The organism is Pseudooceanicola antarcticus, assembly GCF_900215355.1.
GTDB classification, from domain to species: domain Bacteria; phylum Pseudomonadota; class Alphaproteobacteria; order Rhodobacterales; family Rhodobacteraceae; genus Pseudooceanicola; species Pseudooceanicola antarcticus.
Window position 1 is genome coordinate 57,672 of the sequence record NZ_OBEA01000009.1, and the last position, 55,958, is coordinate 113,629.

Annotated in this window: 54 protein-coding genes, 2 tRNA genes and 1 pseudogene (2 of these 57 cut by a window edge); 23 read left to right on the forward strand and 34 right to left on the reverse strand. The window is 60.1% G+C overall.

Going from position 1 to position 55,958, the window contains the following annotated elements; translation table 11 throughout:
* The 4 genes from CRO50_RS18415 to CRO50_RS18430 form a co-directional block, all read left to right on the forward strand.
* On the forward strand, nt 1–492 hold the 3' portion of the coding sequence (locus CRO50_RS18415) for an MBL fold metallo-hydrolase (RefSeq protein ID WP_157791770.1). 468 nt of this gene lie to the left of the window's left edge; the window shows 492 of its 960 coding nt (coding positions 469–960); the start codon falls outside the window, past its left edge; it ends in the stop codon at nt 490–492.
* Nucleotides 493–627: 135 nt separating this feature from the next.
* The gene (locus CRO50_RS18420) at nt 628–1,797 is read left to right on the forward strand and encodes an alpha/beta hydrolase family protein (RefSeq protein ID WP_097147416.1); all 1,170 of its coding nucleotides are present in this window, start codon (nt 628–630) and stop codon (nt 1,795–1,797) included.
* A gap of 1 nt (nt 1,798) precedes the next feature.
* The gene (locus tag CRO50_RS18425; RefSeq protein ID WP_097147417.1) at nt 1,799–2,770 is read left to right on the forward strand and encodes a fumarylacetoacetate hydrolase family protein; all 972 of its coding nucleotides are present in this window, start codon (nt 1,799–1,801) and stop codon (nt 2,768–2,770) included.
* Nucleotides 2,767–3,540: a cyclase family protein gene (locus CRO50_RS18430; RefSeq protein ID WP_097147418.1), complete on the forward strand. Its 774-nt coding sequence runs from the start codon at nt 2,767–2,769 to the stop codon at nt 3,538–3,540. The genes CRO50_RS18425 and CRO50_RS18430 overlap by 4 nt, the downstream gene beginning before the upstream one ends.
* 243 nt (nt 3,541–3,783) lie before the next feature.
* On the opposite strand, the gene CRO50_RS18435 is transcribed toward CRO50_RS18430, so the two are convergent.
* On the reverse strand, nt 3,784–4,539 hold the full coding sequence (locus CRO50_RS18435) for a DeoR/GlpR family DNA-binding transcription regulator (RefSeq protein ID WP_179747325.1): 756 nt from the start codon (nt 4,537–4,539) through the stop codon (nt 3,784–3,786).
* A gap of 304 nt (nt 4,540–4,843) precedes the next feature.
* Here CRO50_RS18435 and CRO50_RS18440 point away from each other — a divergent pair, with 304 nt between their 5' ends.
* Nucleotides 4,844–5,272: a thioredoxin family protein gene (locus CRO50_RS18440; protein ID WP_097147420.1), complete on the forward strand. Its 429-nt coding sequence runs from the start codon at nt 4,844–4,846 to the stop codon at nt 5,270–5,272.
* Between the two features lie 179 nt (nt 5,273–5,451).
* Here CRO50_RS18440 and CRO50_RS18445 read toward each other — a convergent pair whose 3' ends face one another.
* Entirely contained in the window at nt 5,452–5,931 is a 480-nt protein-coding gene (locus CRO50_RS18445) for an Lrp/AsnC family transcriptional regulator (RefSeq protein ID WP_097147421.1), read from the reverse strand.
* A 143-nt stretch (nt 5,932–6,074) separates the two neighbouring features.
* On the opposite strand from CRO50_RS18445, the gene CRO50_RS18450 reads away from it, so the two are divergent.
* From CRO50_RS18450 to CRO50_RS18455, 3 genes are read left to right on the forward strand one after another with little or no spacing between them, the layout of a single operon-like run.
* Nucleotides 6,075–7,112 (forward strand): zinc-dependent alcohol dehydrogenase family protein, encoded by a 1,038-nt coding sequence (locus CRO50_RS18450; protein ID WP_097147422.1) that lies wholly within the window; start codon nt 6,075–6,077, stop codon nt 7,110–7,112.
* A 3-nt stretch (nt 7,113–7,115) separates the two neighbouring features.
* Nucleotides 7,116–7,256: a hypothetical protein gene (locus CRO50_RS20255; RefSeq protein WP_157791771.1), complete on the forward strand. Its 141-nt coding sequence runs from the start codon at nt 7,116–7,118 to the stop codon at nt 7,254–7,256.
* Complete coding sequence (locus CRO50_RS18455; RefSeq protein ID WP_097147423.1) at nt 7,249–8,439, forward strand: aromatic amino acid transaminase; 1,191 nt, start codon at nt 7,249–7,251, stop codon at nt 8,437–8,439. The genes CRO50_RS20255 and CRO50_RS18455 overlap by 8 nt, the downstream gene beginning before the upstream one ends.
* Nucleotides 8,440–8,563: 124 nt before the next feature.
* On the opposite strand, the gene CRO50_RS18460 is transcribed toward CRO50_RS18455, so the two are convergent.
* On the reverse strand, nt 8,564–10,918 hold the full coding sequence (locus CRO50_RS18460; protein WP_097147484.1) for an acetamidase/formamidase family protein: 2,355 nt from the start codon (nt 10,916–10,918) through the stop codon (nt 8,564–8,566).
* A 344-nt stretch (nt 10,919–11,262) separates the two neighbouring features.
* On the opposite strand from CRO50_RS18460, the gene CRO50_RS18465 reads away from it, so the two are divergent.
* Nucleotides 11,263–12,714, forward strand: coding sequence for an acetamidase/formamidase family protein (locus tag CRO50_RS18465; protein WP_097147424.1), 1,452 nt, complete (start codon nt 11,263–11,265; stop codon nt 12,712–12,714).
* 251 nt (nt 12,715–12,965) lie between these two features.
* On the opposite strand, the gene CRO50_RS18470 is transcribed toward CRO50_RS18465, so the two are convergent.
* The 13 genes from CRO50_RS18470 to murA all read right to left on the reverse strand — a co-directional run bounded on the left by CRO50_RS18470 (nt 12,966) and on the right by murA (nt 21,481).
* Nucleotides 12,966–13,040: transfer RNA gene (locus tag CRO50_RS18470), tRNA-Phe, on the reverse strand.
* Nucleotides 13,041–13,181: 141 nt separating this feature from the next.
* The gene (locus tag CRO50_RS18475) at nt 13,182–13,382 is read right to left on the reverse strand and encodes a DNA gyrase inhibitor YacG (RefSeq protein WP_097147425.1); all 201 of its coding nucleotides are present in this window, start codon (nt 13,380–13,382) and stop codon (nt 13,182–13,184) included.
* Nucleotides 13,379–14,452, reverse strand: a complete 1,074-nt coding sequence (locus tag CRO50_RS18480) for a ribonuclease E/G (protein WP_097147426.1) — start codon at nt 14,450–14,452, stop codon at nt 13,379–13,381. The genes CRO50_RS18475 and CRO50_RS18480 overlap by 4 nt, the downstream gene beginning before the upstream one ends.
* Entirely contained in the window at nt 14,449–15,024 is a 576-nt protein-coding gene (locus tag CRO50_RS18485) for a Maf family protein (protein WP_097147427.1), read from the reverse strand. Before CRO50_RS18485 ends, CRO50_RS18480 begins: the two co-directional genes overlap by 4 nt.
* Nucleotides 15,025–15,066: 42 nt before the next feature.
* A complete protein-coding gene (infA, locus tag CRO50_RS18490) occupies nt 15,067–15,285 on the reverse strand; it encodes a translation initiation factor IF-1 (RefSeq protein WP_010137880.1) in 219 nt (72 codons plus the stop codon).
* An 88-nt stretch (nt 15,286–15,373) separates the two neighbouring features.
* Nucleotides 15,374–16,246, reverse strand: coding sequence for a carbon-nitrogen hydrolase family protein (locus CRO50_RS18495; RefSeq protein ID WP_097147428.1), 873 nt, complete (start codon nt 16,244–16,246; stop codon nt 15,374–15,376).
* Nucleotides 16,243–16,821, reverse strand: a complete 579-nt coding sequence (locus CRO50_RS18500) for a GNAT family N-acetyltransferase (RefSeq protein WP_097147429.1) — start codon at nt 16,819–16,821, stop codon at nt 16,243–16,245. Before CRO50_RS18500 ends, CRO50_RS18495 begins: the two co-directional genes overlap by 4 nt.
* A complete protein-coding gene (locus tag CRO50_RS18505) occupies nt 16,818–17,216 on the reverse strand; it encodes a ketosteroid isomerase-related protein (protein WP_097147430.1) in 399 nt (132 codons plus the stop codon). The genes CRO50_RS18500 and CRO50_RS18505 overlap by 4 nt, the downstream gene beginning before the upstream one ends.
* Nucleotides 17,213–17,674: an arsenate-mycothiol transferase ArsC gene (locus CRO50_RS18510; RefSeq protein ID WP_269778119.1), complete on the reverse strand. Its 462-nt coding sequence runs from the start codon at nt 17,672–17,674 to the stop codon at nt 17,213–17,215. The genes CRO50_RS18505 and CRO50_RS18510 overlap by 4 nt, the downstream gene beginning before the upstream one ends.
* 7 nt (nt 17,675–17,681) lie before the next feature.
* Entirely contained in the window at nt 17,682–18,161 is a 480-nt protein-coding gene (locus CRO50_RS18515; RefSeq protein ID WP_097147485.1) for a UPF0262 family protein, read from the reverse strand.
* 135 nt (nt 18,162–18,296) lie between these two features.
* Complete coding sequence (gene hisD, locus CRO50_RS18520) at nt 18,297–19,601, reverse strand: histidinol dehydrogenase (protein ID WP_097147432.1); 1,305 nt, start codon at nt 19,599–19,601, stop codon at nt 18,297–18,299.
* 141 nt (nt 19,602–19,742) lie between these two features.
* A complete protein-coding gene (locus CRO50_RS18525; protein ID WP_097147433.1) occupies nt 19,743–20,216 on the reverse strand; it encodes a DUF2948 family protein in 474 nt (157 codons plus the stop codon).
* Nucleotides 20,213–21,481, reverse strand: coding sequence for a UDP-N-acetylglucosamine 1-carboxyvinyltransferase (gene murA / locus CRO50_RS18530; protein ID WP_097147434.1), 1,269 nt, complete (start codon nt 21,479–21,481; stop codon nt 20,213–20,215). Before murA ends, CRO50_RS18525 begins: the two co-directional genes overlap by 4 nt.
* Nucleotides 21,482–21,799: 318 nt before the next feature.
* Between murA and CRO50_RS18535 the strand changes: the two genes are divergently transcribed.
* Both CRO50_RS18535 and CRO50_RS20320 read left to right on the forward strand, forming a co-directional pair.
* Nucleotides 21,800–21,874: transfer RNA gene (locus CRO50_RS18535), tRNA-Thr, on the forward strand.
* A gap of 223 nt (nt 21,875–22,097) precedes the next feature.
* Entirely contained in the window at nt 22,098–22,367 is a 270-nt protein-coding gene (locus tag CRO50_RS20320) for a hypothetical protein (RefSeq protein WP_198431812.1), read from the forward strand.
* A gap of 57 nt (nt 22,368–22,424) precedes the next feature.
* On the opposite strand, the pseudogene CRO50_RS18540 reads toward CRO50_RS20320, so the two are convergent.
* Nucleotides 22,425–23,414, reverse strand: a pseudogene (locus tag CRO50_RS18540) (recombinase family protein); the annotation flags it as partial.
* A gap of 24 nt (nt 23,415–23,438) precedes the next feature.
* Nucleotides 23,439–23,750, reverse strand: a complete 312-nt coding sequence (locus CRO50_RS18545; protein ID WP_097147435.1) for a hypothetical protein — start codon at nt 23,748–23,750, stop codon at nt 23,439–23,441.
* Nucleotides 23,751–23,983: 233 nt separating this feature from the next.
* Here CRO50_RS18545 and CRO50_RS18550 point away from each other — a divergent pair, with 233 nt between their 5' ends.
* Nucleotides 23,984–24,883 (forward strand): hypothetical protein, encoded by a 900-nt coding sequence (locus CRO50_RS18550; protein ID WP_143516964.1) that lies wholly within the window; start codon nt 23,984–23,986, stop codon nt 24,881–24,883.
* A 145-nt stretch (nt 24,884–25,028) separates the two neighbouring features.
* On the forward strand, nt 25,029–26,144 hold the full coding sequence (locus CRO50_RS18555; RefSeq protein ID WP_143516965.1) for a hypothetical protein: 1,116 nt from the start codon (nt 25,029–25,031) through the stop codon (nt 26,142–26,144).
* A gap of 8 nt (nt 26,145–26,152) precedes the next feature.
* On the opposite strand, the gene CRO50_RS19995 is transcribed toward CRO50_RS18555, so the two are convergent.
* Entirely contained in the window at nt 26,153–26,908 is a 756-nt protein-coding gene (locus CRO50_RS19995) for a hypothetical protein (RefSeq protein WP_143516966.1), read from the reverse strand.
* A gap of 164 nt (nt 26,909–27,072) precedes the next feature.
* On the opposite strand from CRO50_RS19995, the gene CRO50_RS18560 reads away from it, so the two are divergent.
* Both CRO50_RS18560 and CRO50_RS18565 read left to right on the forward strand, forming a co-directional pair.
* A complete protein-coding gene (locus CRO50_RS18560; RefSeq protein ID WP_198431813.1) occupies nt 27,073–27,696 on the forward strand; it encodes a tyrosine-type recombinase/integrase in 624 nt (207 codons plus the stop codon).
* Nucleotides 27,697–27,728: 32 nt separating this feature from the next.
* Nucleotides 27,729–27,926 carry a helix-turn-helix domain-containing protein gene (locus CRO50_RS18565; RefSeq protein WP_269778120.1) on the forward strand — a complete coding sequence of 66 codons (198 nt, stop codon included), beginning with the start codon at nt 27,729–27,731 and terminating at the stop codon, nt 27,924–27,926.
* Between the two features lie 26 nt (nt 27,927–27,952).
* Here CRO50_RS18565 and CRO50_RS20000 read toward each other — a convergent pair whose 3' ends face one another.
* Nucleotides 27,953–28,417 carry a hypothetical protein gene (locus tag CRO50_RS20000; RefSeq protein WP_143516967.1) on the reverse strand — a complete coding sequence of 155 codons (465 nt, stop codon included), beginning with the start codon at nt 28,415–28,417 and terminating at the stop codon, nt 27,953–27,955.
* Between the two features lie 52 nt (nt 28,418–28,469).
* Between CRO50_RS20000 and CRO50_RS18575 the strand changes: the two genes are divergently transcribed.
* Nucleotides 28,470–28,739, forward strand: a complete 270-nt coding sequence (locus CRO50_RS18575) for a hypothetical protein (RefSeq protein WP_097147440.1) — start codon at nt 28,470–28,472, stop codon at nt 28,737–28,739.
* Here CRO50_RS18575 and CRO50_RS18580 read toward each other — a convergent pair.
* The 6 genes from CRO50_RS18580 to CRO50_RS18605 all read right to left on the reverse strand — a co-directional run bounded on the left by CRO50_RS18580 (nt 28,733) and on the right by CRO50_RS18605 (nt 33,593).
* Nucleotides 28,733–28,981 (reverse strand): hypothetical protein, encoded by a 249-nt coding sequence (locus tag CRO50_RS18580; protein ID WP_097147441.1) that lies wholly within the window; start codon nt 28,979–28,981, stop codon nt 28,733–28,735. The genes CRO50_RS18575 and CRO50_RS18580 overlap by 7 nt on opposite strands.
* The gene (locus tag CRO50_RS18585) at nt 28,978–30,387 is read right to left on the reverse strand and encodes a type IV secretory system conjugative DNA transfer family protein (RefSeq protein WP_097147442.1); all 1,410 of its coding nucleotides are present in this window, start codon (nt 30,385–30,387) and stop codon (nt 28,978–28,980) included. The genes CRO50_RS18580 and CRO50_RS18585 overlap by 4 nt, the downstream gene beginning before the upstream one ends.
* The gene (locus CRO50_RS18590) at nt 30,384–30,689 is read right to left on the reverse strand and encodes a hypothetical protein (protein ID WP_097147443.1); all 306 of its coding nucleotides are present in this window, start codon (nt 30,687–30,689) and stop codon (nt 30,384–30,386) included. Before CRO50_RS18590 ends, CRO50_RS18585 begins: the two co-directional genes overlap by 4 nt.
* Before the next feature lie 120 nt (nt 30,690–30,809).
* Entirely contained in the window at nt 30,810–31,730 is a 921-nt protein-coding gene (locus tag CRO50_RS20005; protein WP_143516968.1) for a hypothetical protein, read from the reverse strand.
* Between the two features lie 11 nt (nt 31,731–31,741).
* Entirely contained in the window at nt 31,742–33,022 is a 1,281-nt protein-coding gene (locus CRO50_RS18600; protein ID WP_097147445.1) for a hypothetical protein, read from the reverse strand.
* 169 nt (nt 33,023–33,191) lie between these two features.
* A complete protein-coding gene (locus CRO50_RS18605; RefSeq protein ID WP_143516969.1) occupies nt 33,192–33,593 on the reverse strand; it encodes a hypothetical protein in 402 nt (133 codons plus the stop codon).
* 190 nt (nt 33,594–33,783) lie between these two features.
* Here CRO50_RS18605 and CRO50_RS20010 point away from each other — a divergent pair, with 190 nt between their 5' ends.
* Both CRO50_RS20010 and CRO50_RS18610 read left to right on the forward strand, forming a co-directional pair.
* Complete coding sequence (locus CRO50_RS20010) at nt 33,784–34,533, forward strand: hypothetical protein (RefSeq protein WP_143516970.1); 750 nt, start codon at nt 33,784–33,786, stop codon at nt 34,531–34,533.
* Between the two features lie 50 nt (nt 34,534–34,583).
* The gene (locus CRO50_RS18610) at nt 34,584–37,844 is read left to right on the forward strand and encodes a tetratricopeptide repeat protein (RefSeq protein WP_143516971.1); all 3,261 of its coding nucleotides are present in this window, start codon (nt 34,584–34,586) and stop codon (nt 37,842–37,844) included.
* Nucleotides 37,845–38,362: 518 nt separating this feature from the next.
* Here CRO50_RS18610 and CRO50_RS18615 read toward each other — a convergent pair.
* The 5 genes from CRO50_RS18615 to CRO50_RS18635 are packed head-to-tail and all read right to left on the reverse strand — an operon-like array spanning nt 38,363 to nt 46,223.
* Nucleotides 38,363–40,066, reverse strand: coding sequence for an ATP-binding protein (locus CRO50_RS18615; RefSeq protein ID WP_097147448.1), 1,704 nt, complete (start codon nt 40,064–40,066; stop codon nt 38,363–38,365).
* Nucleotides 40,066–41,142: an SIR2 family protein gene (locus CRO50_RS18620; RefSeq protein WP_097147449.1), complete on the reverse strand. Its 1,077-nt coding sequence runs from the start codon at nt 41,140–41,142 to the stop codon at nt 40,066–40,068. Before CRO50_RS18620 ends, CRO50_RS18615 begins: the two co-directional genes overlap by 1 nt.
* A gap of 34 nt (nt 41,143–41,176) precedes the next feature.
* Nucleotides 41,177–44,281, reverse strand: a complete 3,105-nt coding sequence (locus CRO50_RS18625; protein WP_097147450.1) for an Eco57I restriction-modification methylase domain-containing protein — start codon at nt 44,279–44,281, stop codon at nt 41,177–41,179.
* Nucleotides 44,278–46,035, reverse strand: coding sequence for an Eco57I restriction-modification methylase domain-containing protein (locus CRO50_RS18630; protein WP_097147451.1), 1,758 nt, complete (start codon nt 46,033–46,035; stop codon nt 44,278–44,280). Before CRO50_RS18630 ends, CRO50_RS18625 begins: the two co-directional genes overlap by 4 nt.
* Nucleotides 46,032–46,223, reverse strand: a complete 192-nt coding sequence (locus tag CRO50_RS18635) for a ribbon-helix-helix protein, CopG family (RefSeq protein ID WP_097147452.1) — start codon at nt 46,221–46,223, stop codon at nt 46,032–46,034. The genes CRO50_RS18630 and CRO50_RS18635 overlap by 4 nt, the downstream gene beginning before the upstream one ends.
* Nucleotides 46,224–46,736: 513 nt before the next feature.
* On the opposite strand from CRO50_RS18635, the gene CRO50_RS18640 reads away from it, so the two are divergent.
* On the forward strand, nt 46,737–47,636 hold the full coding sequence (locus CRO50_RS18640) for an ArdC family protein (protein ID WP_097147453.1): 900 nt from the start codon (nt 46,737–46,739) through the stop codon (nt 47,634–47,636).
* 37 nt (nt 47,637–47,673) lie between these two features.
* On the opposite strand, the gene CRO50_RS18645 is transcribed toward CRO50_RS18640, so the two are convergent.
* Nucleotides 47,674–47,856 carry a hypothetical protein gene (locus tag CRO50_RS18645; RefSeq protein WP_097147454.1) on the reverse strand — a complete coding sequence of 61 codons (183 nt, stop codon included), beginning with the start codon at nt 47,854–47,856 and terminating at the stop codon, nt 47,674–47,676.
* A 243-nt stretch (nt 47,857–48,099) separates the two neighbouring features.
* Between CRO50_RS18645 and CRO50_RS20260 the strand changes: the two genes are divergently transcribed.
* Nucleotides 48,100–48,267 carry a hypothetical protein gene (locus CRO50_RS20260; RefSeq protein WP_157791775.1) on the forward strand — a complete coding sequence of 56 codons (168 nt, stop codon included), beginning with the start codon at nt 48,100–48,102 and terminating at the stop codon, nt 48,265–48,267.
* Nucleotides 48,268–48,537: 270 nt separating this feature from the next.
* Here the strand turns inward: CRO50_RS20260 and CRO50_RS18650 are convergent, their stop codons facing one another.
* On the reverse strand, nt 48,538–49,824 hold the full coding sequence (locus CRO50_RS18650) for a relaxase/mobilization nuclease domain-containing protein (protein ID WP_097147455.1): 1,287 nt from the start codon (nt 49,822–49,824) through the stop codon (nt 48,538–48,540).
* On the reverse strand, nt 49,821–50,243 hold the full coding sequence (locus tag CRO50_RS18655; protein WP_232617817.1) for a hypothetical protein: 423 nt from the start codon (nt 50,241–50,243) through the stop codon (nt 49,821–49,823). Before CRO50_RS18655 ends, CRO50_RS18650 begins: the two co-directional genes overlap by 4 nt.
* Nucleotides 50,244–50,797: 554 nt before the next feature.
* Here CRO50_RS18655 and katG point away from each other — a divergent pair.
* From katG to CRO50_RS18670, 3 genes are all read left to right on the forward strand, one after another.
* On the forward strand, nt 50,798–52,972 hold the full coding sequence (gene katG / locus CRO50_RS18660; protein ID WP_097147456.1) for a catalase/peroxidase HPI: 2,175 nt from the start codon (nt 50,798–50,800) through the stop codon (nt 52,970–52,972).
* 505 nt (nt 52,973–53,477) lie between these two features.
* A complete protein-coding gene (locus CRO50_RS18665; protein ID WP_097147457.1) occupies nt 53,478–55,700 on the forward strand; it encodes a sensor histidine kinase in 2,223 nt (740 codons plus the stop codon).
* An 11-nt stretch (nt 55,701–55,711) separates the two neighbouring features.
* Nucleotides 55,712–55,958, forward strand: partial view of a response regulator gene (locus CRO50_RS18670; protein WP_097147458.1) — the 5' portion only. Its footprint extends 395 nt past the window's final position; 247 of the gene's 642 nt are visible here — the first part of the coding sequence; the start codon lies at nt 55,712–55,714; its stop codon lies beyond the right edge, outside the window.

Consider the following 55,958-nt stretch of genomic DNA (forward strand, 5'->3'; position numbering starts at 1 on the left):
GAAATCCGTGGCGGAGAGAGCTTCTCGCTGGGGGATGTCACCGTCACCACGGCCAAGAACAGCCACTACAGCTTCGCCCATGGCAGCGAGATGGATCAGAAGTATGAATCCCTCTCCTTCCGCTTCGACACCCCCGATCGCAGCATCGTCTACACCGGCGATACCGGCTGGTCCGATGCGGTGATCGAACTGTCGCAGGGCGTCGACCTGCTGGTGGCCGAGCTGATCGACCTGCCCTCGACCATGGATGCCGTGCGCCGTACCGCGCCCGAGCACCTGATCGGCGAGATCGAGCAGCACCTGTCCAGCCACCACCTGTCCCCGGCAGAGGTCGGCCGCCTGGCCGCCGAAGCCAAGGCGGGCAAGATCGTCGCCACCCACCTTTCGGCCGGCGCGCGCATCACCCCCGAGATGACCGACGGCTGGGCGCAGGAGATCTCTGCCGCCTTCGATGGCGAGGTCGCCATCGCCCAGGACCTCCAGGACTACTGACACCGGCGCGGGGCATTCAGCGGATGAATGCCCCGCATCATGACTTTCCATTTTCCGAATGGATCCACGCCGAATAGCTCACCCTGATCCGAGGCCCCGGCCTCGGGACAACCCGCAGATCAAAGGACCCTTGCCATGGCGATGTTCAACTATTTCCCCAACTACGTCTGGAACCTGACGGTCTCCATTGCGCTCGGCTCCGGCGGCCAGATCGGCGAGATCATGGACATGTGCCAGCCGCTGCTCGAGAAGGCGAAGAATGGCGAAGATGCAGGCACCCGCGACTTCATGATCGCCTGGGTCGGCGTGGCCGACAAGCTGATCGGGCTGGCGGAAGAGGAAGAAGCCGAAAGCCGTTTCTTCTCGGCCGGCGAGATGCGCAAGCGCGCGGCGCTCTACTACATCGTCGCCGAGCGCATGCAGGGCCAGGGCGATCCCGAGCGCCTGGTGACCTACAAGAAGGGCCTGGCCAACTTCGAGCAGGGCACCCGGCAGGCCGGCGACAAGGTCCAGCGCTTCGAGGTCCCCTATGGCGACAAGGTCATCCCCGTGCTCTACACCCCTGCCGAGGGCGTCGAGGGTCCGGCACCCGCGGTCGTCTACCTGAACGGCCTGGATAGCTGCAAGGAGCTGCTCTACTGGTCCTGGCTGCCCCATGAGCTGGCCAAGCGCGGCATCGCCACGCTCTGCGTCGACCAGCCCGGTACCGGCGAAAGCCTGCGCCTGCTGGACCTGCCCGCGCATTACGACAGCGAGAAGTGGGGCACCCCGATCTACGAATGGCTGGCGGCCCGCGACGACGTGGACGCCGAGCGCATCGGCATCACCGGCATCTCGCTGGGTGGCTACTACGCGCCCCGCGTCTGCGCCAACGAGCCGCGCTTTGCCTCCGGTGCCGTCTGGGGCGCCAACCACAACTGGGCCGAAGTGCAGCAGAAGCGCCTGAAGCGCGAGGGCGAGAACCCGGTGCCGCACTACTGGGACCACGTGAAGTGGGTCTTCGGTGCCAAGGACATGGATACCTTCTTCGAGAAGGCGGCGGGCTTCTGCCTCGACGGCCAGATGGAGAAGATCAAGGTGCCCTTCCTGGTCACCCATGGCTCCAAGGACCGCCAGATCGCGCTCGACTACGCGCATCAGTCCTACGACCAACTGGTCAACTCGCCGAACCGCAAGCTGAAGATCTTCACCGAGCGGGAAGGCGGCGTGGAACACGTGGGCGCAGACAACATGAGCTTCGGCCGCAACTACATCGCCGACTGGTTTGCCGAGACCCTCGGCGGCCGCACCGGCGTGGAGGGCTGAGATGCGTTTCGCCACTCTTGCAGACGGCAGCCCCGACGGGCGGCTGCACCTGGTCAGCCGTGACAACAGCCGCTGCATTCCTGCAGCGGCGGTCTCCAGCCTGCGGCTGCTGATGGAGGATTGGGACAGCTTCGCCCCGGCGCTCGAGGCGGAATATGCCGCCCTGAACGCGGGCGGCGGTGCGCCCTTCCAAGCCGCCCAGGCGCTGGCCCCCCTGCCCCGCGCCTGGCAATGGCTGGACGGGTCGGCCTATGACAGCCACGGCGCGCTGATGCAGAAGGTCTTCGGCGCCGATCCGAACCCGGAAGGCCGCCCGCTGATGTACCAGGGCATGTCGCATTGCTTCCTTGGCGGAGCACAGGACGTGCCGCTGCCCTCGGAAGACGACGGCATCGACTTCGAGGGCGAATTCGGCGTGATCTGCGACAGCGTCCCGATGGGCAGCACACCTGCCGAGGCCGCCGCGCGCATCCGCCTGCTGGTGCAGATCAACGACTGGTCGCTGCGCGCCATTGCGCCCGTCGAGATGAAGACCGGCTTCGGCTGGGTGCAGGCCAAGCCCGCCTGTGCCGTGGCCCCCGTCGCGCTCACCCCCGACGAGCTGGGCGATGCCTGGCGCGACAGCCGCATCGACCTGCCGCTGCAGGTAGATCTGAACGGCAGCCGCTTCGGCCTCGCCGAGGGCTACCCGATGAGCTACGGCTTCGACCAGCTCCTCGCCCATGCCGCGCAGTCGCGTGACCTGGTGGCGGGTACGGTGCTGGGGTCCGGCACGGTCTCGAACGAGACCTACCGCGAGGTGGGCTCCACCTGCATTGCCGAGCGCCGGGCCATCGAGCTGCTGGACGAGGGCAAGCAGAGCACCCCCTACATGCACTTTGGCGACCGCGTCTTCATGGAGTGCCGCAGCCGCGACCAGGCGCCGCTCTTCGGGGCCATCGACCAGCAGGTCGTCAAGGGAGGTCGCGCATGAGCCGTCGCATCATCGACCTTTCGGTCACGCTAACCGACGATTTCCCCACCGATCCGCCCGGCATGGGCCCCTCGATCGAGTACAAGGCCCATGACAACGGCGCCGAGGACTATGCCCGCATGTTCGGCATCCCCGTCGAGCACCAGCTGGACGGGGCCGGCGCGGCGGCAGAGAAGCTCTCTCTGACCACCCATAACGGCACCCACCTGGATGCGCCCTGGCACTACCACCCGACGATGAACAAGGGCGAGCGCGCCATCACCATCGACGAGGTGCCGCTGGACTGGTGCATGGGGCCGGGCGTGAAGCTCGACTTCCGCGACATGCCTGACGGCCACGTGGTCACCGCCGAGGAGATGGCTGCGGAATTCGACCGCATCGGCCATGAGCTGAAGCCGGGCGACATAGTGCTGGTGAACACCCGCGCCGGAGCACTCTACGGAGAGCCGGGTTACCTGGCGGCGGGCTGCGGCATCGGGCGCGAGGCAACGCTCTGGCTGACCGAGCGCGGCATGAAGGTCTGCGGCACCGACGCCTGGAGCTGGGACGCGCCGCTGAAGGGCGTGGCCGACAAGGCCAAGGCCACCGGCCAGTGGGATCTCTTCTGGGAAGGCCACAAGGCCGGGGCCGAGACGGTCTATTGCCACATGGAGAAGATGGCCAATCTCGACCAGCTGCCCGACACCGGCTTCGAGGTCATCTGCTTCCCTGTCAAAGTGGCCCGTGGCTCTGCCGGCTGGTGCCGCCCGGTGGCAATCCTCGAGAGCTGAGTTCTTGGGGCATGCGCAAGCGCCCTCAGGGCGGCTGCGGGTGCCCCTGCCTTCCCGGACAGGACGTTCCCGCCGCGCGCCAAGGATCAGCCTGCCCCCCTCCCCTGACATCCTTTCCTGCCGCAGCCGCCCGCCGGTCTGACCGCCTTCGCGGGATGGCCTCGAAGACGGCGCGACTCCTCGCGCCGGGCGGCGGAGGCTGACTGCGACCGCGCCCTGGGTGGCACGGGAGATGGGGCGGGGTCAGACCCGCACCACCTCGATCCCGAGGGCGCGGTAGCGGGCCGCGACCTCTTCGGGCAGGCCGATATCGGTGAAGATCCGCGAGGCGCCGGTCAACGGCATGATCTTGGCCGGGCGCACCTCTCCGAACTTGGAATGGTCGGCCATGATCCAGACCTCGCGCGCCTGCTCGGCCATGACCCGGTTCACGTAGGCCTCGTTGCTGTCCTGGGTGGTGAGCCCCTTCTCGCGGTCGATCCCGTCCACGCCGATCACCGTCACATCCAGGTTGATGTCGCGCAGGGTGCGCTCGGCGATATGACCCACCGTCTCGGCGGTGCGGCGGCGCAGGGTGCCGCCGGTCAGGGTGACCTCGATGTCATCGGCGGTGCACAGGTCCAGCGCCACGTTGATCGCCGTGGTCACCACCGTCAGCGAGCGCCGCTGGATGGCCGGGATCATCTGCATCACCGTGGTGCCACCCCCGACGCCGACAGTCATGCCGTCCTGCAAGGCCGAAGCCACCGCTGCGCCGATACGGCGCTTCTCGGGCAGGTAGGACATCACCTTTGCGTCGAAAGGCAATTCCTCTCGCCCCTGAGGCAGCGAGGCGCCGCCATGGGTCCGGGTCACCGTCTTGCGGCTCTCCAGCTCCGCGATATCGCGCCGGATCGTCGCCAGCGAGGCATCCAGAAGCTTCGACAGCTCCTGCGCGCTGACGGTCCCACGCCGCGCGAGCTCTGCCAGAATCCTGTCGTGTCGCTCTGCACGGATCATACCGATATCCCTATGGAAACCCTGAAGAAGCCTAGATCCATATGCGCGCAGGCGGCAAGCACGCCGCGCAGGCAGAGCACAAAAAGGAAAAAGAGCACGCAGGGCCATAGATAGGTTCGATCGACCCCCGGTAGTCACCGGCACAATCCAGAAAACCCAAGACACCAGCCAAGGGCGCATGCCCCGCGCCAAGCTCCTTCTGATCGGCAGCGCCTGTGCCTCAAGGCCGGAAATTAGCGCCACCGGGGCCTTTGCGACCTCTGCTCGCATGAATATATCTAAGGGGAGATCAGGAGGGCTGACCATGGCCGGATTGAAATTGACATGCCTGGACTGCGGCCAGGTGAACCGCGTCCCGGCAGAGCGCCTGTCGGCAGATCCGAAATGCGGCACCTGCGGGGCCAGGCTGACCGGCACCAAGGTGTCCGAGGTGGACCCCGCGATCCTGCAGAAGGCCGCGCGCAACGATGACATTCCGCTGGTCGTGGACTTCTGGGCGCCCTGGTGCGGCCCCTGCAGGATGATGGCGCCCGAATTCGCCCGCGCCGCGACGCAGCTCAACGGCCAGGCGCGCCTGGTGAAGCTGAATACCCAGGACCATCAGGCCGCCGGGGCGAAATACGGCATCCGGGGCATCCCGACGATGGTCGCTTTCGCCGGGGGCAAGGAACGCCGCCGCCAGTCCGGTGCGCAACGCAGCACCGATATCGTGAACTGGGCAAAGGCCGTCTGAACGCTCGGGGCACAGGCCGCGGGCACCTTGTCATCGCGGAGGCCCACAGCTTTCCCGTTCCGGCAAGCAGAGACAGCTCCCAGCGGCCCTGCCCGCCAGCCTTGGCGAAAGCCTCTACGCGCTGAAAACACCTGGTTCGCCAAAGAGGCTCTCTGGTATCCAGCCAGGCAGCAGGCGGCTCAACTGCCGGAAACGGACGAGATCGGCAGCTTGCTCGACGCCTTCATCTCTTTCAGCGAGAGGTTGGAGCGGATGCTCGTCACGCCGGGCAGCCGCCTCAGCGTGCTGTCGACGAAGACACTGTAGTCGTCGAGATCCTTCGCCACCACGATCAGCAGGAAGTCGTCCGCCCCGGTCGTATTGTGGCAGGCAAGGATGTTCGGCGTGGTTTCCACGATGCGCTGGAACTCGGCGGTGGCCGCCTGGTCATGCTCGGAGCAGCGCAGCTGGACGAAGGCCATCACGCCCAGCCCCAGTTTCCGGCGGTTCAGATTGGCCTGGTAGCCTTCGATGATGCCGCTTTCCTCGAGCCGCTTCAGCCTCCGCCAGCAGGGCGTTTCGCTCATCCCGATGCGTTCGGCGAGCCTGGCATTGGTCATACGGCCGTCCTCCTGCAGCAGGGTCAGAAGTTGGGAGTTGATGCCGTCGATCTCGGGCATGGGGTAGATTCCTTCCGTAGACGTGGCAAGTATAGCAGATGCTGCCTCACAACCCCGCTCCGAAGAGGAAAAATGGCAATAGCATTTCACGTGCCGGGCGGTAATCTGCCCTTCCCAACCATCCCAGGCTGAAAGTCCCTGCCATGAAAGCCGTCCTTTTCGAGAAATTCCAGGAAGCCCCGAAGCTCACGACCGTGGCCGATCCGACGCCAGAGCCGCATGGCGTGGTGCTCAGGGTGGCCGCGACCGGTGTCTGCCGCAGCGACTGGCACGGCTGGATGGGGCATGACAGCGACGTCGAGCTGCCGCATGTGCCGGGGCATGAGCTGGCGGGCGTGGTCGAGGCCGTGGGCCGGGACGTGAGGCACTGGAAGCCCGGCGACAAGGTGACGGTGCCCTTCATCTGCGGCTGCGGCAGCTGCTCGGAGTGCCACTCCGGCAACCAGCAGGTCTGCCTGCACCAGGAACAACCGGGCTTTACCCACTGGGGCTCCTTTGCGGAATACGTGCCGATCCACCAGGCCGACCTCAATCTGGTGGCGCTGCCGGAAACGATGGACTTTGCCACGGCCGCCAGCCTCGGGTGCCGTTTCGCCACCTCGTTCCGGGCCGTCATCGACCAGGGCAAGGTCAGCGCCGGCCAATGGGTGGCGGTGCATGGCTGCGGCGGTGTCGGCCTCTCGGCGGTGATGATCGCGGCGGCGGCCGGGGCAAACGTGATCGGCGTGGACCTCGATCCGGCCAAGCTGGCCCTGGCAAAGGCGCTTGGCGCCGTGGCGGTCCTAGACGGAATGAATGCCGACGTGCCTGCCGCCATTCGGGAGATCACCAAGGGTGGCGCGCATGTCTCGCTGGACGCACTGGGGCATCCGGTCACCATGACGAATTCGATCCTCTGCCTGCGGCCGCGCGGCAAGCACGTGCAGGTGGGGTTGATGCTGGGAGAGCACGCGGCCCCCGCGATCCCCATGCCGAAGATCGTCGGACAGGAGATCGAGCTGCTCGGCTCGCACGGGATGCAGGCGCATCGCTACGGCGCGATGTTGGACATGGTTGCAAGCGGGCGGCTCGATCCGGCGCGCCTGGTGGGGCAGCAGATCAGCCTTGCCGAGGCCCCGCAGGCGCTGATGGAGATGGACAAGTTCCGATCCGTCGGCGCCACCGTCATCACCCGGTTCTGAGCCATGAAGACCATCGCACCGACCCGCGGCGGCACCGTGGCCTCCGCCCGCCTCGGCGGGCCGATTGGCCGGGGTTTTGCCCTGGCGCAGATGACCGCCTGCCAGAACCGGGCCGTCGAGCTTGAAAGGGTGACCGATGTTTGAGAAGGCCGACGATTATCCCGTCGATCCGATCATGATCGGCGCAGACCTCTTTGCGCAGGACCCCCGCCGGGACAAGCTGAACCTGACCGTCGGGATCTACCAGGATGAACACGGGCGCACGCCGGTGCTCGAGGCCGTGAAACTGGCCGAACAGCGACTGATCGAAACCCAGGCCAGCAAGTCCTACCTCGCCCTGACCGGAGATGCGGACTATTGCCGCCTGTTGGGCCATGAAATCCTTGGGGATGCCTACAATGCGGGCTGGGTGGCCGCGCAGACGTCGGGCGGCGCGGTCGCGCTGCGTGTCATGGCCGATCTTCTGGCGCAGCTGCCCGAGCCGCCGACGGTCTGGCTGCAAGCCCCGACCTACGGAAACTACGTTCCGATCCTGACGGCTGCCGGCGCGCGCCATAAAGCGCTGCCCTACTACGAAACGCTGCGCAGCGAACTCACCTTCGAGCAGATGATGGACGGCTTGCAGGCCGCCCGTCCCGGCGATGTCTTCCTGATGCAGGGCGTGTGCCACAACCCGACAGGCGCGGACATGAGCCAGGACCAGTTCGCGGCGCTTCTCGACAGGCTTGAAGCGCTTGGGGTCGTGCCCTGGATCGACCTCGCCTACCTCGGCTTCGCGCAGGACTTCGAGGCCGATTGCCTGATGGCCCGCCGCATCGCGGAGCGCTTTGACGAATGCATTGTCTGCATCACCCTGTCGAAGTCCTTCGGCATCTACCGCGACCGCGCCGGCGCGCTTTTCATCAAGACCCGCGCCAGCGACCAGGAGCGCATCACCCGCGCCGTCACGGCCATCGTCCGCTCGGGGGCATCGCATGCCCCGGACCATGGCCCGTCGGTGGTGCGGACAATCCTGCAGGATGCGGAGCTGAAGGCGCTCTGGCTGCGCGAACTCGAGCAGATGCGCCAGCGCGTCGCGCGCATGCGCGAGCGGATCGTGGTGACAGAGCAAGAGATGTTCGGCACCGACCGGCTTGCCTATCTTGGGCGGCAGGTGGGGATGTTCTCGCTTCTGCCGCTGAGTGTCGCGCAGGAAGCCGCGCTGACCAGGGATCATGGCATCCATGTCGTGCAGGGGGGCCGCATAAACGTCGCACGCCTCGGGGACGAAGATGTCCGGTGGCTGGTGGAGGCCGTCTGCCGGATCTTGTCAGACCCGTCCGGCTGACCCCCGCGACTGCCTGTCTGCAGCGCACCCCAGGTCGGCGATGGAAGGCTCTTGGCGAGGCCCGCCAAGGGCCGGGGCGCTGACGACAGGGGCCAGAGCAGGCAGACGCCTTGCCGCCCCGCGCCTAGCGCCTGCCCTGGGGCGCTGGCGCTGCCTTGTTGCCATCGAAAAGTGACCGCCTGATCGTGACGTGAACGCCAAAGTTGCCGTCTGCCACCTGCGTGACGCTGAAGTCCGCCGCGATGGACAGCAGGGCGTGGGCGTCGTCCTCGGTCAGGCCATAAACGTCCATCAGGAAGCGGCGCCCCTGCCGGAATGCGTTGCGCAATGCGTTGTCGACCGAAGAGCGCGTATAGACGTCGGTCTGCGCGCGGCGCCCGAGGTCACGCAGGTGGTTTTCAAAACTGAAGCTCTGGATCACCCATTCCTCGGGCGTCTCGATGATCGGCGCGGTGAGACCGCGTATCTGGGGCACCAGGTCTGTTCCCGCCTTGTGCAGCCTCAGGCGGACCGTTCCCGTCAGGGACATTTCCAGGCCGGTTCCGTTGATCTCGCCATCGCCCTGGCTGAAATGGCCATCCCCGATGGAGAGCAGGGCGCCCTCGACCGCCACGGGCAGGTAGATCCGGGCCCCCGGCCCGGCGCGCCAGTTGTCCACGTTGCCGCCGAAATACCCCGGCGGAATGGAATCCACGATATCGGCCTCGCGCGGCGCAACGCCGACGAAGCCGAAGTGGGGGCGGGCCGGCACCGTGATACCCTCGAGCGTCGCGCGGTGCTGCAACGAGCTCTGGTCGACGGGGATGCCGGGGTAGTCCATGATCGGGTGCTCGACGCCGAACGGGTCTGTCTGGGGCGTCCACTCGTATTGATAGAGCGCGCGGGCCTCGTCCGGGCGGGCCAGGTCGACCTCGAAGATCGTCACCGTTTCGTGCCGGGCCGTTCCCTGCAGGGGATCATTGTACTGATATCCCCACCAGGCCGAGGCATTGGAGCCGAAGGCCTTGCCCTTGTAGAGCGGGTTTGCCGAGGGACGCGGCGCGATCTCCAGTATCTCAACCTCCAGCACGTCGCCTGGCTGGGCACCTGTCACATGGATCGGCCCGGTGCAGATATGAACGCCGAAGCCCTCGCCCGCACCGCGCCCGAAGACCGAGGCGTCCATCGGCCCGGCCCCGCGCCGGTCCACCCCCTTGCCGTCACGCGTCCAGCGAAAGATGCTTTCCGCACCGGGGTCGCCTTCGATGAAACGGGCATAATCGTCGCCGCCATGCTGCGTCAGCGTCTCGACCCGGACGACCGAGCCGGAGGGAACGTAGAGAACCGGCAGTATGGAGCGGCTGATGTGCCCCCAATGCACCGTGTCGGCGCGGGCCGGCAGTATGAAATCAGCCGAGATGCCGTCGCCGGGTGTCGGTTCGGGAAGGCCCGCCGCGGGATCGGCAGGTTTCGGGCCCGGCGGTCGCGCCCGGACGCCCGCAGCCAGATCCGCCGCAACGCCCGGACTGCCTCGGAAGGCATAGGGCAGCGGCGCATGGCGGTTGTCCTCTCGCATTTCACTGGGCGAGATGCCGAAGGCCTCCCGGAACGAACGGCTGAAATGCGAGGCGCTGGCGAAGCCCCAACGATGCGCGATCTGGGAAATCCCCACGGAATCCTGGCTCATGTCGAGCAGATCGGCCCGGCTGCGCGCCAGGCGCTTCTGGCGCACGTAGCGCGAGAAACTGTCGCCGCGCAGCTCGAAAAGGCGCTGGACGTATCGCGGCGAAAGCCCTGCCAGCGCGGCAACATCGCTCAGGGACAGGTCCGGCATCATCAGTCGCGTGTCGATCGAGGCGGCGACGCGCTGGAAGTGCGCCACCTGGACCGAGGTCATCGCCGCATCGTCAAACTCCGCCTCGCGTGCGATGGCGCTGCAAACCACATCGAGCAGTGCGCCCTCTCCCGCGGCCAGGTCCTGCGGGGTCAGCGTGTCGAACTGCGCGCCGAGGACGGTCAGCATCGACCGCGCCATGTCGGAGGGGATCGAACTGCCAAGCACCAGCGGCCGGTTCGGCCTTTGTCGGCCCAGTCGGGCGGAGACGGCATCATGAGGGATTTCAAGCAGGATCGCCTTGGCGTCTCCTGACCATTGCAGACGCCAGTCGCTGCCCTGGTCGAGCACGGCAATGTCATTCTGGGCGAAATACTGCAGGTGGCCGTCCATCGACACCTCGCCCCGGCTGCGCAGCGTCAGCACCACCAGCAGCGGCGAGGGCCGTGCGCGGGACAGGGCAGGAGAGATCTCCTGCGGTGGCGCCACGAGGCGCCCCAGGCGCACTCCGCTGGCAAGCGGCAGCACGCTCAGCGTGCCGTTGAGCATTGTCTGTGCGTCGGACTGGCCGGTCAGCCCGAGGTCGGCAAGCGCCGCGCTCCAGCTGTCCGCGCGCGATGCCTCTGGCAACGTGGAAAGATTCAGATGAGCCGGTCCTTGCGTCATGTCCATCCCCAGACAAGCTTAGCCTGCGACGGGAGGCCTCCCGCCGCGAATTCGGGTCTTCGCCGTGACTTTCCGCCATTGTGCCGGATTCTTGTGCGCCTGTGTCGGCGAGCGCTTTGCAGCATGTGCACAAACTATTGCCCGCATGCGCAGTCGCCGGCGGAGCGGAGGGATCACCCGCCTCGACCCCATCCCTCAACCCTCTCATTCCAAAGGATTTCTCGTCCTTTGGAAAGCCGATCTGGGCGCAACGCCCTCCTGGCGCGGCAAAGCTTGCCCCAATGCAGCCGCTGAACCCAACTGGGTGCGCCGGCACCAGAAACAAATCAACAGGAGAGACGATCATGTGTCTTGGAGACGACGTGAATTGCCCCGATTTCGAGGCGCATTTCCAGAAGTTCAAGGAAGAGATCAATCCGGGTCGACGCGGTTTTCTTGGCGCCGGCCTGATGGGCGCAGGCGGGATCGCGGCCTTCGGTGCCACGGGCGGGCTGTCGCTGGTGACCCCGGCGCTGGCAGAGACAAGTGCCAGGAACGGCCCCTCCACGCCGTCCTATCACTACCTTCCCGCCAATTCGGAGACCGTCCATTGGGGCTATTTCAGCAAGACGCTGAAGCCGCAGGTTGAGGTCGACAGCGGTGACATCGTGACCATCGAGACGTTGACGCACCACGCGGGCGACGACATGGAGCGCATGGTTCAGGGCGACGAGGGCGCAGAGAGTGTCTATCTCTGGACCAAGGACAAGAAGGGCGTCGACCGCCGTGGCGCGGGGTCGACCGACCCTTCCGTCTACAAGATCGGTTCCGGCGACGGGAAGGGCGTGCATATCCTGACCGGCCCTGTCTATGTGCGCGGCGCCGAGCCCGGCGACGTTCTGGAGGTCCGCATCCTCGACTGTGCCCCGCGGCCCTGCGCCAACCCGGAATTCACCGGCCGGAGCTTCGGCTCCAACGCGGCGGCGGCCTGGGGCTACCACTACAATGACATGCTCAATAACGCGAAGCGCGAGGTCATCACGATCTACGAGGTCGATGCGACGGGCCACAAGAGCTGGGCAGAGGCTGTCTACAACTTCAAGTGGGTGCCGCAGACCGACCCGTTCGGCGTGACCCACAAGACCATCGACTATCCGGGTGTGCCGGTCGACCACTCCCTGACCTCCCGGAACTTCGACGTGCTGAAGGGGATCCGCATCCCGATCCGGCCCCACTTCGGCACGCTCGGCGTGGCGCCGGCCGAGGCCGATTTCGTCGACTCCGTCCCCCCAAGCTATACAGGCGGCAACGTGGACAACTGGCGGATCGGCAAGGGTGCGACCATGTACTACCCGGTGTCCGTGGACGGCGCGCTGCTCTCGGTCGGCGACCCCCATGCGTCGCAGGGCGACAGCGAACTTTGCGGCACGGCCATCGAATGTTCGCTCACCGGCACCTTCCAGCTGATCCTGCACAAGAAGGCAGACCTTGGCGGCACGCCGCTGGAGGAGATGGATCACCCGATGCTCGAGACCCAGACAGAATGGCTGGTGCACGGCTTCTCGGTGCCGAACTACCTGGACGACCTCGGCCCGACCGCCCAGTCGGACATCTACGGCAAATCCTCCATCGACGGCGCGATGCGGGACGCCTTCCGGAAGATGCGCAAGTTCCTGATGACCACCAAGGGCCTGACCGAGGACGAGGCGCATTCGCTGATGTCGGTTGGTGTCGACTTCGGGATCACCCAGGTCGTCGACGGGAACTGGGGCGTCCATGCGATCGTGAAGAAGGACCTCTTCTCCGGCCGCGCCTAGATCGGCATGGCGAGCCCCCCGCGCGGAGCATCCGTTCCGCGCGGGGACAGGCGCCCCTTCAGAGGGCGCCCGACATGGCCCAGGAAGCAGACATCACCGATGCAAGTCTGCCGCCAGTTTTCAGGACAAAGGCACGGCAACACCGGTGCCCCTGCCCTTGCAAATGCACTGAACGGCAAACAGGTTCATGCAAACCGGAAGCGGCCATCAGCTTTACACTGAAGCGAAACCATTGATCTATTGGAGAATAATGGTGCCCGGGGGCGGAATCGAACCACCGACACGAGGATTTTCAATCCACTGCTCTACCCCTGAGCTACCCGGGCACGGGAACGGCATCTGCCGTTGGGTGGAGGCGTTCTAGGCGACAGGCGCGGGAGTGTCCAGAGGGTTTTTCACAAAAAGATCGGCGTCGTGGCGGCAGCTTGGGACGGCCTGAAAATCTTCCCGCAAATGCCCGGAAAGGCTCAGGAAAGACGGTCCGGGCGGCCGGGGCGTTCCAGCGCCTCGGCGGCGGCATCCAGGGCGGTTTCGATGTCATCCGGATCGGTCGAGGGTACCGCGTAGGTGCCGCTCAGCCAGCGGGCCAGGTCAACGTCGGCGCAGCGGGCGGAACAGAAGGGACGGATCTCGGGATCGGACTTGCGGTTGCAGATCGGACAGCTCATCCAAGCAATTTGCCAAGAAGCGGGCCCAAAGGCAAACGGGCGCGTTTGCGTTGCAGCTCGTAGTTGCCGAGCGGTGTCCAGCCGGCCAGGACGGTCTCGGTGGAGTCGCTGCGGAAGCCGGCGCGCAGGGCGCTTTCAAACTGGCGGCGGTCCTTCTTGCCCATGGGCGCGAGGTCCAGGAAGATCTGGCCTCCGAGGCCGCGCAAGCGCAGCTGACGGGGCAGCTCCTTCGCCGTGGCGAGGTTGGCGCGCAGGCCCGCGGCGGGGCTGCCGTCGGCACCGGTATTCACGTCGACCGCGACACAGGCGCGGGTGGCCTCGATGAAGAGACTGGCACCGCCGGGCAAAGCCGCCTCGGGGCCAGAGAGCGCCTCCAGGTCACCGTCCAGGCCCATCTCGGCGAAGCGGCCTTCGCCCTCGAGCACCGGGGCCTCGGGCCAGTCGCGCCAGGCCAGCTCATGGGGGCCGGGACCGTCCAGCAGCTTCTCGGGACCGCTGCCCGCATCGGCCAGGACCTGGGAGGCGAGCTCGGCGGTGGCGGCGATATCCTCGGCGATGGCCTCGGGGTCGGCACCTTCGCAGGCGGAGCGGAGGATGACACCGGCGGGATCTTCGCCCTGCATCAGGGGGTGGTCGTCCAGCACGTCATGGGCCACTTCCAGCGCCGCCTCACGGGCGTCATCGTCGCGGATCGCGCGCGAGGCGTTGAGGCCGGGCGCGCCGGGGGTGACGATGCAATAGCGGCTCTTGAACAGCACCTTGGCAGTCAGCGGCAGGGCCTTGCCGGGCTCGGGGTAGCCGGTGACCTGCACCAGCAGCGACTGGCCGGGGGCCAGCCCGCGCACCTGGCGCAGGAAGCCCATGCCCTCGGGTGTCTTCACGAAGACACCCCCCTGCCCCTTCACCGGGCGATCGACCACGGCGCGGTAGATGGTGCCGGGGCGCACGGCCTCGGGGTCATCCAGCAGCAGGTCCGAGGGACGGCCGTCTTCCAGCAGAAGTGCCGCCTCGACCGGCGCGCCGCCGGTGGGATCGGTGAGTTGGTCGAGAACGATCTGCAGACCCTTCATGCGTCCCTCCAGAGCGGCCATCCTGCCGCGCTCAGCAGATGCGCCGTCTCGGCCACGGGCAGGCCCATGACGGCGGAAAAGGACCCTGAGATCCATGGAATGAAAGCGCCCGCGGGCCCCTGGATGGCATAGCCACCCGCCTTGCCCTGCCAGTCGCCGGTCGCCAGGTAGCCGTTCACCTCGTCATCCGAGAGGCGCTTCATCTGCACGGCGGTGACCACGTCACGCTCCCAGATGCGGCCCTGGGCCTTGACGGCGATGGCGGTGATCACGCGGTGGCGACGCCCCGACAGCGCATAGAGAAATTCAGCCGCCTCTCCCGCATCCGCGGGCTTGCCGAGGATACGGCGGCCCAGGGCGACGGTGGTATCGGCGCAGAGCACGATCTCTCCATCGCCTGCCGTGACGGCAGCCGCCTTCTCGCGCGCCATGCGTTGGCAATAGGGTCGCGGCAGCTCGGCCTTCAGGGGCGTTTCATCAATGTCGGGGGGACGGATATCGTCAGGCGTCACCCCCAGCTGAGCCAGAAGCTCCAATCGCCGGGGGCTGCCAGATCCGAGGACGAGTTTCAAATCAGGCCCTCTTGAAGAAAGAGACACCGCGCGGGCGCGATGTCACTTGAAGCGGTAGTTGATCCGACCCTTGGTCAGATCATAGGGGGTCATTTCGACCTGCACCTTGTCGCCAGCCAGAACACGGATGCGGTTCTTGCGCATCTTGCCTGCCGTATGTGCGATGATCTCATGGCCGTTCTCGAGCTCGACCCGGAATGTCGCATTCGGCAGGAGTTCCTTCACGACGCCGGGGAATTCGAGAATGTCTTCCTTGGCCATGTGGTCTCCTGTAGTCAGTGGGGGACGCGACTGCGCGCGTCCGTGGCGCGTAAATGAGCGCTCTGCGTCAAATATTCAAGGAAATTCTCTAGCGCAGGTCGCAAGTTTCGAGAGAGCTGTCATCGGATTGCTCGTCCCAGTGCGCGAGGTTGCGCACCCGCCCCTTCTGACGCACATGGCGGATGGCCGCAAGATCAACCGCTGCGTAAGTCCAGCCCGGCTGGTTCATCTGACCCTCTGCCAGCACGCCCGTGGGCGGGAAGCCCTCGTCCGGCGGGCCGAAGATACCGCCCATGCCCCAGCTCACGTCCACCGCCTCGACAAGGGGGTATTCGCCCACGATCGAGGACATGACAGAGACGCATTGCCCCTCAAGCGCGCGGGCCATGGCGCCGATGCGGACACGCCAGTAGCCCTCGAGCGCATCGGTGGCCGAAGGCACCAGCAGCAGCTCGGCGTCGCGCTGCGCACGGGCCTGAAGGGGAAACTCGCTGTCGTAGCAGATGCTTATCGCCAGCTTGCCGATCTGGGTGTCGAAGACCTTCAGCGGCCCCGCGCCTTCCACGCCCCAGGGATCGCGCTCCCACAGGGTCATGACCTGCTTGTCCTGAAAGCCCATCTGGCCGTTCGGCGCATAGAGATGGGCGCGGTTGGTGATCCGTCCCGCCTCGATCACCGGACCCGAAGCACCGACGATATGCACCCCATGCGCCCGCGCCAGCTTCAGGTGCAGCGCGTTCACGTCGCCCCAGAGGTTCGAGATATAGCGGCTGGCGGCCTGCAGGTCGGCGCAGATCTCCTCTCCACCGATGGAGGCCAGCTCCATGGCGCCATACTCGGGGAAGACCAGCAGCGAGGCCCCCTGCCCGGCAGCTTCCGCCACCCAGGCCGAGAGCTTGGCCTCATAGGCGGTCCAGCTGGTGAAGACATCGAGCGGATAGGCGGCGGCGGCAACTTTCATAGGGTTTTCATCCAGAATTGCAGCTTGTGGGGGCTTTGGTCGCTGTCCCCGATATCGGTCCAGCGGAATTCGGCCTGAACGCCCGGCAGCGGGGCATAGCCGCGCTTGCGCCAGAAGGGATCGAGCGGGCTGTACCCTTTGGGCCTGGCCGGGTGATCCTGGGGGCGGATGACGCTGCAGAAGGCCGAATATCGGCGGCCAAGCGCCTTGGCATGGGCTTCGCGGGCGTCGAAGAAGGCATTGCCGATGCCCTGGCCGCGATAGGCGGGCAGCAGGACCGACTCGGCGCAGTAGAAGATCTGCTCCAGCGGCTCGGGGCGTTCGGCGAAGGGGGCGGCGAAGTCCTCCGCATGCGCCTCCATGGCCATGCCGGTGGCGACGCCGACGATCTCGTCGCCGTCCTTTGCCGCCACGACGATGGCAGAGGGCGCCAGGTAATCGTCCAGGTACTGCCGTTCGTAGGAGATGTCGCCGTCGTAGAGATAGGGCCAGTCGCGGAAGACCGCGATTCGCAGCCGGGCCACGTCATCCAGCGCCGCCTCCAGCGCGCCGCCCGTCAGCACCTCGATCTTCATTTCGAGACCTGCGCCACCCAATCCGCGAGATTGTAGTAGGTCGTGACGCGGCAGATCAGCCCGTCTTCGTCGATGTCGAAGAAACTGCCTGCGGGCAGGCGATAGGTCTGACCCCTGGCCTCGGGCAGGCCCTCGTCCGTCGCAAGGTAGCTGCCATTCACCACGAATTCCGCCGCCGCCCGGCGTCCGTCGGGCGAGACGAAGATCACCATGTCCGTCAGCAGCTCCTTGTAGCAGCGGGTCATGTGATCGTTGAACTCGGCAAACAGCGCCTTGCCGGTGCGGATCTTGCCCTCGTTGACATGGTGGGCGACGTCCTCGCTCAGGCAGTCGAGCATGGCATCGGTGTCGCCCGCGTTGAAGGCGTCGAAGTAGCGCTGGATAATCTGGGTCATGCGGCCTCGGAAGGGGGACCGAAACGGTCTTTGAGTTTGGAGATGATCTGGTCGCGGCTCTGCCGATAGGCGTTCAGCTTCTGCTCGCGGTTCTCGCCGATCCCGGTGGGGTCCATGATCGGCCAGTATTCCACGGTCAGGTGGAAATAGCGGGTCAGCTCCAGCGCCGAGCGCTGGCTGGCGGGCGACAGTGCTACCACCAGGTCGAACGAGGAAAGGTCATCGCCCCATTGCTGCATTTCCTCGAAGGAACGCGAGCGGTGGCGGGACAGCTCGACCCCCAGTTCCTTGCAGACGGCGATGGCGAAACCGTCGATCTCGAGGTCATTCCGGACCCCGACGGATTGCACGTAGGTGTCGGTGCCGTAGAGCTTCTTCATGATCCCTTCGGCCATGGGGGAACGCACCGCGTTGTGGTCGCAGCAGAACAAAACCGATTGCGGACGTTCCGCTGGCAAGACCTCTTTACCCTCCGAAGTGCAACACGCAGATGAGCGTGAACAGCCGCCGCGCCGTGTCATGGTCGACGATGGCTTTGCCTTCGAGTCGTTCCACCAATACACGCGCGCCCTCATCATGGATGCCACGGCGCGCCATGTCGATGGTCTCGATCTGCGCCGGGGGCAGATTCTTCACCGCATCGAAATAGCTTTTGCAGATGGCGAAGTAATCCTTCACCACCTGGCGGAACGGTCCCAGCGACAGCAGGAATTGCGCGGCCGGACCGCCGTTTTCGGTCTGCACGTCGAAAACCAGCCGCTTGTCGCGGATCGACAGCCCCAGGCGATAGGGTCCCTCGGGCACGAGCCGGTCATCCCGCTTGGGAAGCGAGAAGGAATTCTCTTCCATGAGGTCGAAGATGGCGACCCGCCGTTCCTGCTCGATCTCCGGTGTCGGAGGCGGCAGATTTCGGTCGTCCAGCTCGATATGCGCTATTCGGGACATGATCATCGTTTCCCTCGTTCTCCGGACGAGCTCCCCTCGGGTAAAGGATATGCTGCATCGCAGAAAAGCGCTACAAATACTTTACAAACGATTAATCTAACGAAGCGTCAGCATGGCGCAAGCGGCCAGAGCGCATCAGCCCTCGTTGAGCTTGTCCAGACGGGCGCGGACGGAAAGTCCGTGCGCCTCAAGGCTTTCCGAGATAGCCAGCCGCTCTGCCGCCGGGCCGATGGCCTTCAGGGCCGCAGGGGTCATCTGCGCGAGCGTTGTGCGTTTGAGGAAATCCATGACCGAAAGGCCCGAGGAGAATCGGGCCGAGCGCGCCGTCGGCAGCACGTGGTTCGGGCCGCCGACATAGTCGCCGATGGCCTCGGGGGTCCAGCCGCCAAGGAAGATCGCGCCCGCGTGCTGGCACTTCTGCGACAGCTCCAGCGGCGCGGCGGTGCAGATCTCGAGGTGCTCGGGCGCGATGCGGTTGGACAGGGCCGCGGCCTCGTCCAGGTCGGAGACGGTGATCACCGCCCCGTTCTCGCGCCAGCTGGCACCGGCAATCTCGCGCCGTTCCAGCGTTTCCAGCCGCTTCTCGACAGCCGCGGCGACCGCCTTGGCCAGCGCGGGGCTATCGGTGATCAGGATCGACTGGGCGCTTTCGTCGTGCTCGGCCTGGCTGAGCAGATCAAGCGCCAGCCAGTCGGGATCGTTGTCGGCATCGGCGATGACGAGGATCTCGGACGGCCCGGCGATCATGTCGATGCCCACCTTGCCGAAGACCCGGCGCTTGGCGGCCGCCACATAGGCATTGCCCGGCCCGGTGATCTTGTCGACCGGGGCCACGCTCTCGGTGCCATAGGCCAGGGCGGCAATCGCCTGGGCGCCGCCGATGCGATAGATCTCATCCACGCCGGCCAGCCGCGCGGCCATCAGCACCAGCGGGTTCACCTTGCCATCGGGCGTCGGCACCGCGATGGCCAGACGCTCGACCCCGGCCACCTTGGCGGGGATGGCGTTCATCAGCACCGACGAGGGATAGGAGGCCAGCCCGCCCGGCACATAAAGGCCCGCCGCCGACACGGCCGTCCAGCGCCAGCCGAGAGAGGCGCCGTCGGGATCGGTCCAGAAGGCATCTTCCGGCATCTGGCGGACATGGTAGGCGCGGATGCGCTGCGCGGCGGTCTCCAGGGCCTGTTTCTCGGCCGGGGGCACGTTGGCGCAATGTGCGTCGACTTCCTCGCGGGTGAAGGCGAGGCTCTCGGGCGTCAGCTCCAGGCGGTCGAATTTCGCCGTCAGCTCGATGAGGGCGGCGTCACCGCGGGCGCGGACATCGGCGATGATCCCGGCCACCGCGTCGTCCACATCCGGCGAATCCTCACGCTTGGCACCGAGCAGGGCGGTGAAGCGGGTTTCAAAATCGGCGTCGCTGGTGGACAGGAAATGCGGCATCAGGGTCCCTCCGGGGTTCGGCACTCTGTAGACCGAAGCCAAAGGCGGGTTCAAGCGGGCATGCCGCCGCTGCCCTCCGGGATCACCGGGCCCCGCGCGCGGGGGATCACGGCCCCCTGCCTGCACTGGCCGCTGCCAGCTTCATTCCCCGTGGTCGGGCACCTTGCCAGAGAGCGCCTGGTAGGGACGGGTGACATCCTTCAACACCGCTTCCAGCGCCTCGACCTTCAGCCGGATCGCGCCGTCGCCGGCGAGGGTGATCAGAAGCTGCCCCGAGGGCGGCTCCTGGTCGGGGATGAACTCGAGCGAAAGCACCGACAGGATCATGTCGGGATCGGCGCGGCTGACGCCCTGGCTGGCCACGGCCTGCACGTTCTCGAAGACCAGCAGCGCCCGCACGCGCTCGGCGCCGTGGCGATCGCGCGCCCCGTCTTCCCAGCGGAACCGGTTCAGCAGCATGGCAAAGCGCTTCTCATCGCGCATGAAGCGCATCTCGGTCACCGGCAGTACCGCGTCCTGGACCAGGGCAGAGAGGACCTGCAGGTCCTCTCCGGTCAGGGCACCCAGGTTCAGCGGCGCTTCACCGCCATCCTCAAAACGTGCGTCTTCGGTCATTCCGTGATCCGTTCGATCTTGGCCCCGCAGGCCGACAGCTTGTCTTCGACGCTCTCGTAGCCGCGATCCAGGTGGTAGACCCGGCTGACCACGGTTTCGCCCTCGGCGGCAAGACCGGCCAGGATCAGCGAAACCGACGCCCGCAGGTCGGTGGCCATCACCCGCGCGCCCTTCAGCCGCTCGACGCCATGCACCTTGGCCTGGCCACCATGCACCTCGATATTCGCCCCCATGCGGGTGAGCTCGGGCGCATGCATGAAGCGGTTCTCGAAGATGGTTTCTTCCAGCACCGAGGTCCCTTCGGCGGTGCAGAGCAGCGCCATCATCTGCGCCTGCAGGTCGGTCGGGAAGCCGGGAAAGACCTCTGTCTTCACGTCCACCGCCTTGATGCGGTCGCCGCGGCGCTTGACCTTCACGCCCTTCTCGGTGGCCTCGACCGAGATCCCGGCCTCGTCCAGCTTCTCGACGAAGGCGCCCAGAAGCTCCAGCGAGCCGCCGACGCATTCGACTTCGCCACCGGCGATGGCCGGAGCCAGCATGTAGGTGCCCAGCTCGATGCGGTCGGCGACCACCTGGTGGGTGGCACCATGCAGCGCGTCGACGCCCTGGATCTCGATCCGAGAGGTGCCCTCGCCTTCGATCTGGGCGCCCATGGCGCGCAGGCATTTCACCAGGTCGACGATCTCGGGCTCGCGGGCGGCATTGGTCAGCACCGTGGTGCCCTTGGCCAGCGTCGCCGCCATGACGATGTTCTCGGTGGCACCCACGGAGGCGAAGCGCAGCTCGAACTGCGCGCCCTTGAGCCGGCCGCCCGCGGTCTTGGCGTGCAGGTAGCCGTCGCGCAACTCGATCTCGGCGCCAAGCGCCTCGAGCCCCTCGATATGCAGATCCATCGGACGCGCGCCAATGGCGCAGCCGCCGGGCAGCGAGACCTGCGCCTGACCCGTCCGCGCCAGCAGCGGGCCCAGCACCAGGTTGGAGGCGCGCATCTTGCGCACGATATCGTAGTCGGCCCAGCTGGAGGTCAGGTCATGGCTGGACAGCGCCAGCACCTTGCCGTCCTGCATGCGAGAGACCTCACCGCCCAGGCTTTGCAGCAGCGCCGACATCGTCTTGATGTCGGAAAGGCGCGGCGCATTGGTCAGCGTCAGCGGTTCTTCCGACAGAAGTGTCGCCGGCATCAGTGCCAGGCAGGCGTTCTTGGCGCCCGCGATGGGAATGCTGCCGCTCAGCGGGCCATTGCCCTTCACTAGGATCGAATCCATGCCTCTAGTCCTTTTCCTGCTCGTCCGCCCCTTCGGGGCTTTGATTGTCTGTCGAGGCCGCCCGCGCGCGTGCCTGCGCTTTCCGTCGGGCGAGATTCGCCTTCAGGGCCGATTTCAGCCTTTCATCGCGCGTCTGCGCATCTTTTCCAACGTCCGGTTTCCTTGCCATAGGCCTTCTGTAAAGCAGCCGGAAAAAAGCGTCCAGATTGTGCTTGCACCCCCGGCGGTTTGCGTCTAATCACCCGCCCACGGTCGCCGGGAACGGCAGCCGGGCCCCGGCGCCGGGGCGGTGAGATCACCGCGAAGGCGCATCGGAATGCCGCAGTAGCTCAGTGGTAGAGCGCACCCTTGGTAAGGGTGAGGTCGGGAGTTCAATCCTCCCCTGCGGCACCATCTCTTCTTTTTGGTTGTTGAAACCAGCTAACACCTTGAACGGAAAGGTGGTTTCTGTAGTTCGATAACCGTTTTCCCGGCTATAACGAAGTGGCTCGGAAAATGCCAATCTCAGCACAGTGCGTTTCACGGCAAGAGAACCATTTTCGTATATTTCCCAAGGCCTTGACAGGAACACAAGCGAGAGTTCGATAAACTCTTCCAACCTCCCCTTGGCCGGGATGTGGTTTTCGATCCTTTCAGCAAGCACAATCTTGTCGCGTTCCAGCCGCTCGATCCGTTTTTCATAGGCAGTGATCACAGACGGGTTTGTCGCTTCTACAATCCGATCCAGCACACCTTCGATCTGAGTCTCGACCTCTTTGAGCTGTTTAACCATTGCCTGCTTGGCGACGTGCGCTTCCGCCAAATGCATATCCCAAGCGTCGATGAACATCTGCTTTGCGAGCGCGAAGAAGCGCTTGGACGGTTGCATGTTTTTCAAAATGTCTGAGAAGCCGTCTTCGATCCGTGCACGCGGGACCGATTTGCGCTTTGACTCGCACCCCCTCGTGTCACACAGGTAATAGGCGTAACGTTTGCGGCAGCCTTTGCTCCAGGCAGCCGTCATTGGCTTGCCGCAGTCATCACAACAGACGAAGCCACGCAGCGGAAAATCGACACTGATGTCCTTTCGCGCCGCTGGGCGCGCTCCGGCGTCGAGGTTCTTCTGGATGCGGGTGAAGGTGTCGAAGCTGATGAGTGGCTCATGATGCCCCTTGCGGAGGCTCACATTCCAGTTGGGCACTTCGATAAAGCCCGCATAGAGCGATTGTTTGAGCATCTTCGTGACCTTCCAGGCCCGTACCTCGCCATTGGGCAGGTCTTTGGGGAAATCCGGCTTGCTTTCGAGAAAACGCTTCACCTCCGCCTGGGAGCGGAAACGGCCTATCGCATAACTTTCAAGCGCCTCCCTGACGATGGAGGCTAAGGGTTCGTCGTAAACCATCAACTTGCCATGAACGCGGTCAGACGCGTAGCGGTATCCAATCGGCGCATGGAAAACCCAATAGCCTTTCTCGACGCGGGCTTTCATCTTCTGGATCACTTGGCGGCGATTTTGTTCGCGCTCAAGTTCGCCCTGGGCTGCAATGATCGTCTCGATGAACTTGCCTTCCGGCGTATCGTCATCAAGTTTGAAGTTCAGGCATTCAATCCGTGCGCCACGCGCCTGAAATTCCCGGCGCAGCTTGATGTGAAACTCGGTGTCGCGCGCAAATCGTTTGAGATCATCGAAAACCACGATGTATTTTTCGCCCGGCTGGGCATCGAGGAAGCTGAGCAGCGCCACCATGCCGGGGCGGTTCATGAAATCACCACCGCCGGATGCATCATCTGGAAACACTCCGACGACCTGGTAGCCCTTTGAATCGGCATATTGACGACACCGATGCTCTTGGCTTTCGAGCCCGCCACCCTCCGTCTTTTGTCGCGTGGACGATACGCGGCAGTAGATCAGCGCCTTGGGCACAGTCTCACTTTGTATTTTAGCTTCTCCCATGAATCTTCCTTCCTCGCGTTGGGCCTAATCGACTTCCGGCGCGCTGTTGAATGTTTCTGCAATCTTTGATTTCTCTGAGTATACCCGTCCCAACTTGCCAAGTGGCCCTGGATCAGAATTTTCTTGATTCTGCCCACAGGCGAGTTGCGCTGGATGGATATCGAAGCCGAGTTTAACAAAACCGACCATGACTTCCCACATGTCTTGCAGGTAGGCTTCCTTTTGAGCCTGTGACATATCGGTTCCGTCCAGGAAGGATTGATAGCGCTCGACATCGACGGTGATTGTGGGCCGCGCCGCGCCATTGAATCTATTGCAGGTCCTGTCCTCACTCATCGCCTCTGCCTTTCCGGTTAGGGAGTTCCAATCCTCTCTCCAGGTATCTGGAAACGGTCGGCGCAGTGGGCGGTTTGGTGGCGGAACTTGACATAACTATGCGTGTATTTGGCTCCCCATTCATATACCCATGATAGCATTCCACTTTGGGATCATGCAAAAAGTACTGCCTCAACAAGGGCTTAGGATAGGACCTATTCTAAAGTATAACAGATACTTAGTCGGGGCGGGTAATGTATGTAAGTGCTGATGATTTTGCCAAAAATTCCTGTGTCATCCCGGCATACCTTGCTCAGCTCAAAAGGTCCGAAATTCATACCCATCTCAGGCCTAGCAAAATTTTCGTTTCTTTCTCAAACAAGTACAGGCACACTATTTTAGTCATGCCTACTGAATTCGATGAACAAGAAGATAATAACAACAAGCGAGTTTCGGAAAAAATCATCCTGACGGATGAAATACGAGAGCGGCTTCTTTCCTATAAGGAAAAATCGGGTAAAGGACCCGGTGCCTTGCTACGTGGTACGGCTAAGGATCGCCCAAAGGGGCTTACCAGCATCATGATTTCAACGTGGCTGAACGGTACGCGAAGCAGTGCGAAGAAACGCCATCTGGATTATGTGATCGCAAGGTGGGAGAAGGTCATCGAGTCCGGGCATGTCATGATCGACGTTTCCGATGAAATGCTTCAGGAATTGCGCCACCAAAATAAGCGAACCGGCGTTTCGCCGATAAAGCTCATGAGAATGACGGCGGATGTTCCGCCGGGCTTGACATCCAACCTGATCTTCACATGGCTTTCGGACTCAATAAATACGCAAAAGGCACACAAACACCACCTTGATTTTGTCTTGGCGGCATGGAGCAGCCTGCCTGACAGCAACTCTGAGAAATACGCAAGATCATCCGATGCCACCAAGATTGCAATAACGCCGGAAATCCAGCAGGAAATCCGCAGGCTTATCAGTGAGACGAATGTCACTGCTTCGCGCCTGTTGCACGAAGCTCCCGCTGTTCCAAAAGGGCTGACCGCCAGTGTAATCAATGATTGGCTTCGCGGTGACATAGAAATCGCGTATAAACGCCATCTCGAATACACTATAAATCGCTGGAAGCGGTGGAATAATACTTAACTATAAATGCATTTATTGATTGAAGATGTAAATATACAGCTTTTAATTTTCCATAATAACAATTTATTAACCATATAACACTATTATATTATGTAAATAACTAGTGTGTTGCAAAGCACAAGTTACTCCACAAAGGGGAAATAGTGTGAGTTTGGGATATAAAGAGTCATTTAATGAAAGCGCCGCGCTTTCACAGCCGCATGAAGCGGCGAAAAGGTTTGTGGAGGGGCAGCTTGATGCCGAGAACCGCCAAGACATGAATGGCGCTGACCCTGATGGCGGGTTAAACGGAAGAATGCGCACGGCTGCATCGAATGCACGCCTTGCCAACGGCAATACTGAAAGCGAAAAGAAGAAACGCGAACGGACCGCAGCATTGATGCGATCTGTCGCCGCCATTGAAGCGCAGTTGGCAAAACTGTATGAGCGCCGCGATCAGTTGATGAGCGAAATTGATCAGTTAGAGCAAGAGATCGAAAAACTGGATCAAGAACTTGATCATTTAGATGATGCGATTGCGAGATTGGAAAAGGGCGAAGAACTTGGGCTGGACGAAAACGGAGCACTAAAAGATAAGCAACTGGAGACTGCGCTACAGGAGTATGAGCGCAGAACAGGTAAAAAGGTTGATCGCTCTGACTCTGATGCGCTGTTACAGGCATTGCGAGATATTGAAGCCAATAAATCAAACGACAGAGACGCCAAGCAAGCTGAATTGGACGGGAAACGCGCTGATCTGGACGATGTCCGTAGAGAGATTGATGGTCTGGAGGCTCAGCTCGAAGCTGTGCAAGGCAATCAAAATCAACTGTCGGGTGCTGAAGAGCAATCGCACGCCTATGATTTAGGGGGCAATCAATGGGGCGCGCGACAGCATGAAGCAGAAATTGTTAATCAAATCGCTGAGCTTGGCGATACGGGCGCTGAATCTGCTGAGGTGAGCCAACGCTCAAACGAGTATCGGGACGAGGACGTTATTCCAGACCACATGGATATTGAAGAGTTTCAAAGCAAAAGAGAAAATCTGCAAAATTACCCAGATTCGTTAAGAGCAGACATGGAGCTGGCGCTTATACAACAGTATCCGGAAGTTGCTGAGTTTGTTGCCAAGATGGAGCCAGAAGTTGCTGAGTTAATTGAGTTGGCCAATGCGGAAGCTGAACCCCCTGCAACAGTTGCCGAAGCGAGCCCGAATGAAGAAGTGCCCACACAAACGGCATCCGCCGATGGTGGTTGGTCTATTTCCGGCGGCATGGGGTAAGCGCGCTGTTAATTTGCATCAGCGGTTAACGCTGCCAATGTCGGATGATCCTCATCATCGTGGTCAATAACGGCGGCTTGCGCGCGTTTATTGTCAAAATACTGTTGAATAGGAGCGGCAAATGGCATTCGATTCATCACTTGCTGATCGGTTGGCGGCCACTGCATTTTTGCCCCATCAACATAAAACTCGGCCAACCCGTCAGGGCCGCCCGGTACCGCGAAGGTTGGAATTCCATTATCCGTCATTACTGCCGCCGTTATTCCGGCATTGGAGATTCCTCGGCCAAAATGAATGACTACACTGTCACGTGACAGAATGCCCAATAGAACCTTATCGTCTACCGGACCTTTAAAGCCCGGCGTGGCGCATTGATATTCACCGACATCTTCGCAAATCAGCTGTTCTTGGGTTTGTGCCACGGGCTGTGTATCCTGCGCGTAGGCGGCAGGGGTAACCGTCATCATGGTTGCCAGTGCGGCGGCACCAAAGCCTATTTTCAATTTTTCTAAAGCCATTTTGAGCCTCATCATGTGTTTGTTGGAGCGCATTGCGCTTTGACGTGCCCATTTCTGAAACACGCCTTGCCCGGATTTCACGGGCCACACCACATCTGAGTACCTGTCTATTAATATCGATTTTTCGATATTCTTATTATTATTGATCAAACGAATAGCATTATTTGCAATATTTGTCAATAAATCGTGATTTAGGCTATTATTGCTTGACTTTATTTTGGAACAATATTGAGAATTCTGTTTCACGTCGCTTACACCCTTGAATTATCACCGCTTTCGATGGGTTGCGCCTCTGGCATACGTGCGCTCTTAATGTTGGAACGGTAGCAGAATCCACGACAAACACAAGTAAAAACCATAATTCTCAATTCTGTTCGCGTTGCTGAGTAACACTTTTGGAGGAATCATCCATGTCACAAACCTCATCGCCCTTTCAGGGCATGTCCCTTTATAGTCAGCTCGGTGAGCGTAAGTATCTCACCAGCAGCGAGCGCAAGAAGTTCCTCGCCGCGCTGTGCGTGATCAAAAACCCCGCTGAGCGAACCTTCTGTGAGATGATCCACTGGACCGGATGTCGGCCTAGTGAGGCGCTGGCACTGACCGCCATCAATATCGACCTTGATGAGAGCATGGTGATCATCCGCAGCCTTAAAAAGCGTGGTCGCCTCAAGGGTAAGCATTTCCGGCCTGTGCCTGTCCCATCGGAGTTTGCGCGAAGGCTCGACACGGTTCACGGGATAAGAGATGCGCAGGCATCTGCACGTGGCGGTGATGCATTGCCGCTCTGGCCATTTGGGCGCACGAAGGGCTGGCGTCTTGTGCGCTCGGTCATGGATGCGGCAGGGCTGAGCGGGGTCAAAAGCAATGCACGCGGGCTCCGTCATGCGCTTGGCGTTCATGCCGCTGTTATGCATGTGCCGGAAACCCGGCTGCAAACATGGCTGGGACATGCCAGCCTTGAGACGACTTCCATCTACGTAGCCGCCTCTGGCCCTGAAGATCGCGCCATAGCGGCCCGTATGTGGGGGGTGTAATGCCGAGAATTCCCATCACTAAAATCGACAGGATGATCGGCAGGCGCATCCGGCAAAGACGAACGGAGCTGGGCTTGACCCAGCCGGACCTTGCCGAGGTGCTGAATGTCAGTTGTGCGCAGGTGCAGAAATACGAAAACGGCTCCAACAAGATCGCAGCCTCAACCATGTCTCAGCTGGCCGGGCATTTAGAGGTCTCGGTGGGTTATTTTTTTGAAGACGGTACGTAGCGGAAATTTTCTTCGTTTGGGGGCGCTCAATTCTCCCTTGTTGGCCCTTTACGCTCATAGCTTTGGCCAAAGGCACGCTTTGCCGCCTGGGTGGGTGCGTCACGTTCACGGATGGCTTCGCGCAGGGCGTTCAACTGATCCGTTTCGTCTTTATAGATTGCATCAATTCGCGCGTCATGATCCCGATGCACGCGGGCATCGGCCATTTTGTCGAGTGCTGTCGTATCCGATACATGCGGCATACCGGGCGGTGACGGATGCTCAAGCCTGTAACCTGTCCTTTCTCGGAGGACGGCCTGACGCGCTTCATTCATGCGCTCATCGTATTCGCGGGCGAATGCCTGGTTTTCAGCTTGGATGCGCGCATGGGTTTCTTTCCGGATTTTGCCATACCGCTCAAAATCCTCCGCAGTACGCAAGCGCTTTGTCATGTCTTGATGGGTGGCGGCTCTGAATAGCTCGCGAACCGTTCTATCTTTCTCAAAAGACACGATTTTTCCTCAAAGTTTGCTTTCGGGATATCAAGTTTGATAGGCTGATATCATGGTTGTTTTCGATGACATTCAGGATGTGCGGGACTGGCTCGAACCGTTGAGCTATGAAGAACTATTTGAGGCAACTGAGCCGTTCGGTGGCTTCGACAAAAAGACCCGCAAACACTATGACCGCATCATTGCAAAGGGTGAGGTGGACCCCGAATTGGTGTTGTATTGCCTCAAGCAATCCGTGCAGCAAATTCTGACTGACATGTTTGGGCTGCGTGAGCGGGTGTACGCGCCCCCGCCCGAAAAACGCAGCATTCACGTTCACTGATTTTCTTCCGGTTTGAACAACCGTATCCAGAGACACCGACCCTGTTGGGCGGAAGTGACATGCTTTCCGGTCCAGCCGATATAGGTGCAGTTGATGTAGTAGCGCTTGGCGGTTACGCCGTAGCCATTACCGCTGCTGTGGAAGGTGTAAGACCAGACGACATGGGGCGTTCCCCAATATGTGACGGCACCCCAAAACCCAAGCGGCGCGATCATCCAGAGAAAGAGCGCGGCGATCTTCATGACTTCCTCCCAGGTATTACCAGCTTGACTTTAGGATCAGGTGGCAGGCGTTTGCCCTCAAGCGGATTGTCCGCGATCAAATTGCAATAGGGCGCGATCTGGTTCTGATAGACGGCCCAATGCCTGAAAAAACCGACCCCCTGAATATGCGTGAGCACCTGACCGCGCGGCAGGGCCATGAGTTCGGCGGGAGACATCTGCGGCTGCTTGATGAGGCTCATGTTGGTCTGTGTTTTCAGACCTGGGCGCTCACCGTTTAGACCCTCGGCAACCGCATGCTGTTCGCCCATGGCCTTGGACACGCGCTCAGCTTCTTCAAATGAGAAACTGAGCCAGTGTTTGGTGATGCTGTTATCTTCAATCGTTTCGGCTTCGCGCGCGCCGAACTTTCGGATCACTTCGGATCGACTTTGGCTGATCATATGCGCTTCGCCACCAAATGCACGCAGGGTGGTGAGGGCAGAAACCATTGACGCTAGGGGAGAATTCGTAAATTCGTCGGCCAAAATCCGCAAAGCGCCCGCACCATTATATAGAGCATCGCAGAAGGCGAGGATGTGAAGTGCATAATAGGGCCCGAGGCTGTTCATAAAACGCTGTGGTCCCACGAGGAAAATGATGTAACCTTCTCGGATCAAATCCTCATGCGAAATTGATGCATTGATCCCGGCATCGTGCAATCGGGTGCCGGGTGAAAATAGGTAAAGCGACCGCCTTGCTTCGGATACATGCTGAGGCCAACTCTCATGGCTGGCGGCCTCCAATACAGTGCGGGCTAACGCTTGAAGCATCGGATGGCCCTCTGTGGCTTCGATTTCGGCCAAACCTTTGAGCATGGCCGGATCGCACAAGATATCGGACAGAGAACCCGGCGTAGCCAGAGCCGTACTGTTCTTGAGAAGAACCGCAATTCCGAACCGGTTGATGTCCCTTGGAACATCTCGGAACCATTTGTTTTTTGCATCTCCGCCAGCCGGTTCCGGAATGAGTGCGTTGACGATTGTATCGAGGGTAAACACCAAATCGCGCTGATCATGCCGGTATGTCGCAACTGCCGCCCCAAAGGGGTTTAAATTCACGCGTAAGTGGGCAAATTCGGGATGGACGCCCATATCGTCGATGACGGCAACTTTTCTGCCCTGCTTGTCGAGCATGTTGGCGACCTGCGCGGCAATTTCTTCTTTGCTGTCAAACATGAAGATGGCCTTGCGTGGCTCAGAACTCGCCAAAGAAAGCAGGCCAGGGACGCCGATGCATGTAGTTTTGCCTGTGCCGTTGGCAGCATAAGTCGAGCTATGCCCTTTCGGGGCGAAAATAGGCTCTCGGTCTTCAAACGTGAAACCGATCAGCCGTCGCCCCTCTGGATCAATGGCGCGGCCTGGGAGTTTGTTAAATGGGAAGCTCATTTGATCAGCCCCTTCGCCCGAAGGTCGTTTTTGCTTGCCAGCTTATCCGCCTTGGGGGCGGCCCCTTGCGCCTTGAACTTCGCCCACTTGCGCAGCGCGCGGATGTATTTGAATGCGTGCCAGGTTCCCTTGAGTGCTGAGATCGCACCGGCCAGCGCGAAGACTCCGGCAATGAAGTGGAGCGGGCTCGGCTCCGATGGGGCCTTTTCCCAAAACATCCAGGCCACGCCAAAACCAAGGCAGGAACGAAGAAAGTGAGCATTGACCGTCCAGACTGGGCTAGAGTTCGGTTTGCCGGTCATAGGCTCCACCCTGATGTGTATGGTTGGTGCACAGGCTGCGCAGACATGTGTGTCCAGCCCCGTCGAGGGCTGGACTTGATAGTGTGAAAAGGGACGGAGTGATTGATCATCGCTGTTCCCTCACTGGCTAGAAACATGCGCGCCCATGCGGAGGCGGATGATTTCGACCGAAGATGCACCCGCATCTTCGAAATAGGCGCGGTAGAAATCCGTCAGCTCGTCTTCCGAGCAGAAGGGAAGGTATTCGCCGCCATAGCCACTGCGAATGAGCATGTAGACCGTGACGCGCACGCCGCGCAGTGAATTTGGCTTTATCCGATCAAAATACTCAGTCGTCTTGAAATGCTCGAAAGACGGCAAATCCCCTTGTCGCACACACGCCTGCATCTCTACCGTTGACTGAAGCAGGTCACTAACAAGGATCAAATGGCGTTCCTGAACATCCTCACGGAATTCAGTCATCCGGGATACCGATTGAATTTGTTCCAGGATCGGGCTTTCCCGCTCCTGACGACGTGCGGCATTCTCGGGGCTCGGATCAAGCACAGCGGTCAGCACCGGTTCAATAACAGTTTCGCGAAAATGCGCAGCTTGCTTTTGGACGAATGCCAGTGTCGCGGATTTCGCGCCAACGCGCGCCAGGTCAGCGGGCGTGGTCGCGGGCTGGCAAAGGCTCGCGACGGGATGGGCGACGGCACCGATCTGGCCCTCTTCCGTTGTGACGATGGAAAGCCGCTCGTTGAAGCGCATACCACCGCTGAGAAGGTTGTCGAACACAGCGTTGAGATCACGCGTTTGAGCCGCGTCCCAACGCGGCTCTGATGAGTCAATCAGAGCCACCGTATGGGCCTGAACGCCAGGGTAGCACCCGTTTGCATCTGCCTGAACATAGCTGGCATCTTTCATGGCCAGAAAGCCAACAGTGCCGACCGTTCCAGCGGTCGCGACGCCAGCGGCTGCGATTTTGAACCAAGTCCTCGAACCATTCCGACTGGCGCGACCGCGTTTGTTCCGGCCTCTGCGCTTTTTGTTGATGCTCATTGTGGCCTCCTTCACTTAAGGGATTGCTGATAGGCAGTATTGACCGCTTCAATGCTCTTGCTGCGCGTAGCGGACAGAACCGCGACAGCCTGCTTTCGACTATCGGCGGAACCGGAATTCCGATTGGGCGTATCTTTGGGAATTTCCGGCAACAAAGCGGTCAGCTTTGCGGTATCGATGGGAGCCATATTCACATCGGCTGGTTTTCTGCCGGTGATGGCTTCGTACTGGCCGATTTGTTCGGCGCGAAACGCCAGGAAGTCATCGGCAAGACCGGAAATCTTGCCGATCAGGTGTTCGCGTTCGTGAACAAGGGCACGCCGCTCTTCACGACGGCCTGCGCGCGCATCGTTAATGTCATCGCCAATTTCTGCGATTTTCTCGATGGCTTCTTCGTAAACGGTATCGATTTCTGAGAGGCCATTGTGATGAAGAAGCTTTGTCTCTTCGGTGGCCGTTGAGACGGCTTTGGATGCGGCGCTGAAGCCCGGATAGGCATCTGAAAACGCCGTCATCCCCTTTTTCCAGGAGAGGATGGCGAAGCAAGCACCGATTGCCCAAAGCATCAGGGAATGAAAGTTGGTTGCAGCCGCGCCGATGGCTTCCAGAGAAAAGCTCAGGTGGTCAGTCTCGCCGGTTGCGCGCACAATCCCGGACGCGATGAGCAAACCGCCTATCGCGCAAACAGTGAGGATAGCGCCGACACGCGCCGTCCAACGCTTGATTGCCATCGCGGCGTCCGGTTCGCGGCACTTCAGCCCGTAGTTCCAGTACCGCCCGCAAACAAAGCCCCCAATGCCCGCTGAGGTCAGGGTGTTCACCCCGCTGATAGTCAGGCCGATCACCAAGGCTTCGCCTGCACCGGCCACGAAGCCACCACCGAGAAAGAAAGCTGCCGTTGCAATTCCTTCAATAAGGATCGCAAGCAAAAGCAGAATGACGCTGTTTACGATATCCGGCACTTGCGGCGGGCGCGGTAAATTGTGCTGGAGCTGGAAGACGGCCTGATACTGTCGTGCTTGGCTGCGCTCCTTTCCTTTTGAGAGAATGTTGGCGGCAGCTGTGTCTGCTTCTGCCGCTATTTCGGCGGTGGCGCGTTCGGCGACATCGGACGCGGAAAGCACCGCCATTTCCTCAGCACTGGTGCTAAGGTCGTCAACCCGTGCCCTGAGGTCGCTGATCATTTCGGTTAGCTCCTGAGAGCGGGGCCTGATCCACTCCTGCAGCGCACTTTCGATACCACTGCCAAGCACGGTGTCGGTAGTAGATTTCGTCAGCGTGTCGATGCCCATACAATGCCTCCATTGGTTGGATGCACGGGGAATCCGTGCAGTGGTATGAGACAGGAGGGCTTGACCGATGGCGGGTGAGAGCGTGGCCTTAGGCTGGGCGGAAGTTTTCCGGGCACAAAAAAACCGGCCCATTTCTGGGCCGGTTGAGCGGTGATGAAATTTCGATTTGTCACGCGGCTTGGCTTTTCTCTCCCGTCGATTTGGGAACGGAAACGAAGTTTTTATCGACAATTTGGAAGGCCAAATAGATGAACGTCACGCGCGCCACGCAGCGCTGCTGAAGCCGTTGCTTCGGGGGCTTGCTTGCCCATTTCTTTGTGGAATTAATCCAACGGCGTGGCTCTTCGGAAAAGCATTCGATTATGTCGTCAATGCCAATCTCTTCACCCTTGGCATCGAGCAAGACGCCGCCTTTCGACACAAAGTCGAAGATCGTCCCCAGCACAAAGTCTACGGTTTCGTCACCTGACATGCCAAGATCAACGATCCTGTGTGCGAGGGCCTGCACAAAAGCAGGTGTTTTCATCAGGCGCTCAGGCAGCGCCTGAACAGCAAGTCCTTCGAATTCCATCTCGGAACCCTCCAACAAAATTTGATGAAGGGTGGCCACCCGAAGCCCCTTAGCGGTGGTCCGTCCAGTCGCTTGAGCTCTGAGATGGAGTAAGCCATTGGTCAGCCGACAATGGACCTACAACGAACCGACATTCGACGATTCGCAAAAATTTCTTGATAAAAAACAATTGGATGTGATATTTTAGGGAATGATAGAATACAGAGTTTTCGAGACGCATGATACACAATATAGGCTTACATCGAGAAGTTGGTTGCTGGCGCCTACATCGAGAAGTCGGGGGCTGAATGCCGGATTACATCTCTTATTTCATCAAGATGGTCCTGCTTATGAAGAATTTGATCCTGAAACTGGAGCATTAATCCATGAAGCTTGGGTAGAGGACCTGCGTTGGTCTGCACCATTGTCAACAATACCCACGCTGCCGTTCCGGCCTAACCGTCGTGAGGATACCCTTCCAGCCGAGACAAAATATGATGCAAATAGCGGTATCGTGACATTCGAGAGATATACTCGGGAGGGTAAAAAACATCGTGATGGGGGGGAGCCTTCAGAGATTTATCGTGATGGCAAAACGGGTCATGTGACTTCATGGTTTTTCTATCAGAGGGGAAATTTTGCGCGTGACGACAATCTGCCCACAGGCCAGCACTTCTCACCTGAAACTGGCCGCTTGCTGCGTGATGAATATCTCAAGCGAGTTAATTTGGAGCCTGTGCTCGATCGAGAGGATGGCCCTGCGCTTATTGAATATGATCCAGAAAGCGGTCGAGTGGTCCGAGAAGAGTATTATAGGGAGGATGAACTCCATCGTGAAGATGGCCCTGCGATCATCGAATATGACGCTGATGGCAGCCCTATAGCATCATCATTTCAGTACTTCAGAAATGGCTACGAAGTTGCTGTCGAGCCGGAAGAGTTTTCCCCTACAGGCCCTTGACCCACTGTGTCGTAGCATAGAAGCTTCTCCCGCGTGGCGGGGAAAGTGGTGTGGCTCAACTTGAATTTTCGACATTTCAGGAACTACTTGAAAGGCGTGTTGCGAAACAAGCGTTGTATGACGCTGTGAAGCCAGAACTCCAACGCTATGCGGAAATAGCAAAAGGTGCCATGTCTGGTGCTGCCTACAATGAAATATTGGATGCCGCTTTCAAAGCCTCTGGTGGTGACGGTCGCCCCCCTGTGATCAGTGACCCGAGTGCCCTTGTTCGTCGAATGGGGAAAGGAAAAGACGGAAAAGGGACGGCGTACGGAACCGACCCGATACATGTCTACAGGATCTACTACTTCTTTCTGTTTCATGACGATGCGAGGCTTGCACCCTATGGTGAACGTATAAGCCAGGCGCTGTTCGGTAAGAGTTTCTACGACGAATTTGAGCGCGACATGATCCGGTTGGGCATTCCGCGCCCACGCCACCTTCCAGCCGTTAAAATTGCTCGTCTCGGCCCGATCAGTATTTCACTCGGAAATGCCGCCAATCTTCAACCGCTCGAAATCGACCAGCATTTCGAGGCAACACTGACTGAAGATGGAATCCCAGATGTCTACGCAGCGCTTCATTGGAGCGCGCGCCTTTCAAACCTCCACGGTAGGACTGAAGAACACAAGCGACTAATGGCTTGGGCGCTTGATGATGCATCAAATCGAGCGAAAGTCATGCTGATCAGCGGCCCAGGAGGTTCCGGTAAAACGCGCCTCGCCGCTCACGTGGTAACCAGATTGGTTCACGACAAAGACAAATTATGGCACGGCGATTTTCTTCCAAGCAATCCGGACGGAGCGATCTATAATGGCGCAGGCAACGGTGTGGCGTTGATTATTGACTATCCGGAGGAGCGCACTGCTGAGGTCAAAGCCATCTTAAAGTCTGCAGCCGAGGGTACGGAGTATGATCGTCCGATCCGAATTATTCTCGTATCGCGTCAGGATCGGCAGAGTTGGCTAAAAATCCTGAATGATCCCGGTTACCCGAACTTTGAGGAAATTCGTCTCGAAGCCAAGCCGTACCTCGATTTTGAAGATGCGGAGACCATTGCGCACGATGTGATGGAAGATTATCCGGGGAGTATCGGACGGCGGGGGAAAATAAGGGCGAAATTTCTTCCCGACTGGCTTAATCACGACCCTGTTCATAGACTGCCATTGAATGTCGTGGCCGCCTCGGTCCACGCGGTGCTGTTTCCGGATCGTGCTTTTTCGCTGAACGGCAAAGGCGTTCTGTCTGCGCTGGCCGATTTCGAACTGAGGCGGGTGCGCTCATATTCTGAGCGAGATTTGGGGGCGCGCAACGCGCTCGAAAAGCTCTTGGCGCTATCGCTTCTCACTCCGACCGGCCTCGGAAAAGATACCATTCACGAGTTGGGTGAGAGTGGCATTTGTGAAGGAAAGACTGGCAACCACCTCTTGGAGGCCGTTCAGGCCACGCCGTTTTGGCGAAAACGAACAGCCACGCAGCCTGGGCATCTAGTACGGATCGAGCCGGATTTGCCCGCGGCTGCGTTCTTGACGAAGGCGTTGAAATTGGATGACCCACCGCCAGGGCTTGCCGGGTGGATGGCACCTGCGGCGGCAGAGGCCAAGGAGGATTTTGGAGATATCCTAGCGCGCGTGATCGCGGACATTGCGTCTTTTGACGTTGAGGCAGGTCGGGCGGTTGAACAAGTTTCGATAGCAATGTTGGACACGCGACCCAAGCTTTTAACTCCGCTCTACAGGATTGCGTATCGGCCCACATCGACATTCTCAGCAAAATTTGTAGTCGCAATATGCGATAGGCTCTTGGCGCTCAATCAACCCGACCCTACACGAGCGGCCCTGTTGCTTCGTAAAGCAAATGCTCTGATTGCTCATGGTGCAAACTCAGACGCGCTTTCCGTTATTGAAGAGGGTATTGACAGATTTCAAGCTCTGGACGGCGACGGGAATGATGAAATTCATGCAAATCTCGGGTTGCTCTATCGGTATCAATGCAACGCACTGTTTAAGATTGGACATCTGGAACACGCCGAATGGGCGATACATGATTCCGCTCAGTATTTTGAGCAATTGTTTCGGAATAACCCTGAGCGGTATGCGGAAGATTATGCAGCGACATTGGATACGTTCGCGGCAATCTGTTCCGAGACGGAACGTTTAGAAAAGGCAGTTTCCTACAGCGCTGAGGCAATCAGATTACTTAAGGAAGTGGATCGCCTTCGCCCAGGCACGGTGAAGGAAGCAATCGGAGTATCCAGCCTCAACCAGAGCAGGTTCTTATTACAGGCTGGCAGACATGGCCAAGCGCTTGAAGCAATCGATGGCTCAATCGAGATATTCAAGGAGCTCTCCGAGGGCAATGTGAGCCGTTACAAGCCGATGTTGATTCAGGCCCTGCTGAATAGGGGGGCGACGCTGGCTTCAACTGGATCGTACGATGAAAATCTGGTCGCACTGCAGGAGGCAGAAAAGCTCTGTGAGCCGATAGCTGCATTGCACCCCGTCGTTTTTCTACCGCAATTGGCTCTGATAGAGCTCAATCGTTCAAACGCCTTGATGCGCTTGGAGCGGTTTCAAGAGGCCATTGTTGCCGCTGGACAGGCCGAAGAAAACTATCGTGCTGCTTTGGGTTCGAGTGGTGATGCCACAAATTCGCAACTTGCCCAAGCAATGCACAACAAGGCCATGGCACAATACTTGGCCAACTTGCATGATGACGCGGTTCTCACTGTCAACGAAGCTTTGGAGCTTTTCCAGGAGACGCCCGATGTCTCGAAAGGCGCGCAAAATATAGTGTCTGGAATGCTTGCAGATTTTCTGCACTTGAAGGCCGTCAATCTCTTTGCCTTGACTAAGGTGGAGTCCGCCTTGGTGGCAATTGCTGAGGCGGTCGCGACGCTCGAAAAGCTGCAAGCGGCAGAGCCAGAAAGGCACATAAAGAAGCTTTGCGCGTTTCAAGAAAAGCAGTACGAATACTTGGTGGATTTGAACCGTGTCGGGGATGCGTACGAAATCTTAGTCAGTGTCATGGAGAATGCTCAGGCGTTTTCTTGGTTGGACGCTGAGTGGCACCGGAAGGTATCTGACCGTCTGCACTTGAAATATATGCAGCTTTGCCAGACAATGGCCGTGCCAGCCGATCCGAAATTTCTTCGACCTCCAGCGCCCTTTTCCATTGGGCCGGTTGATGTTTCGCCGCCAACAGATGATTTTCAGCTCAGCACCTACACCTTCTCATACGACTTAAATTGGTTGGGCGATTTTAAACTTTAGAATCGGGTACTTCTTATCCTTAGAAGCAGAACTTAGCCAATAGCGCTGAACGCAAGATGTGTGTTGTACTACAACACCAATCTTGCCAGGGAGACGCTGCGCTCTCCCGTGGACCCTCTAGCCGTGGCTCTTCCAGGGTATCGAACCCATTTCAGAGCCAGTAGACCGTATCGCCGGTCAATCGCTCGCAGGCCTTGGAGACGTGCCTCTCCACCTGCACCGAACCATGCCCGAAACGTCTGACCGTTCGATCACCAATCAGGGGAGCGTTCCTGCTCCCACCGATACCCCCATGACCATTTCATGGAGACGATTTCATCGAGAGCAAAGGGCGTTCCGGCCCTTGTGCAATCCTGACCAAGAAGAGAGCTTTCGCGCTGCCCTTCCTTGGAACCATCCCATCGAACAGGAGCCTTCGCGCCCCTTGAATCCCAGACCATGCGTGTACCGACTAGATTCCATCACCGCATTGACGCTGAACCGCACTGTGGGCCGCGCCGCCCTGTTCCCACAGGCAGCTACGTGCCTTCGCCATCATCAGTTTGCTCCGTATTCGACAGCAACGGCGGTCGCTCTTGCATCCGCCACCGCCGCACCACGTTGGTCACATGGTCAGCATCCGCACCGTCCGTTTCCCACAGAGCTGCGAACGGCACATCGGCGCTTTGCGGCATATGAGCTTTGTCAAGATCGTTGAAGCGCAGCCGTACCGGCACGACAGTGCCTTCGCCGACGACCAGAGCTTCTTGCGTGCGCAGGGTCGGCAAGATGCTCACGAGGCTCCGCACGGAATCGGGCAACGCACGCTGGACGAAATTCTGATCCTGCTCGTTGCTCATGCGCAGCGCAATCAACGTGTTGCACTGTGAAAGGATCGACTCGGCCAGCTCGGAGGGGCGCTGCGAGATCAATCCTAGCCCAACACCATATTTGCGGCCTTCCTTGGCGATCCGCGACAATGCCTGCTTGGTTGGCTGGAAAGCGGCATCGTCACGCCGAGGTGCATAGCGGTGAGCCTCTTCACAGATCAACACTACCGGCACCTGTACCGGGCGAGGGCTCCAAACCGCAAAGTCAAAGACCATGCGGCAGAGCACAGAGACCACGACATCGACAACATCAGATGGAACCCCCGAAAGATCGATGATCGAAAGGGGTTTGTTGCCTACCGGGATCCGCAAATACTGAGCGACGATTTCGGCGAGCTGATCGCCCACAGTTTCATCAGGACGCATCATAAAACCAAAGCGGCTGTCCTGTTGCAGTGTTTCAGCCTTATTCTTGATCTTGAGATACGAATCCTGCCTGGAAGCCTGCGTTGGCATCGCCGCATCGATATGTGCCAACATATCACCTAGACGATATGGCACGGGGGTATCGACCGTGATCTTCTCCGTAGGAATGTCATTAGCACCGAAATCGCGCCGCGCTGCCAAGATGGCATCCTTAAGAATATTGGTCTGGCTGGTAGCGACATGCTCTGTTTTGCCGATGAATAACTCGACGCTTTCTTCAAAGTTTAGGAGCCAATGCGGCAGATTCAGCGTGGTTGGATCAATCACTTCCGCCAGATCGGGGAATGCCCGCCGGTACTCATTGTGCGGATCAAGCAATATTACATGGGCGCGCGGCGCAACTTCCAGAATAGAACGCAGCAACACCGTGACCGAACAGGATTTGCCGGACCCAGTAGTGCCCAGGATAGCGAAATGCTTGCCAAGCAACTCGTCGGTCAGCAAATACACCGGCAGGGATGCGGCTTGCGAAAGCGCTCCAATATGTACGCTCGGCTTGTCGGGACGGTTGTATATTCGTTGAAGCTCAACGACGCTTGCTACGAAGATACCCTGTCCTGGAAGGGGGTAGGTCACAACACCCCGCTGAAACATGAACTCATTTTCGCCGAGGCCGGTTCGTACAGCCTCACCGAACAGCTCAATTTCGAGCCACTTTGCGTCTGACGCGCCCTCACCAAGAGCGTCACGACCGGCAATTGCAGCCCCGCCTTCAAGCATGGTTTCGGTCATCCGAAGTGCTGTCACCACGCCAAAAACAAGTTTATCGCCCGCTTCGATCTTCACAATTGAGCCGACCTGCCCAACTGCATAGCGGCGGCTCTTATAGGTCCGGTGGAGGTCTTCTACCGTTCCTTCAAGCTCGCCGATCACCTTGGAACCAGAGACCTCGACCACGCGCCCGATTTTTAGGATTGGATCGCTCATCAGTTCCCCCCGGCAATATATGAAACCAGATTTTCGAATTTCCACAGATCGGCTTCTAAGACGCCGAGGGACGATTCCACATCAAGGGCATGTCCGATAAACCCGCCATTGTCCTTGCCGCCAATGAAGACGCTAAAGCGAGAATCGCAGCGGTCACAGAACGCTTGCAAACGCTGATCCTGCTTATCGCGATCCTGCTCTGGTCCCACGAAGGCGATGACGGTGAGATTGCTTTGCGGAGAATTTATTGCATCGCAAATGGCTTCGTTGATGTGCTCGTCATTAAAGCTGTAGCCGAGCACGACGAGGTGATTATTGACACCGGTTCGCCGCAACCGGTTCCGAAAGCGGCCAATCAGTGTTTCATATACCCCATACTGGGTTTGTATGTATTTTTGCTCAGAGGGATACACCACCACCGGCTCATCCGCAGCATCTTCGTTTGCGTTGCGTCCACGCCGGACATGACCATCGGCATCGCGTGTCCAGTTGATGGAGCCGTGGAGCTTGTGAATCCGATATGCGATCCCTGGCCCAGCCTCATCAAAGGTTTGCGGATCGAACCAGGCGCGATTGGTGCCGCGAAAGCCGTCAGAGTATGGCAATCGAAGAGAATCCAGACTAGCCTCAAGCAGCGTATCGTAATTTAGGCTGAATACATCGCGAGGACCGCGTTCACGAGCACCGCGCAGGCGCTGTAAGAACCGCTCGTGATGACCGCTCGAACTCCAGTCATCAGCCACTTCGCTTACAACGCGTTTCTTGATTTCGGCAAGCCATCCATCAATCTCATCGACGGTAATTTCATGCGCATCGCCGGTCATGATCGTGTTCAGAATCTCGCGGTAACGGACGAGATAGTTGATTAAGTCCTCAATTGTTGGGGGGCGGTCACCCGCAGGCTTTAGTCCGGCAAAATGATCGAGTAGCTTTTGATCGAGACCGTTCAAAACGCTCTCCGTGAGTTTGCCGATTAGTGGCTTGCCTGCGCAAGCGCTGCAACCTGCACCGATCAGAAAGCAGGTGTCGTTTCCGGTGAGCCATTCGGTGATTTGTTCACGGACATCGCTACTCATGAAAGCCTCCTCATTTTACTTTTTAACACACTTTTCATGAGGGCACCTGTACAGCTTCAATTGTTTCTGCATCATCCTTTGATAGGCCGAATAGCGCGCTCACCTGGCGATCTAGCTGCGCCCGCGCATCCTTGGCCGTGCGCTCTCGCAGTGTCCGCTCCCGCGGCGTGCGCGCGGCAGTCAATGCTGCTGCCGTCTTTACAACCTTTTCTGCCTGCTGCTCGATTGCTGCCTTCGTTGCATCATCTTCCGGGACGGGGATTGGCAGGTCTTTGATAAATTGCTTGCCGTGAGAATAATAACCGCCCCGGAATACGCTGGTGTTCGTTCGGATCATCGCTTCACAAAGCGGATGGTTCAGGACGGCAAGTAAATAGAGCGTTGAGATCGGAGCGTCATCCTTGGCACGGATCATGTAATATGGGCCGTTGCCGCCTCCAGTGATAATCGTGTTCGTCGTATCATAGGCGTAACGCGGCTCACGGGAGAGAACGGGCAGTATGATTTTCGGGCTGTCGAACTTCGTCAGGCTTTGTGAGCGTCCATACTGATAGAATTGCCGCTCGTCAGCCGCGCCGCCGACAATATTGCGTACTTCGAGCGTTTCGCGCTGCGCGCTCAAATATTCCAGACAGTGCGGGTAATTTTCCGCCATTTCATCGGGCTGCAATAGCCGGGCGCGCAGCTTGCCTTTTGGTGTGGTCACCAACTCGTAAGGAAAGATCATCCAGGCGTTGGCCTCAGGCTGGCCAAACGCATGAAGCGGCGCATCATGCAAACATGGGCGAAGGATGCCCCGCTCGATCCTCCATTCGCGGTCCTGCCACTCAATCCAGACATAATCATCGTCGGAGCGCGTGGGGCACAGGAAATAGATTTCATCTTTGCTGGTCTGAACGCCGACCTCGATGTTCGAGAGCGCGTGCAGCCTCCCCGGAACCTCGTTTTTGATCCGCGCAAAGAGTGCGCGCACGTCCTCTTGTCCGAACGCCCAGGGGGCTTCGCTCATTTCAGAGGCAGGCACCGATGTTACCGTGCCCGTCCGGCCATAGCGCCATTCTTCCAACGGACAGGCTTGCTCTACACTGACCGCCTCGCGGCCAGCGCGGTCCATGACCAGAATGCAGGTATAGTTGGACGTGCCGCGCCCAAAGACCGGTTTCACCCCGAAGTTGACGATCTCTTCCAGAACCGGCGAGTGGGTCAGAAGTCCGCGCAGCGCCCGGCCTGAGCGGATCGTCATGAACTTGTTCGGGACAATAACGCCAATGCGTCCTGTTTCCTTGATCAGGCCGAGGGAGCGCTCGATGAACAAGGCATATTTATCAAAATTATCCTGACGCGCCGTGCTATAGGGGGATTCTGTTGCGTGATAAAACGCGGCCTCCTCAGGCGAGTAGGCGACCATGTTCTGAATACGAATATAAGGTGGGTTGCCAACGATGACATCGAAACCGCCTGCGACCATTTCGTCGGCAAACTCGTCCTGCCAACGGAATGGCTTGATCACGTCATACAGCGCCGCTGGCAGCGGACCACACGCAGCCTCCCACTCCTGCGTACTCACAAGCGAATTGCCGCAGCGAATGCGGCTATCGAGCGCGGGCAGCGCCGCATGCCTCTTGCGGCGCACATAATCTTTCAGCGCTGCCTCGCTTTCCTCCTCGATAAGCTTGAGTAGCAGACTGAATTGTGCGACCTCAACGGCATTGGCATCGATATCGACGCCGCGCAGATGTGCCAGCAGTATGCGGCGCTTTTCGTCAAAGGTCAGCCGCCAGGAATTTTCGCCGATCTGATAGATCGTGGTGCCCGCATGCGTCTCCGGGCCGGTTGCGACATACCAATCCAGATAATGGCCGAGCAGGAAGTCGTAGGCGGAGAGCAAAAAGATACCGGAGCCACAGCATGTATCGGCTAGCGTGAAGGCCGCTAGTTCTTGTGGAGAACGGCCAGTAAGGAGCGGACCGAGCGCGCGGGCAACAATAGCATCGGCGATAAATCTGGGCGTAGGCACCACGCCGCCACTTTCGCGGATTTCCGGCTTGCTGGTGATGGTGACAGCGCCATCCTGCACCACGATCACTTCACCGAGGAATTGCTCATAGATTTCGCCCAGCACCTCGGTTTCAATCACCGCAAATGTGTAGGGGCTGAGCGGGTAATACAGCTCGTCGATGATGCTTTGCAGCACCTCGTCACTGATCCGTATACCCAGCGGGTCATCGTCTATCAGGTGGAACAGCCCCGAGTTGTAAAATTCATCGGCGCGACGCAGGACATCCATCAAGGCATCAAAAGTTGCGCTGCCATCGAGGTTCTTGAGCGTCTCGTATTTCTCTATCTCACGGTCTTCGCAAATTCGAAGGAAGACGATCCGCGAGAGAAAAAGCTGCACCGCGTAGGTCAACTCTTCCGAGCTGAGGCCAGGCGTGTTTGCGTGGATATCGGCGGCGAGGCGCGCACGCCAATTGCGAACCTGATTGAGAAAGAAGTCATCGAATTGCTGCGAGCCATGTCGCGTCGTATCGATGGCAAAACGTCTGTCGAATGCGCCGGAGAGCACGCTTTCCCGTGAGAGCAATGACCACAGCTCATCAAACCGGGCATCAAAGTCCCGGTATCCGAACTGATGCAGCCGTGCGACGTGCACTTCGTCGGTTTCAACCGGCACCGGCTTGCAATCATAGATGACTAGCTGGTGAAAATTGGTGACAACCGATATTGGTAAGCTTGCCGAATACCCGTAGCGCCGTGCCTGGAACGCGGGGGCGCGGTCACGATCAATTCGAACGCTAGGCTTTTTCGCCTCTATGAAAAGCTTGCGCTGCCGCGCAAGCCGAAGCTCATAATCTGGCCGTTTTGACAGGCGCTCTTCCCCAACTTCGACAGTCGCCTCTTCAATAACCTCACGGTAGATCAACGGCTGGGCGCGCCTATTATGTACGTCCCAGCCAAAAGCTTCGAGCAGCGGTGTTATGAATTCCGTACGGGCCTGAGTCTCATTATAGTTTGTATCGCGGTAATCCGCTTCGTTGAGTCGGAAGCGTTCAACAAGCTCAGCCACCCGAGCGCGGGCGTGTTCCTTCGCCTCATTGCTATCGGTAGCCACGGTTCCGGCTTGCGAAGCGTTACTCATGCCTGGCTCCGTGTTTTCTTACCGGCGCGGCGGCGTCCAAGTCGCCGGTTCCGCATCTTCTCCCAGATGTCGCGTAGCATCGCGCATTCGGTCTTTGAAAGCCCCATTCGCCGCATCAAAATGCGGCGATTGTTTTCTTCAAGTACGGTCTCAAGCCGACCGGCCCGAATTAATGCGTCACACTCTTCGAGCGGCAGGGCGTCGCCAAGAGTCGATGGCATAAGCAGCTTTTGCGCTTCGCTTGGCTCCAGTTCGAGAACGCCGCCTCCATAGCTACGCCCTTCGATTTCTGCAGAAGCAGCCGTCAAATAGCTGTAGCTATTAGCGACAATCTCGCGCGGATCCGCGCCATGGCTTCGCATGCGGTGAATTGTATCGGTCGCCGTCGCTTCGGCCTCATTGAGAACGATGCGAGGAAAGTCATATATCTGGCGAAAAACAAAAGCATCTGGCACATAGACAGAAGGCACGGCGTACCAGGGCGTACGCACCGAGCACTTATAGCCCTTATTCACGTCTTGGTTTTCGCCTAGCTGGATATAGTTAGCAAGAGCCCCTTTGGGCTTTGTGCCGTTGATTGGTGCCAGATGTAAAAGGTGCACCCGCTGCTCCTCGCTGGCGAGCGTACGCCAGCCAGCCTTATCAATCTTCGCGCCTATCAGATGGGAAGAGCGCCCGATCAGCGGGATTGTATAGCCTTGTAGACCAAGCTCTGCGACTTCGCTTTCGCGCAGTACAAAAAACTGGTTCTTTCCCGTGACCACCCCGACGTTCACCGAAGCATAAGTGCCAAGCTCTACGGTATTTTCACCGGCGCGCAGAGCGCGCATGAAGGAAATTTCTTCTGCGTTTAGGAAATATTTGAGCCATTTTTCGCTATCATGGCAGACCGTTTTGGGTGATGCGCCCCTCAAAACCTCGTGCGGCGTGCGTCTGACGATATCGGCGACCGAGTCGCTTTCCGTCAAATTAACCTTGCAGGGATTGCTGGCCGAAGGCGCAGGGCGGGCCTCATCGGCGAGCAGGAGCAACACTTCTTGCTCAGCCTTTTCAAAGAACAGCTCGTTGCAGGCAATTAGATCGACGCGGCCAAACCTGTCGGTCAAAAATGAGCGCAACTGGGCTGCGTAACTTACTTGCAAAAGCTCTGCGGGAAGGACCAACGCCATGCGCCCGCCTTCCTTTAGCGCCGCTGCCGCCGCGACCACAAACGGCACCCAGATATTTGTTAGGCGGTTCGGAGAAAGACCTTGCCCATGCATGATATCCATCGCACGGCTGCGATGGGGCTCCGGAAAACTTTGATAGCGGATGAAGGGTGGATTGCCGACCACAACGTCAAATTCCGGACGCCTTGGTTGGTTCCACCACGCAAAAAAATCGCTGTTTACTACAACATCATTAGCACGCATGCCCAAGCCATCCTTGAGGCGCATGCGGGCTTTATCAGCCTCATCCGGTATGATTTCGATTCCACGCAGATGGTTCGCACGAGCAGGGCCCTTTGCCCCCAAAGCTTCCAGGCGCATACTTGCAGCTTCTAGGAATGTGCCATCACCGCAGCTCGGTTCCAGTACAGTTTCGCCCGCTCCCCGGATCGCCCAAGCGCACAGCCAGCGCGCCAACTCAAACGATGTATAGTAGCCACCGCGCAGCTTGTCGGCGTCAAGCGCTGTGAAGCGTCCGCTATGGGTGCGCTGCGGCGTTTCCCTGGTCGCAGAATCCACCCCAACGCTACTTAGGTGCTTGTTCATCGCTCTTGCCCCACGTGGAACAAAGGCTGTTCGTCGCGAAGCAAGCGCTCTATAGCCTCTCGCACCACCCACGCCACCGAGACCTTATTTTTGTCTGCAATTTCGAGCAATTCCGTATGTTGCTCTTCGGTCAAGCTGACAGACAAGCGGTGCGATGCTTTGGGCGTGTTCTTTTTCTTTGCTGGCATGGTGCCGAATCCTCTTTTGCACCATGATACACCACTGTGGTGAAAGCTGAAACCATCGTTTGTGTAGTCTCACCCACAAACTCGTCGTGTCTTTCTCCTAGAGGCGGACGTACGTTGGTACGTATAGTGAACATATGGCGGAAACTGGGCTAAGACAATGATAAGGGATGCGCACCTTTGCAGGTCGGGCTGTCGTGAACCGAGCCTGCCGTTTGCCGTCTCTGCCGTTCGGCTTCCATCCCTTGCGCTGAAGCGGCCAGCCTCAAGCGGCTGACTTTCTCTTTCCATTTATTTGGGGCCTGCGGCCCCCTTGCCGTCAAGACCTGAACGCCCTTTGGGCGCGGTTGGCCTGTATCCCCGCTCTTCCGCCCATCCTTCTTCGAAGGTTTAGCCATGGTCGTGCAGAGCGGGTGATCCCCCTCAGGCCAACCGGGTCCTGACAGCATTCCCCCGCTCATTGGCGCTGGCCTAGTCCGGTTGCATGCGCAACCGACTATCCAAGAGGGAAAGCAAATGAAAACTGATATTTACACCAAAGTTACTGACAAGATCATTGCCGATCTTGAGAAGGGCGAACTCACATGGTTGAAGCCATGGAGCGCCGGACATGCCGAGGGACGGATTACACGTCCGATGCGGCACAACGGTCTGCCTTATAGCGGCATCAATGTTCTGATGCTTTGGGGAGCCGCACTGGATGCTGGCTTTTTGTCCCCTTGCTGGATGACCTTCAAACAAGCCAGAGAATTGGGTGCCCATGTGACGAAGGGCGAAAAGGGCAATCAGGTTGTCTATGCCAACACGCTCACCAAGACCGAAGAGGCCGAGGACGGCAGCGAGGAAGAACGCCGAATTCCTTATATGAAAGCCTATACCGTCTTCAATGTTGAGCAACTCGAAGGCCTGCCTGAGCACTACTATGTTCAACCTGAGCCGGTGATTGATCCGGTGGGGCGGATGGACCATGCGGAGGGGTTCTTTACTGCGACGGGTGCGGATATTCGCCATGGCGGCAATCGTGCCTTTTACAGCAGTGCAAGCGATCATGTGCAAATGCCGCATTTCGAAATGTTTCGTGCGCCGGAAGCCTACTATGCAACCTTGGCGCACGAGGTCACACATTGGACAAAACATCGCAAACGGCTGGAACGTGATTTCGGTCGCAAACGCTGGGGGGATGAAGGCTATGCGATGGAGGAGCTTGTTGCGGAATTGGGCGCAGCATTCCTTTGCGCCGATCTGACACTGACACCGGAACCCGGCACAGACCACGCAGCCTATATTCAAAGCTGGCTGAAAGTTTTGAAGAATAACAAGCGCGCTATCTTCAGCGCAGCGGCTCATGCCCAGCGGGCGGCGGACTTTCTGCATGACTTGCAGCCGCAGGCGAAAGTGGTGCAGGCGGCAGAATGAAAAATTGCGGTCAAGCCTGATGGCTTGACCGCCTGAGTTAAGGCCCGCAGGGCGGGCGCAGTGCCAGTTCGGCTTCGATGTTGTGCATCGACGCGAGCGCGTCTTGATGATTTTGCGATCCTGGCAGTGCCAAGGCTTGCGCGTTGAACGCTTGGCGGTAGAGGCCGCGCAGTTCTTTCGTTGGCAGCGCTGCGGCTTCAAATCGTGTGACGAGTTTCATGTCTTTTCCTCCTTTTGATCGGAGGCCCCGAACCGTTCAGGGCCTTTCGGCCCTCACGTCATCCTCGACTCAAGGAAGGCCTGGATGGTTCGGCGGTTGAACGGCAATTAAGGAAAAGGAGAAATCGTCGTCACCCTTGAAGAAACGATCAGAATAGGACTGCACGGACGACGCTCAATCTGTGAGCTTTGGTATCTGGCGCACAAATGTGAGACCATGAAGAAAGAGGGAAAGGAGGCTGCTATGGCCGACATGCACAAGACCAAGTCCGCGAGGCGACCTGAACCGGTCGCGTTTGCGGTTGATGTCAGGGAAGCCCAGTCGATGTTGGCCCAGTCACTTCGGGAAAATGATTATCAGAAACTGAGCGCCGACGACTTCGCAGAAGCTCGACGGGTTGCGTGTGAATAGGTGATGTTGGCCTGTTCGTTATGTTGGTTTCATTACCAAATTTTCAGAAAAACCACCGCTGCTCGTGCGCCGTGGTTTGAGGCGGAATGACTGCTGAAGTCGCCGCCAGAGTCAAGGCAACCACGGAGGGGCACTAAGCCCCTCCCACCTCTTGAAATTTGCTGCATTTAAAATTTTTGGGGCATCTATAAATGATCCAATCATCACGGAAAGGGTATATATAGATACTCTTGTGGTTCGTCAGATGTCCGGTTAAAGAACCGCTTCTCCCTACATCTCCAACTTCGGCCCATGGTCACGCTTGATGTCCTGTTCTTGACGCTTCTGCACGAGTTCGCGGGCTTCCTCACCCATGGCAAGGTACTCCATCACATCCCGGCTGAGCCGCGAGAGCATCTTTTGTTCATGCTTGCGGCGCAGGACGATCAGAGCTTGCAGCGCTCGGCGTTCGGCAAGCTGCTTTTCAATGATGGCCTGCCGTTCCTGGCGGTCGCGTTTCTGAGCTTCCGCTGCTTCTTTCTCGTTCTGGGCACGGATTTTACGGCTGTTGCCGGTGACCCAACTCCACAGGCCTTTCAGACCGCGTGGCAGACGGGCGGCGCGGTTGCATTCTTCGTTTTGCCAGCGTTCGGTGTGTCTCTGCTTGAGTTCAGCGCGTAGGGCGCGATGCCGGTCCACCATATCCTTGCGCCGGAAGGTGAGCGACAGACCCTGCTTGCGATATTTCTCCTCCAGCTCATGCACATAAGACTGCACCTGCTTGGTCATCTTTGCGGCGATCCATTGCCGGGTTTCATCGACGGACAGAAGCTCCGGCGCGTCGCCAAGGCGGTTTTTGACGTCTTTGTTCTTCACGCCCGCAAAACGGGACAATGAAAAGACCTCACCGCGATAATCCAGCACCACAAAGCCGCGTCGGTCGCCATGTGCCAGAAAATAGCCATGCTCGAACAGTGCATTGCGCAGGGAGGAGGCAGAGTCCGACTTGGCCCAGCACTCCTGTATGATCTCCTTCAACCGCTTCGGATCATGGCCCAGCCGTTTGGCCTGCTGCCATTCAGCCAGCGTGAAGTTGAGCGGGCTGGGATTCCGCCCCCGTTTGAAGCCCTCCGGCATGTCCCAACCATGCTCGATATAAAGTTCACGGGCAATGCCGTTCAGCTTGTTCTTGTAATGCGGCAGGTTGATCGCCTTTAGCTCTCGAACATCGATCCGCGACCAAACGGCATGCGCATGCCGCCGTCCTTCCTTCTCATGAAAGACGATGGCGCGGGGCTGGCCTTCCAGCCCAAGCTGTTTTTCGATCCGGTTCACCGCAGCCTCAAAGATGTCGATGGGCACATTTTCGGTCTCAGGGGGGCTGAGTGAGACCGAGAACAGGAAATTCTTGCACCGCGTCCCCTTGGCGATAGCCTGCACTTCTTGCAAAGCGCCGTGCAGCGTATCGGCGGCAAACCCACTCAGCTCGTGCAGTTCCACATGCTCGTTATCCCTCGTGTTCATCAGATGTCGCGCCAGATTGGCGGCATTCGCTCTTTCGCTGGCTTTGAGGATCATGGCCCCTCGCTTTCCAGCCCAAGGGCAACGATCAGCATTGAGCGCATCGCCGCGATATCCGCGCAGGCCGAGCGCAACTCGCTTTCGGTATCCGGATTTACCGGCAAGGAGCCGGTATGCACCGCCTTGGCAAGCTGGTTGACGTTGTTGCTGAGCCGGGAAGAACCGAGGGCCGATAAGACCCGCGCCAACTCCCGATGGTCGGCAACTGGGTGCGTGCCGCGCCGCCGGACCTTTTTCAAGTCCTTCTGAAACAGTACCGCCTTGATATAGGTGCCCAACGGAACCCCGTTGGCAGCGTCAGCCAGCTTGGCACGTTCCTCGAAGGTAAAGCGCAGGGAGAACGGCGTTGGCGTCTTGGTCGCCGATGTCTGAGAATCGCCGGAATGTTGATTGAAATCAAGGTGTTGGTTCGTCATCACCGCACCCCAGATCGTGAAGATCACAGTCTGCGAGATGGACTTCCCATTCTTCCAGGACTTCGAAGAGAGAGTTCAAGTTCTCTCTCTCCAGCAGCACCATCTCCCCCTTTGAAAACAAGACGTTTCATCGCTCTGACCGCGACATTTGCGTCCCGTTCGCGCGCCGCGAGTCGCGGCGCCATCCGCAATTATGCGACCCTGACCCGAGGTCATGCGCCCCGCAAGGCCCATGGTGCTGCGCGAGTATCCGCCTGCCCCGTCAGACCGCTCTCTGCGCCCCCTGCCCCCTCACGCCTGCCCCTCTACCCATGGCGGCAAGCCCAGGGCAGCGCTATCGCATGACGCGTTTCGACGGCGCGCAGCCATCATAACATTTTCCTATTTAGAATCTCTATAAATACAATTGTAAGCTATAGCAGCGCCCTGCTAGCCTGATGTTGGACGAGGAGAACGCATCGCCGCGCCGCCCTCCCGAGCTCTCGGGTCTGCGGGCGCCGATGGTGATGCCGCCCCTCCGCAACGATTGACGTAGCCTACTTCGGAGAAGACCTATGGATGGAAACGACGTGAACTCTGCCGGCAAGTGCCCGGTGATGCACGGTGGACAGACCAAACTCGGCACGACCGTCACCGACTGGTGGCCGAACGCCCTGAACCTGGACATCCTGCACCAGCACGACACCAAGACCAATCCGCTGGGGCCTGACTTCGACTACCGCGAGGAGCTCAAGAAGCTGGACGTGGAAGCGCTGAAAGATGACCTGCGGCAGCTGATGACCGACAGCCAGGACTGGTGGCCCGCGGACTGGGGCTCCTACGTCGGCATGTTCGCACGGGTGGCCTGGCACGCAGCCGGCTCCTATCGCCTGGCCGATGGCCGTGGCGGAGCGGGCACCGGCAACCAGCGTTTCGCGCCGCTGAACTCCTGGCCCGACAACGTCAACACCGACAAGGGCCGCCGCCTGCTGTGGCCGATCAAGAAGAAGTACGGCAACAAGATCTCCTGGGCTGACCTGATGGTCCTGGCGGGCACCATCGCCTATGAGAAGGCCGGCCTGAAGACCTTCGGCTTCGCCTTCGGCCGCGAGGACATCTGGCATCCCGAAAAGGACGTCTATTGGGGCGCCGAGAAGGAATGGCTGGCCCCCTCGGACACCCGCTACGACGACGTGACCAAGCCCGAGACGATGGAAAACCCGCTGGCCGCCGTCCAGATGGGCCTGATCTACGTGAACCCGGAAGGTGTGAACGGTCAGCCCGACCCGATGAAGACCGCCGCCATGGTGCGCGAGACCTTCGCCCGCATGGCCATGGACGACGAGGAAACCGCCGCCCTGACCGCCGGGGGCCATACCATCGGCAAGAGCCACGGCAACGGCAATGCTGATGACCTTTCGGCAGATCCCGAGGGTGCCGAGCTGGAAGCCCAGGGCATGGGCTGGATGAACACGAAGGGCCGCGGCATCGGTCGTGACACCGTGGTGTCCGGCATCGAGGGTGCCTGGACCAAGAACCCCACCCAGTGGGACATGGGCTGGTTCGAACTGCTCTTCGGATACGAATGGGAACTGGTGAAGTCGCCCGCAGGTGCCTGGCAGTGGGCCCCCATCGACATCAAGGAAGAGGACATGCCCGTCGACGTGGAAGACCCGTCGATCAAGTGCATGCCGATGATGACCGATGCGGACATGGCGATGAAGGTCGACCCGACCTACAACGCGATCTGCAAGAAGTTCATGGCCGATCCCGCGTATTTCTCGGAAACCTTCGCCCGCGCCTGGTTCAAGCTGACCCACCGCGACATGGGGCCCAAGTCCTGCTACCTCGGCCCGGACGTGCCCGCCGAGGACCTGATCTGGCAGGACCCGATCCCCGAAGGCGAAACCCAGTACGACATCGGCCACCTGAAGGCGAAGATCGCCGCTTCGGGTCTGACGGTCTCCGAGATGGTCTCGACCGCCTGGGACAGCGCCCGCACCTTCCGCGGCTCGGACAAGCGCGGCGGGGCCAATGGCGCCCGCATCCGCCTGGCACCGCAGAAGGATTGGGACGGCAATGAGCCCGCCCGCCTCACCAAGGTGCTTTCGGTGCTTGAGCCGCTGGCCGCCCAGGCCGGGGCCTCGCTGGCCGATGCCATCGTCCTGGCGGGTAATGTCGGGGTGGAACTGGCGGCGAAAGAGGCCGGGTTTGATCTCTCGGTGCCCTTCGCGCCGGGCCGTGGCGACGCCACCGCAGAACAGACCGACGCCGACAGCTTCGACGCGCTGGAACCGCTGGCCGACGGCTTCCGCAACTACCAGCAGAAGGACTACGTCGTCTCCGCCGAGGAGATGCTGCTGGACCGCGCCCAGCTTCTGGGCCTGACCGCAGCCGAGATGACCGTTCTGGTCGGCGGCATGCGCGCCATCGGCACCAACCACGGTGGCACCAGGCACGGCGTCTTCACCGACCGGATCGGCGCCCTGACCACGGACTTCTTCGTCAACCTGACCGACATGGCCAACTCCTGGGTGCCAGTCGACAAGGGGCTCTACGAGATCCGTGACCGCAAGAGCGGTGCGGTGAAATGGACCGCGAGCCGGGTCGACCTGGTCTTCGGCTCGAACTCGGTGCTGCGCGCCTATTCCGAAGTCTACGCCCAGGACGACGCGGCCGAGAAGTTCGTGAAGGACTTCACCGCCGCTTGGGTCAAGGTGATGAACGCCGACCGCTTCGACCTGGCCTGAGGAGCCCTGTCGTCCGGCCCTTCGGGGCCGGGCAACGCCCCCTCGGAGGGGCCTGAAAAGATAGCCGGGAGCCGTTGGGGGACGGCTCCCGGTTTCTTAATGAAAAGGGTTTGGTGCTGAAATATCCGGGCCACGACGACCACTCACTTCTGTCGGGATGGGACCGGCCGTCTGAGAACGTGGCACCGGATGCCTTTGGCGATCGCAGCGTGAGAACGCGGCACACAGGGCGAAAATTGCCGCTGCGAGAAGCCGCGCTCACTGGAAAACCGATCACCGAAAACTGTCCCTTTGACCGGCGTCCCCCCCACATGGGCGATTCCGATCATGTGCCGACTATTTCCTGCTGCGCCCGCTCGGTCTGCCCCCCGATCAGGGGGTTCCGGACCCGTTAACGAAACTGTGATCAGCCATCCCGAAACCTCCCTCGTTCAGGGGGAGACATCGGCTCCCAAACGCGCTTTCGTGGCAGCCGGGGGCCTGAAAAGAAGACCGACACGTAGGGATGAGAAGATTTGCAACGCCTGTTCTGCTGACCCTCGCGGTCGGTATGATCACCATTTGCATCGCGCTTGCCGCGGTGTCTGCTGCGCTGCAACATCCTCACCTCGGTCTGCGGCTGGCGATCCCCGATGCGGGACCCGGCCTGCTGATCCGGCAAAGCGACATCCCCGACGCCGAAATTCCCGCGGGCAGCAGGCTGCTGGCCATCGGCTCGGCCAGGGATCCTTCGGTGCCGGTCTCGGGCGTGACGCTGATCGAAGAGCCGGACACGCTCAGCGATTACGAGACCATGCAGGCCTTCCGCGCCGACCAGCACAGGCTGTCCCAGGTGCTGCGCGACGGCAAGGTGACCCTGCACCTGCTCCTGCCCGAGGGCCAGATCGAGCAGGTCAGCCTGCAACCCGCACCGCGGCGCAGCCTGTCCAGCCTGCCGCCGGTGTTCTGGGTGCAGATACTCACCGGCGTCTTCGCCGTCGGCTTCGGCGGCTGGGTCTGGGCCCTGCACCCACGCCGGCTGCCGCAGCTGATGCTGCTGACCGTCGGGGTCGGGCTGCAGATGGCGGCCAATGCCGCGGCGATCTACAGCACCAGAGAGCTTGCCCTGCCGCAGAACTACCTGGCCTGGCTCGGTGGCACCAACCAGATTGGCGCGCAAATCTTCGGCGCCGGCATCCTCGGGCTCTTCCTGTGCTATCCGCGCCGCATCGCGCCCCGCTGGGTGGTGCTGGGCCAGCTGCCGCTGGTGGTGGGCTGGGCGCTGGTCAACCAGGCCGGGCTGATCCATTCCAACGCCATCGGCTTCCAGCTACCCACGATCCTGATCCTGCTGGGAGCGATCCTCTGCACCTTCTGCCAGATCCGGGCAACACGCGGAGACCTTCCGGCCCGCGCCGCCCTCTGGATCATCGGCATCTGCACCGGGCTGGGGACCGGAAGCTTCGTGCTGACCCGCTCCCTGCCCGCACTGCTGGGGCTGCCGCTTGCTTTCCCGCAGGGCTATGCCTTTGCCCTGCTCGGCATCGTCTACCTGGGCTTCGCCCGCGCCGTGCTGCGCCACCGCCTCTTTGATGTCGAGCGCCTGGCGCTGCATACGCTGTTCTACTTCACCGGCGCGGCGCTGCTCTTGCTGATCGATGCGGCGCTGGTGCTGCTGCTGTCGCTCGACCAGGTGCCCGCTCTGGGGATCTCGCTGTTCTTCGTCGGCATCTTCTACCTGCCACTGCGGGACGCCACGGCGCGGGCCCTGCTCAAACGCCGCCGCAAGGCGCAGCCGATCAGCGAGCTTGTCCGCGCCGCCGACGAGGTGGCCTTCGCCCGCGACGATGAATGCCGCCGCAAGCGCTACGAGAAGCTGCTGGCGCTGGAGTTCGGCTCTCTCTCCATCGAGCCGCTGCCGGAGGGAGAGGCGGTAACCCTGCCGCGCATCACCCAGGAGGGCATCGCGCTGCTGCTGCCCGCCGTGCCGCCCCTGCCCGCCTACCGGCTGCGCTGGCGGGATGACGGGCGGCGGCTCTTCTCTCCCATGGATCTGTCGCGGGCAGAGGTGATCTGCACCGTGTTGCAGCAGCTTCTGGAAGGCCGCCGCGCCTATCGCACCGGCGCCAATGACGAACGCACCCGCATCGCGCGCGATGTGCATGACAATATCGCGGTCCATCTGCTGGGCGCCCTGCACAGCCCGCTCAGCAGCCGCAAGGACGAGCTGATCCGCGAGACCCTCGCCGATCTGCGACGCATCATCGAGGACGGCGACAGGCAGCCCGATGCGGAGCTGTCGGAGATCCTGGGCGAATTGCGTCACGACCTGGCAGAGCTGCTGGCGGTGACGGGCATCGCGCTCGACTGGCCGACCACGCCCGATACGGGGCTGCGCCTGCCCGATCCGATGGCCCATGCCCTGCGCTCGATCCTGCGCGAGGCGGTGAACAACGCCCGCCGACACTCAGGCTGCAGCCGTGTCACGGTGCGGATCGAGCCCCGTCCCGAAATGATCCGCGTCAGCATCGCCGATGATGGCCGGGGCATCCCCGCCGAGGTGCTGCGCGGTTTCAGGGCCGGGGTGACCAGCAACGACGCGCCCGGCCACGGGCTTTGCAACATGCGCGCCCGCGTCGCCCGTCTTGGCGGCACGCTGGAGCTCAGCCAGGCCCCCGGCGGCGGGGTGCTGATCGAGGCTCTCCTGCCGCGGGCCGATACCGAGGTCCAGCAGCGGGCCGCGGAATAGGAAGGAAGACCATGCAACGCGCCCTTGTCCTAGAGGATGTTCCCGAAACCCGCAGCTGGCTGGCCCAGATCGCCCGCGACGCCTTCCCCGGCACAGAGGTCAGCGAGGCCGCGACCCTGCGCAGCGGGCGCGAGGCGCTGCGACGCGGGCCGGTGGATCTGGCACTGATCGACCTCGGCCTGCCGGATGGCTCGGGCCTGGAGCTGCTGACCGAGATCCTCCAGGACTACCCGGAGGCCACCTGCGTCATCGCCACGA

What these genes read in the sequence shown, in the direction of transcription:
- CRO50_RS18505 (WP_097147430.1), bottom strand. Translation starts at nt 17,216, where the DNA reads ATGACCCAGATTATCCAGCGCTACTTCGACGCCTTCAACGCGGGCGAC.
- infA (WP_010137880.1), bottom strand. Translation starts at nt 15,285, where the DNA reads ATGGCCAAGGAAGACATTCTCGAATTCCCCGGCGTCGTGAAGGAACTC.
- CRO50_RS18600 (WP_097147445.1), bottom strand. Translation starts at nt 33,022, where the DNA reads ATGGGCATCGACACGCTGACGAAATCTACTACCGACACCGTGCTTGGC.
- CRO50_RS18575 (WP_097147440.1), top strand. Translation starts at nt 28,470, where the DNA reads ATGGTTGTTTTCGATGACATTCAGGATGTGCGGGACTGGCTCGAACCG.
- CRO50_RS18620 (WP_097147449.1), bottom strand. Translation starts at nt 41,142, where the DNA reads ATGAGTAGCGATGTCCGTGAACAAATCACCGAATGGCTCACCGGAAAC.
- CRO50_RS18430 (WP_097147418.1), top strand. Translation starts at nt 2,767, where the DNA reads ATGAGCCGTCGCATCATCGACCTTTCGGTCACGCTAACCGACGATTTC.
- CRO50_RS18425 (WP_097147417.1), top strand. Translation starts at nt 1,799, where the DNA reads ATGCGTTTCGCCACTCTTGCAGACGGCAGCCCCGACGGGCGGCTGCAC.
- katG (WP_097147456.1), top strand. Translation starts at nt 50,798, where the DNA reads ATGGATGGAAACGACGTGAACTCTGCCGGCAAGTGCCCGGTGATGCAC.
- CRO50_RS18445 (WP_097147421.1), bottom strand. Translation starts at nt 5,931, where the DNA reads ATGCCCGAGATCGACGGCATCAACTCCCAACTTCTGACCCTGCTGCAG.
- CRO50_RS18640 (WP_097147453.1), top strand. Translation starts at nt 46,737, where the DNA reads ATGAAAACTGATATTTACACCAAAGTTACTGACAAGATCATTGCCGAT.
- CRO50_RS18560 (WP_198431813.1), top strand. Translation starts at nt 27,073, where the DNA reads ATGTCACAAACCTCATCGCCCTTTCAGGGCATGTCCCTTTATAGTCAG.
- CRO50_RS18440 (WP_097147420.1), top strand. Translation starts at nt 4,844, where the DNA reads ATGGCCGGATTGAAATTGACATGCCTGGACTGCGGCCAGGTGAACCGC.
- CRO50_RS18545 (WP_097147435.1), bottom strand. Translation starts at nt 23,750, where the DNA reads ATGAGTGAGGACAGGACCTGCAATAGATTCAATGGCGCGGCGCGGCCC.
- CRO50_RS18655 (WP_232617817.1), bottom strand. Translation starts at nt 50,243, where the DNA reads ATGACGAACCAACACCTTGATTTCAATCAACATTCCGGCGATTCTCAG.
- CRO50_RS18565 (WP_269778120.1), top strand. Translation starts at nt 27,729, where the DNA reads ATGATCGGCAGGCGCATCCGGCAAAGACGAACGGAGCTGGGCTTGACC.
- CRO50_RS18435 (WP_179747325.1), bottom strand. Translation starts at nt 4,539, where the DNA reads ATGATCCGTGCAGAGCGACACGACAGGATTCTGGCAGAGCTCGCGCGG.
- CRO50_RS18665 (WP_097147457.1), top strand. Translation starts at nt 53,478, where the DNA reads ATGAGAAGATTTGCAACGCCTGTTCTGCTGACCCTCGCGGTCGGTATG.
- CRO50_RS18450 (WP_097147422.1), top strand. Translation starts at nt 6,075, where the DNA reads ATGAAAGCCGTCCTTTTCGAGAAATTCCAGGAAGCCCCGAAGCTCACG.
- CRO50_RS18460 (WP_097147484.1), bottom strand. Translation starts at nt 10,918, where the DNA reads ATGACGCAAGGACCGGCTCATCTGAATCTTTCCACGTTGCCAGAGGCA.
- CRO50_RS20010 (WP_143516970.1), top strand. Translation starts at nt 33,784, where the DNA reads ATGATAGAATACAGAGTTTTCGAGACGCATGATACACAATATAGGCTT.
- CRO50_RS18515 (WP_097147485.1), bottom strand. Translation starts at nt 18,161, where the DNA reads ATGTCCCGAATAGCGCATATCGAGCTGGACGACCGAAATCTGCCGCCT.
- CRO50_RS18605 (WP_143516969.1), bottom strand. Translation starts at nt 33,593, where the DNA reads ATGGAATTCGAAGGACTTGCTGTTCAGGCGCTGCCTGAGCGCCTGATG.
- CRO50_RS18455 (WP_097147423.1), top strand. Translation starts at nt 7,249, where the DNA reads ATGTTTGAGAAGGCCGACGATTATCCCGTCGATCCGATCATGATCGGC.
- CRO50_RS18550 (WP_143516964.1), top strand. Translation starts at nt 23,984, where the DNA reads ATGTATGTAAGTGCTGATGATTTTGCCAAAAATTCCTGTGTCATCCCG.
- CRO50_RS18625 (WP_097147450.1), bottom strand. Translation starts at nt 44,281, where the DNA reads ATGAGTAACGCTTCGCAAGCCGGAACCGTGGCTACCGATAGCAATGAG.
- CRO50_RS18480 (WP_097147426.1), bottom strand. Translation starts at nt 14,452, where the DNA reads ATGAAGGGTCTGCAGATCGTTCTCGACCAACTCACCGATCCCACCGGC.
- CRO50_RS18615 (WP_097147448.1), bottom strand. Translation starts at nt 40,066, where the DNA reads ATGAGCGATCCAATCCTAAAAATCGGGCGCGTGGTCGAGGTCTCTGGT.
- CRO50_RS18465 (WP_097147424.1), top strand. Translation starts at nt 11,263, where the DNA reads ATGTGTCTTGGAGACGACGTGAATTGCCCCGATTTCGAGGCGCATTTC.
- CRO50_RS18580 (WP_097147441.1), bottom strand. Translation starts at nt 28,981, where the DNA reads ATGAAGATCGCCGCGCTCTTTCTCTGGATGATCGCGCCGCTTGGGTTT.
- CRO50_RS20255 (WP_157791771.1), top strand. Translation starts at nt 7,116, where the DNA reads ATGAAGACCATCGCACCGACCCGCGGCGGCACCGTGGCCTCCGCCCGC.
- CRO50_RS18645 (WP_097147454.1), bottom strand. Translation starts at nt 47,856, where the DNA reads ATGAAACTCGTCACACGATTTGAAGCCGCAGCGCTGCCAACGAAAGAA.
- CRO50_RS18630 (WP_097147451.1), bottom strand. Translation starts at nt 46,035, where the DNA reads ATGAACAAGCACCTAAGTAGCGTTGGGGTGGATTCTGCGACCAGGGAA.
- CRO50_RS20260 (WP_157791775.1), top strand. Translation starts at nt 48,100, where the DNA reads ATGGCCGACATGCACAAGACCAAGTCCGCGAGGCGACCTGAACCGGTC.
- CRO50_RS18585 (WP_097147442.1), bottom strand. Translation starts at nt 30,387, where the DNA reads ATGAGCTTCCCATTTAACAAACTCCCAGGCCGCGCCATTGATCCAGAG.
- CRO50_RS18495 (WP_097147428.1), bottom strand. Translation starts at nt 16,246, where the DNA reads ATGAAAGTTGCCGCCGCCGCCTATCCGCTCGATGTCTTCACCAGCTGG.
- CRO50_RS18525 (WP_097147433.1), bottom strand. Translation starts at nt 20,216, where the DNA reads ATGACCGAAGACGCACGTTTTGAGGATGGCGGTGAAGCGCCGCTGAAC.
- CRO50_RS18635 (WP_097147452.1), bottom strand. Translation starts at nt 46,223, where the DNA reads ATGCCAGCAAAGAAAAAGAACACGCCCAAAGCATCGCACCGCTTGTCT.
- CRO50_RS18650 (WP_097147455.1), bottom strand. Translation starts at nt 49,824, where the DNA reads ATGATCCTCAAAGCCAGCGAAAGAGCGAATGCCGCCAATCTGGCGCGA.
- CRO50_RS20005 (WP_143516968.1), bottom strand. Translation starts at nt 31,730, where the DNA reads ATGAGCATCAACAAAAAGCGCAGAGGCCGGAACAAACGCGGTCGCGCC.
- murA (WP_097147434.1), bottom strand. Translation starts at nt 21,481, where the DNA reads ATGGATTCGATCCTAGTGAAGGGCAATGGCCCGCTGAGCGGCAGCATT.
- CRO50_RS18590 (WP_097147443.1), bottom strand. Translation starts at nt 30,689, where the DNA reads ATGACCGGCAAACCGAACTCTAGCCCAGTCTGGACGGTCAATGCTCAC.
- CRO50_RS18475 (WP_097147425.1), bottom strand. Translation starts at nt 13,382, where the DNA reads ATGAGCTGTCCGATCTGCAACCGCAAGTCCGATCCCGAGATCCGTCCC.
- CRO50_RS18420 (WP_097147416.1), top strand. Translation starts at nt 628, where the DNA reads ATGGCGATGTTCAACTATTTCCCCAACTACGTCTGGAACCTGACGGTC.
- hisD (WP_097147432.1), bottom strand. Translation starts at nt 19,601, where the DNA reads ATGCCGCATTTCCTGTCCACCAGCGACGCCGATTTTGAAACCCGCTTC.
- CRO50_RS18500 (WP_097147429.1), bottom strand. Translation starts at nt 16,821, where the DNA reads ATGAAGATCGAGGTGCTGACGGGCGGCGCGCTGGAGGCGGCGCTGGAT.